The following is a 56815-nucleotide window of genomic DNA, read 5'->3' as shown; positions in this document are numbered from 1 at the left end:
ATCCGCTAAAGCGGAGGCGAGGCGCAGCCGCCACGAGGGCTAGGCTGTCGCCGCCTTACGCGGGTGATCGCAACGCGCGCCCGGCAATCTGGCGCGGTAAGCGTAACGCGGGGCCGCCTTTTGGCCCCCCGGTCAAAAGCGCTTGCCGCTCTTTTCTCCAAGCTTCTTGGCGGCGTAGCCACCTGCCGCCAGCGCCAGCATAGCGGGCAAGCTCACGCGGCGCAGCACTGCTGGCGCGATGAAGCCGATTGCCGCGCCGGCCGGTCCGCCTATGCCGCGCGTGTTCTTGGCCACCTGATTGCCGATCGCCGCGGTGATTATCTTGCCGATCATTCGGGTATCTCCTTTTGCCCGACACAACCCGTCATGCTGGTCGAAGTTCCTTGGCGTGCCGCGCGGCTGCGGGCCGCCTCGCGCGAAAAGCTGCGCGGCGCGTCAAACCAGTCCCCGGTGGCGTGGATGATCAAATCGCCCGGCGCGATGTCCCCCAGGGCGTGGCGATCCCAATCCGCATGCGTGAAGTCAGGCGGTCCGAAGACCCGCTCGGCATTGGCCCAGCGCTGCGGATCACGGAATCCGACGAAGTGGATCAGCGCCGGCAATCAGCCTTTACCTGCCCTGCGGCCAGCAAGGCCGGCGCTATGCGCACTGCTTGTCAGCGGCACATTGAAAGCGTTGATATAGTCGCCCATCCGCTCGCGCACCGCCGCCGCTTCAAGACCGAACTGGTCCAGGGCATAATCGTGTGGGCGTCGCTTCAACGCTCGCACGGCCAGGAGATATTGCTCCATCGCCGGGATCGCGGGCGCCATGTTCAGGTCGAGAAAGCGGTAGATGCTGGCCATGGTGCCGCGCCAGTCGCCCTCCACATCCTCGTACTGTATGTCGATCGCACGCCCGGGCGGAACACTGACGCGCGCGGCCCGCATCCGGTCAATCTGCTGCTCGGTCTTGCGCAGCCATTCCCGGCCGACAGCGCCCGGTTCGACATGGTCGGAATAGATGATGGTCTGGTTCCAGGCGAGGGAAGCGGCGCTGCCAACCACGGCGGCCGGATCGCGGTGCGTGAAGATGATCCGGGCGTCGGGAAACACGTTCAGCAGCGCAGGCAGGTCCAGCATGTGCTGCGGCGTCTTGAGGATCCACGGCTTGAGCGACGAGGCCTGCTGCGACCATCCGACCAGCCGCAGGAGGTTTGCCATGTGGCGATATGCCGGCGTCGCATCCTCTCCCTCGCACCACCGGCCGTAGCCGGGCACCTGCCACTGCGCCTCGTGCTTCATGCCCCAGAAGCTTGCCGCCAGCAGGCCAAGCTCCTCCTCGGGCTGGTATGGGCCGGTGGGATGAATGGACAACGTGCGTGGGTTGGCGAGACGAGCGACCCGCATGATACGCTTCGCCAGAACCGGCCGGAAATCGACTGCACGGCCAGCCAGCACCTCCTCGAAGTCGGGCCGCGGCACGGGGCTGATGGTTTCGAAGCCGCGCAGATATGTGAACCTGTGGTCGCTGGCGAGAAGGCGTTGCAGACGGGTGGTGCCCGATCGCATCGGACCCACGATCACAACGGGACGCTTGATCGGCCGCGCGAGAATTTCGGGATGCCGGTCGAACCACATCTGTGCCAGCAGCCGGTCGCGCAGCAGGTGGTGAAACTGCTTGGCTGCGGCGAACTCTCCGGCCGCGTTCAGCCGCGCCTCTTCCCGCACTGAATCCAGCAGGACATCCAGTGGACGTTCAAACCACGTATCGCCAAAGTCGTCGAGGCCGGTCGCGGCACAAGCATCCTCCAGCAGCGCCGCTTTCTCCAGCCGGGGCGCAGCGACCGCCCCCACCGCCTGACCTGTCCGAAGTCCCAGGTTCAGCGCGTCGATGAACCGGGTGCGACGTGGCGGCGGTGCTGGCACGATGGCTGGTATCCTGTTCTCGTTGGGCAGCTGTGGCTAAGTTGCTGCCTCGGGCTGCGCAACATTGCTTTGGCCTCTGTCTCCAAGCTGAACCCTCTGGCCAATGCAGCAACCACGCGGCATAGGCTTCAGCCCATGCACGATCTCGCCTTCATCCGCCGCAATCCCGAAGCGTTCGATGCAGGCCTGCTCAGGCGCGGGGCCGAACCTGCGGCCGAGCGGATCACCGCGCTGGACGCCGAACGGCGGGAACGCCAGACGGCAATGCAGGACGCCCAGAACCGGCGCAACGAAGCGTCGCGCATCATCGGTCAGGCCATGCGGTCCGGCGACACGGCTCAGGCGGAGGAGTTGAAGGAGGAAGTGGCGCTCCTCAAGGACCGGATGGCGGACATCGAGCGGGAAGAACGCGCGACCGGCGAGCGGCTTGACGCGCTGCTTGCCAGTCTGCCGAACCTGCCCGCCGAAGATGTTCCGGCGGGCGCGGACGAAACCGGCAACCGCCAGCTCGGCGAATGGGGCGAACGCCGCCAGTTCGCGTTCCAGCCGCGGGAACATGCCGATCTGGGTCCGGCGCTTGGCCTCGACTTCGAAACCGGCGCGGCCATGTCCGGCGCGCGCTTCACCTTTCTTCGCGGACAGATGGCGCGGCTGCACCGGGCGCTGGGGCAATTCATGCTCGACCGGCAGGTGGGCCGCCACGGCTATACGGAATGCGCGCCCCCGTTGCTGGTACGTGACGACGCGCTGTTCGGCACTGGCCAGTTGCCGAAATTCACAGACGACAATTTCCGCACCACCGATGGGCGTTGGCTGATCCCCACGGCCGAAGTATCGCTCACCAACTCGGTTCGGGGGCAGATCCTTGAAGCTGGCTGCCTGCCACTGCGCCTCACCGCGCTGACGCCCTGCTTTCGCTCCGAAGCCGGGGCGGCGGGCAAGGACACGCGCGGATTCATCCGGCAACACCAGTTCGAGAAAGTGGAGCTGGTTTCAATCGTGCGGCCTGAAGACAGCGAGGCGGAGCATGAACGGATGACCTTTGCCGCTGAGGACATCCTTCAGACGCTGAACCTGCCATACCGCCGTATGCTGCTATGCGCGGGTGACATGGGTTTCACGGCGCGCAAGACTTATGACCTGGAGGTGTGGCTCCCGGGGCAGAACGCCTATCGCGAGATCAGTTCGTGTTCCAACTGCGGTGATTTTCAGGCGCGGCGAATGAATGCCCGCTACCGGCCCGAAGGAGAGAAAAAGACGGCGTTCGTCCATACTCTCAACGGATCCGGGCTGGCCGTTGGCCGGACGCTGGTGGCGGTTCTGGAAAATTACCAGCGGGAGGACGGCGGCGTTGATCTGCCGGAGGTCCTGTGGGATTACACCGGCGGCCTGCGCCATCTCGAGCCCGCGCGCTGAACCGATGATGCCGGGCGAGGCAAAGGATACCTGACTTGCGCATCCTTCTCACCAATGATGACGGCATCCATGCTCCCGGGCTCGCAGTGATGGAAGAGATTGCCGCCGCCTTCAGTGACGATGTCTGGGTCTGCGCTCCGGCAGAAGAGCAGTCGGGCATGGGTCATGCCCTCACGCTGTCTGCACCCGTCCGTCTGCGCAAACATGGGGAGCGGCGCTTTTCCGTCACCGGCACGCCCACCGATGCGGTGAATCTGGGGCTGCGCAAGGTAATGCCGCAGATGCCCGACGTCATTTTGTCAGGGGTCAACCGCGGCGCCAACCTGGGCGACGATGTCACCTATTCGGGAACGGTGTCAGCTGCCATCGAAGGCGCGCTGGCGGGCGTCCGCGCCATTGCGCTGAGCCAGGTTCTCACCAGCGATAGCCGCAATGGTGGAACCGAGACATTCGCCGCCGCCCGCGCGTGGGGCGCACGGGTGCTCGGCCCGCTGCTCGATACGCCCCTGCCTGACCGCACCCTCATCAATGTGAACTTCCCGCCGATGGCGGGGGATGAGGTGCGCGGCATCCGCCCGACGCGACAGGGCTTTCACGACTATGCCCGCGGGTCGGTCGTGGAAGGGCGTGATCCGCGCGGGCGGCCGTACTACTGGTTCGGCCTTGAGCCTATCGAGCAGACGCTGGATCACGGCACGGATCTGGAGGCGATCGACGATGGCTTTGTCTCCGTCACGCCGCTGCACCTCGACCTGACGCATTATTCGTCGCTGGGCGCGTTGGCGGACCGTTACCAGCAATGAGCGGCGCCGCCCGTCGCGCCTACCGCCAGCGCCCCTCCCGCGCCCAGCTTCTCCATCAACCCCTTCGCCGGGCCACCCGGGTGCCGGTCTGGGGCGACCTGTTCATCCGCATCGGCCTGGCAATCGCGCTTATCATGGTCGTGGTGGTGATCCACTGGTGGGACCGTGACGGGCTGGTCGACAATTACGACGGCGAGGTAAGCTTCACCGACGTCATCTACTTCACCATGATTTCTGTTACCACAACCGGGTTCGGCGACATTGCGCCGGTCAGCGATTCGGCACGGATGGTGGAGGCGGTGATCGTGACGCCGATCCGCTTTGCCGTCTTCTTCATCTTTGTCGGAACCGCCTACAACTTCATCATCAGGCGCAGCTGGGAGAAATGGCGCATGGCCCGCATCCAGGAACAGCTCGAGGATCATATCGTCGTGCTCGGCTACGGCGTCTCCGGCTCCCAGGCGGTCGAGGAATTGATCGAGCGGGGCGTGGAAGCACGTTGCATCGTCGTCATCGATCCGGGCGAGGACCGCCTGGCCGAGGCGGAACGGCTGGGCTGCAACGTGATGCTGGGCGATGCCAGCCGCGACGACACCTTGCGCGCGGTCAGGATCGACACGGCGCGCAACGTCCTGGTGTCGGCCGGGCGCGACGACACCTCGATCCTGATCGTTCTCACGGTGCGCCATCTTGCGCCTGATGTACCGATCAGCGTGGTGGTGAGAGCCGCCGACAACGAACTGCTGGCACGTCAGGCGGGCGCCAACAACGTGATCAACCCGGTCCGCTTCACCGGCCTTCTGCTGGCGGGCAGCGCGCGGGGGGAGCACATCGCCGAATACCTGTCGGACCTCGCCTCGGTCGGGGGGCGGGTGCAGCTGGTCGAACGGCCCGTCAGGCGCGACGAGGTCGGCCGCTCCATCGCCGATCTGCAATCGCGGGGAGTTGGCCTGCGCATTTACCGCAACGGTGTGGCCATGGGGTTCTGGGAGGCGGGATGCCAGTCGCTGCAGGAAGGGGATGTCATTGTCGAGATTGTCGCCACCACCAACGGCCTGCCTGAAGGGGATCGATCGGCCTAGCGGGTAACGCATCAGAGCAAGGCGAATACTCCGCCCATCGCCAGATAAGCGGCGAGCCAGTAGCCGCAGTCGTGCAGTGTTTCTGCGATAGCCCTGTCGCGACGCACTCCAGTGATGAACAAGGCGGGTCCGATGAACGTCAGCGCCAACCCTCCTGACATCATGAAGTACAGCCACGGCTTCACGTCCAGCGTCGCTTCTCCGACGCGGGCGAACATGTGCCCCAGCATCGCAGCGCTGACGAACAGCAGCAATGCGGCGAGAAAGTGGAGCCAGTACGGCGGGCGCGGCGTCGCCTTGCGTCCGTAGAACAGCGTGGCCAGGCCGGCCGCAACCAGCCAGGCGAGCATCACCGCAATCCAGTTGACTGGTCCCATTGCCGCCCCATCTAGTGCCCCGCGCCCTTTTCTGTTAGGGGGCGGCCCCACCCCAGCCATGAACAAACCCGCGACCCTTATCCCCGCCGCCAAAAAGGTCGGCATGGTCAGCCTCGGCTGTCCCAAGAACCTCGTCGATTCCGAGCGTATTCTGACGCGCCTGCGCGCCGATGGCTACGCCATGAGCGCTGATTATGCCGGTGCCGACGTGGTGCTGGTGAACACCTGCGGCTTCCTCGACAGCGCCAAGGAAGAAAGCCTGCAGGCCATTGGCGAAGCGATCGCGGAAAACGGCCGCGTGATCGTGACGGGGTGCATGGGCGAAGAAGCGGATGCCATTCGCGCTGCCCACCCCGCAGTGCTGGCGGTAACCGGCGCGCACCAATACGAACAGGTGGTGGAAGCCGTGCGACAGGCCGCTCCGCCGTCGCAGGGTCCGTTTGTCGATCTCGTGCCGCAACCGTCCGACGTAGATCTCAAGCTGACGCCGCGGCACTACAGCTATTTGAAGATTTCCGAAGGCTGCAATCACTCCTGCGCGTTCTGCATCATCCCGCAGTTGCGTGGGCGCCTCGCCAGCAGGCGGGTCGACGCCGTCTTGCGCGAGGCGGAAAAACTGCTGGCGGCGGGCACGCGCGAATTGCTGGTGATCAGCCAGGACACCTCGGCCTACGGCGTCGATGTGCGGCACGAAGCGCGTGCGTGGCATGGCCGCGAGGTGCGCGCGCACATGACCGATCTGACGCGGGAATTGGGACAGTTGCGCACGCCGGAGGGAACTGCGCCGTGGGTCCGGTTGCACTATGTGTATCCGTACCCGCACGTCGATCAGGTCATTTCCCTGATGGGTGAAGGGGCTCTGACGCCTTATCTCGACATTCCCTTCCAGCATGCCGCTCCGGCGGTTCTCAAGCGGATGAAGCGGCCAGCAAACGAGGCCAGGGTGCTGGAACGGCTGAAATCCTGGCGCGCCATCTGTCCGGACATCGCGGTCCGCTCCAGCTTCGTGGTCGGTTTTCCCGGCGAAACGGAAGACGATTTCCGCTATCTCCTCGACTGGCTGGAAGAAGCGCAGCTCGACCGGGTCGGCGCCTTTCGGTTCGAACCCGTCGCCGGGGCCGCCGCCAATGCCCTGCCCGATCAGGTGCCCGAAGAGGTCAAGGAAGAACGTTACGCCCGGATAATGGAGGCGACCGCCCGGATCAGCGCGGCGAAGCTTCAGAGCAAGATCGGCCGCACCGTTCCGGTCATTATCGACGAGGTCGGCGAGCCTGACGTGGAGGGCGCGATCGGGGCCACCGGCCGCAGCCAGGCCGATGCGCCCGAGATAGACGGGCAAGTATTTCTACGCGACGTCTCGCCCAGGCTTGCCCAAGGGGACATCATCGATGTGATCGTGGAAGATGCCGACGCGCACGACCTCTATGGGGTGCCGGCCTGATGCGGCAGGCAAGCACCGTGCTGGTGTTTGCGACCAGTGGCCCCGCCCTGCTGGAAATTACCGGCGAGGTCGCCGAATGGCTGACCGGAACAGGCGTCGGCGACGGGCTGCTGACCCTTCTGTGCCGCCATACATCCGCCTCCCTCCTGATCACCGAGAACGCTTCCGGCGCGGTGCGGGGCGATATGCTGCGCTGGCTGGACCGCATGGCTCCGCGCGATGGCCGGTATGCCCATGACGACGAGGGCGCAGACGACATGCCCGCCCATCTGCGCAGCGCCCTTACCGGTGTCCACCTCGCCATTCCGGTCGGGGGCGGGCGGATGCAGCTGGGCACGTGGCAGGGCATCTTCCTGGCCGAACACCGCGACGCGCCACACCGGCGCGAAGTGGCCGCGCATGTGATCGGGGCTTGAACTGACCCCTGCCGGCCGGCCGCCGCAAACAACTCACGCCCGTCGTGAAACGCTCAGGGCGGCGAACCGTTAGGCGTGTCTATGCCCATTGAGATACGATCTTCCTTTGCGTTCCGCGCGCACGAGCCAACCGACGTCCTGCTCCAGTTCGAAGCGGCCGATATTCCGGAACAGAAAATCCTCCATCACCGGGTCAACCTGTCAGACGCGATACACAGGGCATCGGTGCCGGCGCAGGATGATATTGGCGAACGGATCTGGATCAGGGCGGAAGGCGAATTTGCGGTGGATTACAGCGCCACCGTCCAACCCCAAAGGCTGCTCGCGCAACTCGGCGACCTCGACCGCCTCCCGCCGCACAAGCTGCCCGGGGACGCGGTGCAGTACCTGTTCGACAGCCGCTACGTTGCCGCCGACAAGTTCCAGTCCTTCGTCGAGGCAGAGTTCGGAACGCTGAGCGGTGGCGAACGGGTGGTCGCGATGCGCGACTGGATCGCCGACAACTTCACCTATCAGGCAGGCACGTCGGATGCGACCACCGGAGCGGCTGACACGTTCATCCAACGGTGCGGTATCTGCCGCGACTTTGCCCATGTGATGATCGCGCTGGCCCGCGCGTCAGTCATACCGGCACGCTACGTCGCGTGCTACGCACCCGGCGTGGAACCGCCCGACTTTCATGCGGTGGCCGAAGTGTTCCTGCAGGATCCGACGACGCCGGGGGGTGGCGCCTGGCACATCGTGGACGCCACGGGCATGGCCGATCCGGTGCAGACGGTGAAGATCGGCGTGGGGCGTGATGCCGCCGATGTCAGCTTCCTGACCAGCTTCGGCGCGACGGAGTTCCTGCGCAGCCGCGTTTGCGTCAAGGTCGTGGATGAATAGGAATACGCACAGCCACGGCCGACCTTGTGCGCCCGGCCGGTTGATGGGATGAAGGAAGCCGCAGCTTCACGGAGAAACAGCTTGCCAGACACCAGCTTCACCGCCGACCGGCTCCTGTTGTTCGGTGCGACGGGTGATCTGGCGCAGCGTATGCTGCTTCCCTCGCTGTGCGCGCTCAACGCCGACCAGCTGCTCGCCCCCGATCTCAAGATCATCGGCACCGCACGCTCGAAGATGGGCGATGACGAGTTCCGGGCGTTAGCCCGCGACGCCCTCACCAAGCACTTGTCGGCCGAACGGCAGGGTGAAATCGCCGCCTTTCTCGAGCGCCTGTCGTACCAATCGCTCGATGCGACCACGCTGGAAGGGTATGAGGAGCTGGCGGGCAAGGTGGGCGACCGCAGCGATGGTCTCGCCATCTTCCTGTCCACGGCGCCCAGCCTGTTCGAAGCAACCATTAAGGGGCTGCGCCACGCAGGCTTGACGCAGGGCAAGGTGCGCATCGGACTGGAAAAGCCGCTCGGCACCGATCTGGCCTCTTCCAGAGAGATCAACGATGCAGTGGCCGCCGCCTTCCCGGAAGAGCGGATCTATCGCATCGATCATTACCTCGGCAAGGAAACGGTGCAGAACCTGCTCGCCCTGCGGTTCGCGAATATCCTGTTCGAACCCATCTGGAACGCGCGCTACATCGATCATGTCCAGATCACCGTGGCGGAAACCGTCGGGCTGGAAGATCGGGTCGCCTACTACAATGACGCCGGCGCCCTGCGCGACATGGTGCAGAACCACATGCTGCAACTCCTCGCCCTGGTCGCCATGGAGCCGCCGACCAGCTTCGATGCAACAGCGGTGCGCGATGAAAAGGTGAAGGTGCTGCGCGCCCTGCGGCCCGTGGCGGAAGGCGAAGTCGTCACCGGCCAGTACCGCGCCGGAGCTATCAACGGCGAGGCGGTGCCCGGCTATGACGAGGAACTGGGCAAGGAAAGCGACACCGAAACCTTCGTTGCGCTGAAAGCGGGCGTGGGCAACTGGCGGTGGAACGGGGTGCCGTTCTATCTGCGCACGGGCAAGCGGCTGCCCGAACGCGCCACCCAAATCGTGGTGCAGTTTCGTTCGATCCCGTTCTCCATCTTCGCGGGCCGGGGTGCCAGGACGCAGCCGAACCGGCTGGTTATCGGCATCCAGCCAGAGGAGAACATCCAGCTGTCGCTGATGGCAAAACAGCCGGGGCTGGACCGGGAAGGTATCCGCCTGCGCTCGGTGCCGCTCGATATTGCCATGCCGCACGCGTTTTCCGGCACGCGCCGGCGCATTGCGTACGAACGGCTGCTGCTCGACCTGGTGGAAGGCGACCAGACCCTGTTCGTGCGGCGGGACGAAGTGGAGGCGCAGTGGGACTGGATCGACCGCATCCGGGCCATGTGGTCGGACAGCGGCCTGCGGCCGCGCACCTACACCGCCGGCAGCTGGGGGCCGAGCGCGGCGATCGCCCTGGCGGAACGGGACGGGGTAAGCTGGCATGACGAGTAGAAGGTTCAGCCGCCGACCTGCGCAAGCGCAAACCCGCGTGGCCTCGCCGCGCGCAATGCCTCTGGCGCCAGGTGCGGCCAGGCTGAGGGAGGCCCAATGATGCTCAACGATGTGGTCCATCGCGTCACACGGCGCATCGTCGAGCGGTCGACGGACAGTCGCCGCCGCTATCTCGACCTCATGCAGCGCGAAGGTGACGGCCATGCCGAACGCATTGTTGCCCTGCCCTGTTCAAATCTGGCGCACGGTTTCGCCGCTGCCGAGCAGGACAAGGAGTCGATCGCCACGCGCGCCGGCCCGAACATCGGCATCGTGTCGGCCTACAACGACACCATCTCCTCGCACCAGCCGTTCGGTGCCTATCCCCCGCAACTCAAGATCTGGGCGCGCGAGGTTGGCGCAACGGCGCAGGTCGCGGGCTGCACCCCGGCCATGTGCGACGGCGTCACGCAGGGGCAGGAAGGGATGGAGCTGTCCCTGTTCAGCCGCGACGTGATCGCCCTTGCTACGGCGGTGTCCCTCAGCCACGCGATGTATGACGGCGTGGCAATGCTGGGCATGTGCGACAAGATCGTGCCGGGCCTGTTGATGGGCGGGTTGCGCTTTGGCCATCTGCCCACCTTGTTCTTCTCCGCCGGAGCCATGCCGACCGGCATTTCGAACAAGGAAAAGCAGCGCGTCCGCCAGTTGTATGCGGAAGGAAAGGTCACCCGCGCCGAACTGCTGGAAAGCGAGTCCGCTTCGTATCACGCGCCGGGAGTATGCACCTTCTATGGCACGGCCAATACGAACCAGATGATGCTGGACCTGATGGGGCTGACGCTGCCGGGCGCGGCATTCATCCAGCCCGGCACGCCGCTGCGGCAGGCGCTGACCCGGGCGAGCATGCACCGGCTGGCCGCGATCAGCCGACCCGGCAACGAACACCGCCCGCTGGCGCGGTGCGTTGATGAGAAGGCCGTGGTAAACGGGATCGTCGGTCTGCTGGCCACCGGCGGATCGACCAATCATGCGCTGCACATTCCCGCCATCGCGCGGGCAGCGGGTATCATCGTCGATTGGAGCGACATGGCGGAGCTCAGCAAGGCGGTGCCGCTGATCGCGCGGGTTTATCCCAATGGCGCAGGCGATGTGAACCATTTCCAGAATGCCGGCGGGCTCGGCTTCGTGGTCGGCGAATTGCTGGGGGCCGGGCTGGTTCACCGGGACGTCACCACGGTATGGGGTGACGACCTGTCTGCCTATGCGCAGGAACCTTGGCTTGATGCAGACGCGCTTGCCTGGCGCGATCCCGGACCCAGCGGGGATGACACGATCCTGCGCGGCGTTGCGGCGCCGTTCCAAGCCGATGGCGGAATGCGGCTGGTGCAAGGCAACCTTGGCCGGGCCTGCTTCAAGACGAGCGCGGTTGAACGCGAACGCTGGACGATGGAGGCACCGGCGCGAATATTCCACACCCAATCCGATGTCGCCAAGGCTTTCGCCGCCGGTGAACTGGATCGTGATGTGGTGGTGGTCGTCCGCTTTCAGGGTCCGCGCGCGAACGGAATGCCCGAACTGCACAAACTGACCCCGATCCTTGGCGTACTGCAGGACCGGGGACACCGAGTCGCGCTGGTCACGGACGGCCGGATGAGCGGGGCCAGCGGCAAGGTGCCCGCCGCCATCCACTGCACCCCCGAAGCGCTGGGCGGCGGCCCGCTGTCGCTGCTGCGCGACGGCGACCTGGTTCGGCTGCGTGGCGAAGAGGGCGTGCTGGAAACGACCGCAGACCTGACCGGTCGCGATCCGGCGGCGTATGTCGAAGATCAGACCGGTACGGGGCGCGAGCTGTTCGGCATGTTCCGCCGCCTTGCCGACGGCGCGGAACGGGGCGCAACGGCGATGCTGGCGGAGGGCGGGTTGTGAGGGCCGTCCTTTACGCACGGGACGCCCCGTGAACGAAGTCGTCGCAGTCGACATCGGCGGGACCAACGCCCGCTTCGCGCTGGCCCGCCGCGGCCGCGACGTGCAAATCGACCTTGGCGATCCCACCACCCTTGCGACCGTGGAGCACGCCACCTTTCAAAGCGCCTGGAATGAATACCGCGCGCAGCAGAACGGCCGGGTGCCCGGCGCCGTTGCCATCGCCGTAGCAGGACCGGTCGGAGGCGAGATCATCCGCTTCACCAACAACCCGTGGATCATCCGCCCGGCCCTGATAGCCGAAAAGCTGGGCGCCGACCGGCACACCATCGTCAATGATTTCGAAGCCGTGGCCCATGCGGTCGCCTGTCTGCCGACCGATCAGTTCCAGCATCTGACCGGCCCGGACCAGCCGTTCGCCGCGCAGGGCACCATCAGCGTTCTTGGCCCAGGCACCGGCCTCGGCGTCGCCCACCTCTGGCGCTCGGGCAAAGCCGACTACCACGTGCAAGCAACGGAGGGCGGCCACATCGACTTCGCTCCGCTCGATCAGATTGAGGACGCGATCCTTGCCCGCCTGCGCAAGCGCCACAACCGTGTCTCGGTCGAGCGGGTGGTCGCCGGACCCGCCATCTCCGACATTTACCAGACACTCGCAGCACTGGAAGGGCGCGCCATTGTGGAGGAAGACGATGTTGCGATCTGGCAAGCCGGCATGACGGGAAGCAACGGTCTCGCCGCCGCAGCGGTGGACCGCTTCTGCCTTTCGCTGGGCAGTGTGGCGGGCGACATCGCCCTGGCACAAGGGGGCTTTGCCGGCGTGGCCATCGCGGGCGGCCTGGGTTTTCGCCTCAGGAACCAGCTGCTGAAATCCGGTTTTGCCGAACGGTTCCGGGCCAAGGGCCGGTTCGAACATCTGATGCGCTCCATCCCGGTCAAGGTTGTCACTCACCCCCAACCGGGCCTGTACGGCGCGGCTGCCGCTTTTTTTCTCCAGCACGGAGACGGCTGATGCAGACCATCGAGAACATCATGACGCTGGCACCGGTAATCCCGGTGATAGTGGTGGATGATGCAAGCTATGCCGAACCGCTGGCCCAGGCGCTGGTGGCAGGTGGCTTGCGGGCGCTGGAGGTGACGCTGCGCACCCCCGTCGCGCTGGACGCGATCCGCGCCATGTCGCTCGTTGAGGGGGCTCTCGTTGGCGCGGGAACGGTGACGAACCAGCGCCAACTGGACGAGGCGCTGGACGCCGGTGCCCGGTTCATCGTCTCGCCCGGCCTGACGGAACCGCTGGGCAAGGCAGCACAGGCGCGGGGAGTGCCGTTTCTGCCCGGCGTGGCGACTGCGGGCGATATCATGCGCGGGCTGGATCTCGGGCTCAGCCATTTCAAGTTCTTTCCGGCAATGACCGCAGGCGGGCTGCCGGCGCTCAGGGCGCTGGCGGCGCCATTCGCCCAGGTCCGGTTCTGCCCCACCGGGGGGATTGGCCCCGAAAACGCGGCCGAATGGCTCGCTGAGCCAAGCGTGCTGTGCGTGGGGGGCAGCTGGGTCGCCCCGCGTGGCCGGGCGGACTGGGCCGAAGTGGAGCGGATCGCGCGCGAAGCGTACAGACTGAACCAGCGCGCCTGATCTGGGTCTCGGGCCGGCCTCACTCAGCCCGATCGCCGCTCGCCCTCTCGCCGCAGCAGCCAGACACCGTCGGCCACCACGGCGCGCACTCCGGCCAGAGTGCCTCCCCTGCCCTGCTCCAGCCCCGCGAGCAGGTCCGCCACCTGCGAGCCGCGCGGCTGTCCGCCAAAAGAGGCAATCGCCCGCTCCAGCAGCTTCAGGCGGATATAGCGTGGCCCGCCAGGATTGTAGCGCAGCACGTCTCGCTCGCGGGTCACATCCTCGCGCCAGCATTTTTCGACCCACCCGCTCAGCGCATCCTCCGCGTCCGCGAGGTGGCCAGCGGCGCGGGCAATGGCGGGGATGTCAAGCCAGTCGGCCGCAGCGAGCGAGCGTCGCAGACGGACACGGTCGAACCGGTCGCAGTGATTGGACGGATCGCGGACCGGTTCCACTCCCGCAGCTGCGCAAATCGCTTCCAGCTCGGCCTTGCGCCACCCCAGAATTGGTCGGACGAGCAGGCACTCGGCGGTCAGCGGGCGCGACAGGCGAACCCCCGCAAGGCCAGCGAGGCCACTGCCGCGGTTCAGCCGCATCAGCAGCGTTTCCGCCTGATCGTCGGCATGATGGGCAGTCGCCACGGCGTCCAGCCGTTCGCTGTCAGCCCATCGGCGCAAAGCGGCATAGCGTGCCAAGCGCGCCCCACTCTGCACATTGCCCGTCTCAACTTGCACGCCCAGCACCGTGCACGGGATCGAAAGCCTTGCGCAAAAGCCCGCGGCGACGTCCGCTTCGGCGGCGCTTTCCGGACGCAGGCGATGATCGACTGTTGCTGCAAGCACGCGGCCAGGCAAGGCTGCTTCGGCCAGCAGGGTCAGCGCCATGCTGTCAGGCCCGCCCGACAGCGCCACGCCCAGCCGGCCGCCTTCCGCCGATGCGGGCCAGGCCCGCGCCAGGTCGGCGCGGAACCGGTCGATCAGCTGCTGGTCGAGTGCCTGATCAATTGCATCTCACCTGTCGCCGCGCCGCTGCGTAGTCACCCTGCAGCCGCCCCGTTGCCAGCGCCGGGTATGTGTCGGCAAACTCGGCCAGCGCGATGCACGCGCGTTCCGTATCCCTGAGCGCGATCATCGCCTGCGCCAGACCCAGCAGGCTGTCGCCGGCGCGCGCCGCGTTCTTGTCGGCCTGGTAATTCTGCAGGAACCAGGCGGCCGCATCGCGCGGCTTGTTGTCCGCAAGATAGGCGCGCGCCAGCAGATTGCGGCCATAGGTTGCGCGCCAGTGCCGCGGGTTGGCGTTGACGAACATGGTCAGTTGCTGCTGCGCTTCGGGAAAAAACTTCGCTTCATACAGGCGGAAGCCGTAAACGTATTCGTCGTCCGGTGCGTCGTTCGTCGCTGGTTTGGTAATCGCCTGCACCGCGGCCAGCCGCTGCGCGCTGGGCGCCGTCGCGGCCGCTGTGGTCGCCGTGGGCGGAGCAGCGGCGCTGGCCGGAGGCGAGCCGCCGCCCATGGACGACAGATTACTGCCCACCGCTCCTTGCGGCGGCAGTTCCGCAGTCGGTGCCGCACGATTGGCCGCCTCGAGCGCCTCTATCCGCTCCGAGAGGGTTGCGACCGCATTCTGGTTCAGTTCGGTCTGTGCGGTCAGGTTCTGCATCTGCCGCTCCAGCGCGTCCAGCCGGGCAAGCACATCGGTCAACGCGCCCGCATTGGGTGTGCCGGCATTCTGCGCGGGCACAGCCGGGGTCGGTGCGGTGATCTCCGGCTCGAAGAAGCGGCTGTCGCCGCCCGGAAACACCCGGCGCTGCAAGGCACGGACCTCGGCCTCTACCTTGCGCAGCCGCGCGTCGGCATTATCCTGCGCGACTGCGGGAAAGGACGTGGTCACCAGCGCCACGCCAAGCAACCCTGCAGCCAGCCGGACCGGTGCGCGGTGCATTGCGGGACTGGGGTTTCTCTTCAACAGCATTGATCCTCCTGGTGTTAGCGCGGGCTAGCTGCCTTAAACCTGCTTTTGTGAAGCGAAGCTGTCCGCCTCAGTTGGTGGTCCCGGCGTTGTTCGCAGCGGACGCGGGTCTTGCCGCCGCGCCTGCGCCCTGCCGCGCGAGCAGCGCTTCGGCGGATATCGGAACATCGCGCATGATCCGCAGCTCTTCCGAAAGTTTGGGGACGGGCCGCCCGCCCACCGTGATGGCAAAGGCATCGGGCCGTCCGGTCCAGATCTGCGCTCCCTCCACATCCTGCGGCACCGCAAAGGTTTCGCCGCGGGCCATCTGCTTTTCCTGCAAACGCTGCCCGGCGCCATCGTAGAACCTGGCCCATACGCCGTCTTCCAGCGCGGTGAACACGACCTGCCCGCCGGCTGCCGGGGCGGGCGTTGCCTGGGGTGGCGGGAGGCGCACCGCCCCGCCCCCTGCCTCGCTTGCTGCCACCCGGCGCTCCTCGGTCAGCGGAGCGGGCGTCAAGCCGGGCGCGAAATAGCTGCGATAGAAGGCGAACATCCCGGTCAGCAGCAGGACCATGGCAAACAGTCCGAACCAGACGAGCCGCCGGGAGGGGACGCGTGCAGGGTCGCCCGGCTCGAACTTTTCCGGCCGTTCGGGGCGCGCAGGTCTGGCGGCGGCCACTTCCGCTCGCACCTGATCGACGATCAGGCGTTCGTCCAGGTTGAGGAAACGGGCATAGGAGCGGGAAAAGCCGACCGCATAGGTGGGTGCAGGCAACGCGTTGAAGTCGCCATTCTCGATCGAGGCCAGATGGCGTTCCGGCACGCGAGTCTGCTTGGCCACGTCGGCCAGAGCAAGGCCCCGCTCTTCCCGCGCACGGCGCAGCTGCTGCCCAACGCCTTCCTGTTCCACGACAGGTTCTTCCCCAAACTCTTCAAGCGCCATTTTTGCTGCCGTTGCGACCCCGATTGCAAACGTAAACTGTTCATGGCGATTGAACAGGCAAGGTGCGGACCCTGTCAAGCGAGAAGCTGCATTTCCGGGGGTTTCCCGCGCAATAAACCCGCTTCGCTCTATTCTGCCTCGATGTCGTGGGCGAGTGCCCAGGCGCCCAGCGCGGTCCGCATATCCTTGGGCGGGTCTGCCAGCCAGCGCTGCATCTGCGGCTGCAATTCGGTCAGATTGACCTTGCGCACCAGTTCCTTGACCGGCCCGATCGCTGCCGGAGTGATCGACAGGCGGGTGATGCCAAGACCCAGCAGCGCCAGCGCCTCCAGCCGCCGGCCGCCCATCTCGCCGCACACGGTCAGGTCGACCGGATAACCCCTCATGCTACCGACAACGCGCGCCAGGAACCGCAGGATCGCCGGGCTGAGCCAGTCGTACCGCTCCGCCAGCTTGGGGTTGGCCCGATCGGCGGCAAACAGGAACTGGGTGAGGTCATTGGTGCCCACCGAAATAAAGGCGATCCGCGGCAACAGCTGGTCCAGCACCTCGGCCAGCGCGGGCACCTCCAGCATCACGCCATAACGGACCGCCTCGGGCAGCCGGCGGCGGCGCGCGCGGATGTGCGCGAGCTGTTCCTCGAACACTGCCCGGGCTGCATCGAACTCCCACGGCTCGCTGACCATCGGGAACATCACATTGAGAGTGCGTCCCGCCGCCGCGTCCAGCAATGCGCGCGCCTGGACCTTGAGCAGGCCGTCGCGTTCCAGCGCGAGGCGCAGCGCGCGCCAGCCCAGCGCCGGATTCTCCTCGTCGCGCAAGGCATCCGATCGCAGATAAGGGACCGCCTTGTCCCCGCCGATGTCGACGGTGCGGAACACCACCGGCTTGTCGCCGGCCGCGTCCAGCACATCCCGGTACAGCCGCGTCTGCCGCTCGCGCTGCGGCAGGGTGGCGGACACCAGGAACTGGAACTCGGTCCGGAACAGCCCGATGCCATCGGCCCCGGTGAGCGCGAGGTTGGAGATATCATCGCGCAGACCCGCGTTCATCATGACTTCGATGCGGGTGCCATCGCGGGTGAACGGCTCCACGTCACGCAGCAGCGCATAGGATGCCTGTCGCTCGCGATAGGCGGCGTTCTTCACCTCGAATGCTTCGCGCATGGCCGGCGACGGCCGCAGGGTCACGGTCCCCTTGTTCCCGTCCAGCAGGATTTCGTCGCCATCGGCCACCCGCCCGCGCATCCCGCCCAGCCGGCCGATCACCGGGATGCTCATCGCCCGCGCGACGATGACCACATGCGCAGTCAGCGAGCCTTCTTCCAGCACCACGCCTTTCAACCGCCGCCGGTCGTATTCCAGCAGTTCAGCCGGGCCTAGGTTGCGGGCGACCAGGATGGTATCCTGCCGCAGCCCTTGGGTCGCGGCGGTGCCGAGCTGGCCGGAGACGATCCTGAGCAGGCGGTTGGACAGATCTTCCAGATCGTGCATTCGGTCCGCCAGCAACGGATCGTCGATTTCCCGCATGCGCATCCGGGTGCGCTGCTGCACCCGCTCGATCGCCGCTTCGGCTGTCAGGCCGCTGTCGATCGCCTCGTTGATCCGCCGCGACCAACCTTCGTCATAGGCGAACATCTTGTAGGTTTCGAGCACCTCGTCATGCTCTCCGCCGGTGCCGAATTCGACCTGGCTGGTCATCTGCTCGATCTGCTCGCGCATCCGGGCAAACGCCCGGTACACCCGCTGGCGTTCGGCTTCCACATCCTCCGCGACGAGTTGGTGGATGGTGACGCGCGGCTGGTGGAACACGACCTGGCCGCTGGCGAGCCCCTTGACCAGCACCAGCCCCCCCAGCACCTCGGGGGCCGCGTGACGCTCGGCGCCTGCCGCCTCCTCTCCGTCGACGAAGCCGGCGCTGGCAATCAGTTCAGACAAGACCATCGCCGTCGTCTGCAGCGCCTCGATCTCCACATCCTCGTACCGGCGCGGGTCCACGTGCTGCACGCACAGCACGCCCACCGTGCGTTCCCGGTGGATGACCGGGACGCCGGCGAAGGAATGAAACTTGTCTTCCCCCGTTTCGGGCCGGTACTGGAAGTTCACATGGGCGCGCGCCTGCGCCAGATTCAGCGTCTCGCCACTTTCCGCGATCGTGCCGGTCAACCCTTCGCCAACGGCCATGCGCGTGACGTGCACCGCGCTCTGGTTGAGGCCGCGGGTGGCGAACAGCTCAAGCATCCCGTCGCGCAGCAGGTAAAGCGAGCAAACCTCGCTGTCGAGGTTCTCCGCGACGATGCGCACCACCCGGTCGAGCTTGTCCTGCGGCGGCTCACGCGATGCCATCACCTCCAGCAGGTTGCGCAGGATCAGGCGGGCGGCGGCGGCGGCGGTCATGCCGGGCGGCTATAGCAGACGCTGGCGCAACCCCAAGCGCCGAACTGCAGGTTCGTTCAGATCTGCTCAGGCCTGGGCGATCTGCTGCTTCAGGCGGAGCTTCTGCCGCTTCAATTCCGTGATCGTCACATCGTTCGGCGCCGGTCGGCTGCGTTCCTGGCGCAGGAGTTTGTCCAGCTCGGCATGGCGGGTGGTCAGGGTTTGCAGATGCGACGTTTGTGCCATCTCGGTCTCCTTGGCGGTTGAGCGGCGTGGCCGGGTGAGCGGGTCAGCGCCGAAGACGACTCGGCTTCAGGAACAGCCGGGCCGGAGACGCATCCAATCATAGAATTGTCAGCCTGCGAAGTGTTAAGCGGCGACCGCTGAGGCTGTTGCGACCGGCCGCAGCGAGTCGCTTGGATAACTGGAGAACGGAGCCTGTGGACGAAGAGCAGCTGCGCAAGATGCTGGCGGCGTTGAAGGTGGAGCACCGCGACCTGGACGTGGCGATCGGCGCGCTGAGCGATGCGGGCCAGAACGGAGGCGCCGCCGATCAGTTGCAGATCGCCCGGCTAAAGAAACGCAAGCTGGCGCTCCGCGACCGGATCGCAGTAATAGAGGACCAGTTGCTGCCCGACATCATTGCCTAAGCCGCTGAATTGCGGAAAAGCCTATCGGCAGCTGTGTCATAGAAGGACAAACTGGAGAAACACGGTAAATAAACCGGCTGCAACTTGGCTCTTCGGCGGCTAACTGGCTACGGAGGATGCCAGTTATGATCCACGCTGCTCCGCTAGATTCCGGACCGTTGACCCGTCAGGTCATCGAGGACTTGTACGCCGAAGCGCTCGTGCTCGCTGACGAAGCGCGCGTCGTCTTCGAGGTGGCGGCACCCAGCAGTCTCAAGCAGGCAACCCAGCCAGCCAGCATCGCGCTGTCCGTGGAAGGGCTGCGCACCACGACCAGGATCATGCACATCCTCGCCTGGCTGCTCAACCAGCGGGCCTTCATGGCGGGCGAATTGAACGAGCGGCAATTGCAGCAGCATGGCGCCTTGCCGCGTGATCGGGCGTCCGAACCCGATCAGCTGGCCCTTCTGCCGGCGCGAACGCGGCAGCTTATCGCGGAATCGGAACGGCTTCATGCGCGCGTCGCCCGGCTGGACGAACAGCAGCGGCAGGAGACGACCGCGGGCACGCAGCCGGTGCGGCAACTGCAGAAAAAGCTCCTGTCGGCTTTCGGCTAAGCCGAGTTATTGGGCCAGCGCGGCGTTCAGCGCGGCGCGCCAATCCGACAGCCGGCGGTCGCGCGCGGCAGCTGACAGCAGCGGATTAAACCGGACCGCAGGCGCGAGCATCGCGTCCGCTGCGGCTTTGAGCGACGGGTAGATCCCCGCGCCAGCGGCCGCCAGCATTGCCGCGCCGCGCGCGGTCGTTTCCACATCCTCCGGCCGTTCCACAGGCAGCCGCAGGATGTCCGAAATGTCCTGCGCCAGCCAGTCATTGGCGCTCATCCCGCCATCGATCCGCAGGCGGGCCCAGCGCGCTCCGTCAGCTGCAAACGCCTCTGCAAGATCATGCGTCTGATGCGCCATGGACTCCAGCGCGGCACGGGCAAGGTGCGCGCGCCCGCTGGCGAAGGTCAGGCCGCTGATCACGGCGGTGGCATCCGGCCGCCAGTGCGGTGCGCCCAGCCCCGCCAGCGCCGGCACCACGACTACGCCGCCACTGTCTTCCACCGACCGGGCCAGCGCCTCGGTTTCGGACGCGCTGGCGATCACGCCCAGCGCGTCGCGCAGCCACTGCACAAGGCTGCCCGCAACGAACACCGCGCCCTCGAGCGCGTAGGTGCGGGATCCGGCAAGCTGATACAGCACCGTGCCCAGCAGGCGGTGACGTGAGTGCGGCACGTCCGCGCCCTGATTGGTGAGCACGAAAGCGCCGGTTCCGAACGTCGCCTTCGTATCCCCTGCGGCAAGACAACCCTGCCCGATGGTCGCCGCCTGCTGGTCGCCCGCCATGCCCGTGACGGGGATGGCGGTGCCAAGGAGGGCAGAGTCCGTGCGGGCAAGCACGCCGGCGCTGTCGACCACTTCGGCCAGGGCGGAGCGCGGAACGTCGAACATTCCGCACAGGTCGTCCGCGAACTGCGCGCCGTCCAGCGGCAGGAGCAGGGTACGCGAAGCGTTGCTGGCGTCGGTCAGGAACGCCCCGCCGCTGAGCTTGAAGAGCAGCCAGCTTTCCACCGTTCCGAAAGCCAGCCGTCCGGAGCGCGCGGCCGCCGCGACCGCCGGCTTGTGTTCCAGGAGCCAGCGCATCTTCGTGGCGGAAAAGTACGGGTCGAGCACCAGGCCGGTTCGCCGCTGCAGCTTTTCCTCATGTCCAGTCTCCCGCAGGGCCGCACATTGCGGTTCGGTCCGGCGGTCCTGCCAGACGATTGCACGGGCGAGCGGCTCGCCGCTCTTGCGATCCCATGCCACCACCGTCTCGCGCTGGTTGGTGATGCCGATGCACCCGATGCGATGCACGCCGGACGCCTGTGCCGCCACGCGCCGCATGCAGCGCAGCGTCCGCTCCCAGATCTCCGCCGCGTCATGTTCGACCCAGCCGGGCCTCGGATAATGCTGGGTGATTTCCTCCTGCGCCAGACCGAGCCGCAATCCGGCGGCATCGTAGAGGATCGCCCGAGTGGACGTGGTGCCCGCGTCCAGCACCAGTATCGCCTGTTCCGCCACCCTACTCTCCCGCCAGCATGCCGATGCGTGACATGGCGCAGCACCGGCCCCATATGCAAGGTCATGGCAACGCTCCCTTCCCGCCCTTGGCCCATCGGCGAAGCCGAACGCTGCGGGCCGCTGGTTCGCCGCGTCCTGGCGGACAATTCGTCACCCTATACCTTTACCGGCACGCAGACCTTTATCGTGGGCGACGGAGCGGACGTGGCGGTGATCGATCCTGGTCCTGACGATCCCCGCCATGTGGATGCCATTATTGCCGCAGTGGGCCGGGCGCAGATCACCGCCATCGTCTGCACCCACACCCACCGCGATCACTCGCCCGGCGCCGCACCGCTGGCGAAGATGACGGGCGCGCCGGTGATCGGCTGCGCGCCTTTGTTCATCAGCAGCAAAGACACCCGCGCCGATGCTGCGTTCGATCGGACCTACGCGCCCGACCTTGTGCTGGTCGATGGCGAGGAGGTGACAGGGTCCGACTGGACACTGACAGCGGTTCATACGCCGGGCCACACCTCCAACCACCTGTGCTTCGCGCTGGAGAATACCGGCGCCCTGTTTACCGGGGACCATGTGATGGGCTGGTCCACCAGTGTTATCGTCCCGCCCGACGGGGACATGGGCGACTACATGCGCAGTCTGGAAAAGCTGGCAGCGCGGAACGACAGCATCTATTTTCCCGCGCATGGCCCGGCCGTGACCAACCCGCAACAGCTCGTGCGCGGCATGGCCGGGCACCGGCGGCAGCGAGAGCGCCAGATCGTGCGCCTCCTCACACAGGAACCGCGCAGCGCCGCCGCGCTTGTTCCGGCCATGTACACGGGACTCGATAAGCGTCTCATTCCCGCGGCAGAACTGTCGGTGATGGCTCACCTCCTCGATCTGGAGCGGCGCGGCGAGGCAGGGCAGGAAGGAGCTGAATGGCACATCCGGTGAAAGACCGAGCTCTCGAAACACCGCGAGCGGGGGAGACGTCTTCTGGTTCGCTGGCGCGGTTGCAGGCCGCGCCCTGGCTGATCGTCATCGCCCTGCTGGCGGCAACCGCCTGGCTCGCCTGGCGGGCCTTCGTTTATGAGGAGGAAGGCGATCCGGTCGGCAGCGCCATGCTGGCGTTCGAAAGACAGAATGCGCTCACCGTGTTCTCTTCGCGTTTCGAAGTGGTGGCAGAGAGCGAGAACACCCGCAGCGTTCTGGGCGTGCCGGTGCTGCAATCGCGGCAGGCGACGATTGTGCCAGCGACCGTGGAGTACCGGCTCGACCTGTCCGGCATGGACCGCGGCGACTTCGCCTGGGACGCCGGGACACAGCGCCTGACCGTGACCCTGCCCCAACTGCGCACGACACGTCCGAACATCGACGAAGCTGCGGCTCGCGTCTTTACCGAAGGGGCCTTTGTCACCCGCGACGCGGCGGTCGCTCTTGCCCGCAACAACTCGGCGCAGGCCGAGCGCAAGGCGGCAGCGTTCGCCAGAAATCCCGAAGTGCTTGACCTGGCGCGGGCGGCTGCACGGCAGGCGGTGCGGCAGAACCTGGCAATCCCGCTGCAGGTTGCAGGTTATGAGAACGCCACCGTCATCGTCCGGTTCGCAGGGGAAGAACCGCCGGCGTGAAGAGGCGCGGGTGACAGGGACGGATAGCGCCCTATATGCAACGGGTGAAAAGGATGGAATACCGATGACTGCCGACAATCGCCCGCTTGCTGGAGATGACCTGCGCGCGGAAATCGACCGCCTGCGCAAGGAGCGCAATGCCGTCATTCTGGCCCATTACTATCAGACGGCAGACATACAGGACCTGGCCGATTTTGTCGGCGACAGCCTGGAGTTATCGCGCAAGGCCGCTGACACGGACGCGGACGTGATCGCGTTCTGCGGCGTCAAGTTCATGGCCGACACCGCCAAGATCCTGAGCCCGGAAAAGATCGTGATCCTGCCCGACATGGATGCCGGATGCAGCCTGGAAGATTCGTGTCCGCCCGAAAAGTTCAAGGCGTTCCGCGAGGCGCACCCCGATCACATCGCGCTGACCTATATCAACTGCTCGACCGAGGTGAAGGCGCTGTCCGACGTCATCGTGACGTCCTCCAGCGCGGAAACCATCCTGAGCCAGATCCCGCCGGAGCAACCGATCATCTTTGGCCCCGACCGGCATCTTGGCGGCTATCTGTCACGCAAGTTCAACCGGCCCATGCTGCTGTGGCCGGGCGTGTGCATCGTGCACGAAGCGTTCAGCGAGACGGAACTGCTGAAGCTCAAGGCACAGCATCCGGGCGCACCCGTCGCCGCACATCCCGAATGCCCGCCCGTTATCATCGACCACGCCGATTACGTCGGTTCCACCAGTGGCATCCTGCAATACGCGCAGACGTTCCAGGGCGATACGCTGATCGTGGCGACGGAACCCCACATCATTCACCAGATGGAAAAGGCGCTGCCGCAAAAACGCTTCATCGGCGCGCCTGGCGCGGACGGGAACTGTTCCTGCAACATCTGTCCCTACATGGCGCTCAACACGATGGAGAAACTCTATGTCGCGCTGCGCGACCTCCAGCCGCGGATCGAGATAGAGGAAGGTCTGCGGCTGCGCGCCAGGCGCAGCCTCGACCGGATGCTGGAGATGGCCAGCGGGACGATTGGACTGGGCGATCTGGGGCCCGTCTGACGACGCCTGAACCTCAGTCCTTGTTGGCGGAAGCAGCGGCGGATGCCTGCGGTCTTGTATCAAGCGCCTCCGCCGCCGGCAGGTAGCCTTCCAATGCGCTGCGCCGCAGAAGATAGCGCGACAGAATGATGCCATAGAGCATCTTCGTCGACAGGTCCGCCACGCTGAAGACAAACTGCCGCCAGACCACCAGGTCGCCGCTTGTGCCGAGTTGCGGCAGAGCATAAGCGATCGGGTACAAACCCCAGGTCGCGAGAAAGTAATAGAAAATCCTGTCGGGCCACGCAGCCACTGGGGCCGGGCTGCTGGCGGTGCCGAGCCGCACCACGCCGCGCACTTCGACAATCAGCCAGATGAAGAAGACGGTCGAGATCACGCCCCAGACATTCAGCCGCACCCAGTCGCCCGGTTCGCCGAACTGGCCATATAGACCCGTCAGGATCATCAGTTCGGCCGCGATGATCATGCGCATAGCCCGCTTGTGCAGCTGAGACCGCTCAAGGCCGAACGCTATTGCCAGCTGGGTCAGCAGAATGGGTACGGTGATCAGCCAGTTGCCGTAGCGATAGACATTGGAAAATGTTGTGCCTTCGGTCAACGGCACATACAGGCCGTCGATGAAAGTGAACGTCTCCTGCCACAGGCTTGCCTCGCGATAGAGGCTGATGGAGGAAGATACCATCACCACTGCCGACAGGACAGGTACGATACGGTATCGGGGCGGGAGCTGCGTGGCCGAGGCAAGGAAGAACAGCGCAAAGGCGACCTGCGCTCCGTAACTGACCATCAGGATCAGCGCGCCCATGCTGTATTGTCCGGCGGTCAGCGCGACATAGTTTTCGATGCTGCTCAATCCCGTCGCCAGATTGCCGGGCATGCTCACCATCGTTTCTCTCCTGCCACGGCGGAGATCAGTCCGGCCGGCCTTGCAACCAAACCGCGTTGCGGCGGTTTGTTCCTGACAGGAGGAGCATTGCCGCTCATGAACCGATCAGTGGAGCCAACTGGTATTGCCATCGCTTGCCAGACCGAGGCGGCCGCTTGATCACTCGTCTGCGTTCCCTGTGGGACTCCGTCAATGCTAGCTACTGGTTCTATCCGGGCCTGCTGGCACTCACCGCATTCGGGCTGGCGCTGCTGACGATCTGGATCGATCGAACGGAACAATTGACGTGGTTGAAAAGCATCGGCTTCGTTGATGCTCCCCGGCCGGAAGGCGCGCGATCAATGCTGACGGTGATCGCGGGTTCGATGATCGGAGTCGCCTCTACCGTATTCTCGATCACCATCGCGGCCGTCGCCTATGCCAGTGGCAACTTCGGTCCGCGCCTCCTCACCAATTTCATGGAGGACAAGGGCAACCAGCTGTCCCTTGGCACGTTCATCGCCACCTTCGTCTATGCGCTGACCGTCCTGCGGACGGTGCGCGACGAAGAGGAGGTCGCGACCGTTGTCGCCGGGGGCGACCCCCTGCCTGGCTTCGTCCCGCAGGTGTCGCTACTGGTCGCCTACGCCTTGATGGGTGTGGCGGTCATGGTGCTGGTCTACTTTCTGAACCACATCCCCGCCTCGATCCGGGTAAACACCGTGCTGCAAGGGATCGGTGACCGGCTGATCCGCGACATCAAGCACAATTTTGACCAGCCTTGCCGCGGGCAAGTGGGCGCCGTGGAACCAACAGGCAAACCGGTGCTGACGGATAAGGTCGGCTACATACAGATCATCAACTTCAAAGAACTCAATGCCGTTGCCGACAAGGCGAATGGGTTCTTTGGCCTGGCGGTGCGGACCGGCGACTTCGTGCACCCGGATATGCCGCTCGGCTATTGGCAGGGTGACGGGGGTGACAGCGAACCGCCAGCAGCGTCGATCCGCAGCTGCTTTGCCCTCGGCGGCCGGCGCACACCCAGCCAGGACCTTCATTTCCTCATCGACGAACTGGTTGAAATCGGCCTGCGCGCACTATCGCCAGGTATAAACGATCCGTTTACCGCTATTTCCGCCCTGCACTGGCTTGGCGCTGCCACTGCAGAACTTGGCCCGCGTGATCTTGCCCACTCCTCCGGCGACGCGGGACAGCCAAACACGGATCGGGTAAGTCCGCTGAACAATGACTTTTCTCATTATGTGCAGCGCGGGTTTGGTTCGATACGTTCCGGCGTGGCGACCAGCCCGATTGCCGCGGTGGTGATGTTCGATGCGCTGCGTCATGCGACCTCGACCTTCAGCAATGCGGAGCGTCATCGCGTCCTTGTCAATGAAGGAGAGCAGTTGATGCGGCAGGCACGCCTTGTGCTCGACGGGCCGGACCTGAAGCAGGTGGAGGCGCGCTACCATTCCTTCATGCGCGACATGGCCGCAGACCGCTAGCCTCCCGGCCTGCCAGCACGCACCAATACCAAGGCCGCGCCCACCAGCACCATGCCCGCGATGTCTGGCGCCGCCAGCACCTCGTCAAAAGCGATCCACCCGACTGCGGCCGCAATCGCCGGCTGGGTAAGCAGCGCCATGCCAATGACGAGCGGCGGGAAGTGCTTGAGGGAATAGACCAGCAGCCCTTGCCCGATCAGCTGGCTTGACACAGCAAGGCCGGCCACCGGCCACCAGCCTGCATTTCCCGGCAACACCGGTTCCCCCAGCAACAGGGCGAAGGCCAGCAGCAGCGGCGCCCCGGCCAGGCAGATCAGCGTCAGCACCTGCCACTGTCCCAGGCTTTCCCGCGCCCGCTGCGCCGGCAGCAGATAGAACGCATAGCACAGCCCGGCGAACAGGCAGAACAGGTCGCCGGCCAGGGTGCCGAACGATATCTCCAGACTGCGCCCCAGCAGAATGGCTGCACCGGCCACTGCCGCACCGATCGCCAGCGCCTCGGATCCGGATGGCCAGCGGCGCAGCGCGACAAGGCCCCACAGCATCAGGATGAGGCTGCCCGAATTGCCCAGCAGAGTCGCATTGCCAAGCTTGGTAAGCCCGATACCGATGTGCCACGCCGCAAGATCCAGCGCAAAGAACGCTCCGGCTGCCAGCACCAGCAGGATCAACCGCCGGGGCGGGCGCGGCAGCCCGCGGGTTTCGCGCCATGCCAGAAAGGCGATTGCGGGAAGCACCAGCAGGAGACGCCAGAATGCCGCAGACACCGGCCCGGTATCTGCCAGCCTGACGAACCATGGCCCAAGCGCCAGCGCGACATTCCCGCCCAGCAGGGCGGCAAGGTGCCAGCCATTCGCGCCGACGCGCGGGGCAGCACTGATCGGATTGGCGGTTGCGGGCATGTTCATCCGTACCTAGCTGTCCGTCCGAAGGCCGTTCGGCAAGCAAAGGATCACCTGATGCATGATATTCTCTTCCAGCCGGTCAAGCTGGGCGCGTTGCACGCCCGCAACCGGATCCTTATGGCTCCGCTGACGCGGGGTCGGGCGGACAATGCCGGCCTGATACCGACGGAGATGATGGCGACCTACTACCGGCAGCGCGCCGGCGCCGGTCTGATAATCAGCGAGGCGACGGGGATCAGCCGCGAAGGGTCAGGCTGGCCCAACGCGCCCGGCATCTGGTCGGACGAGCAGGTGGACGGCTGGCGCGGGGTGACGGACGCGGTGCACGAAGAAGGCGGGCTTATCGTGCTGCAACTGTGGCACATGGGGCGACTTGTCCACCCCGACTTCCTGGGGGGCGAGGCGCCGGTTTCCGCCTCTGCCACGCACGCCCCCGGCCATGCGCACACGTATCAAGGGCGCAAGGACTATCAGCCGGCCCGCGCCCTGTCGCGGGAGGAGATCGCGCGCGTGGTGGACGATTACCGCCATGCCGCCACCCAGGCTAAAGCGGCCGGGTTCGACGGGATTCAGCTCCATGGCGCGAATGGTTACCTTGTCGATCAGTTCCTGCGTGACAGCACGAACAACCGCACTGATGAGTATGGCGGATCACCGGAAAACCGCACCCGCTTCCTGCGCGAAGTGCTGGCCGCGCTGATCGGAGTCTGGGGTGCCGATCGCGTAGGTCTGCGCCTGTCGCCCAATGGCGAGACGCAAGGGTGCGATGACAGCGACCCGGCCGCGACGTTCGGCGCGGCAGCGCGGGTCGCGCAGGATCTCGGCATAGCGTTTCTGGAACTGCGCGAACCCGGACCCGACGGGACATTCGGGAAAACAGACGTGCCCCCGCAGTCGCCGCTGATCCGCTCGATCTACTCAGGGCCGCTGGTTCTCAATTCGGACTATGACGCGGCCAAGGCGGCGGCGGACATCGATGCGGGCCGCTGCGACGCGGTGGCGTTTGGCCGGCCGTTCATCTCCAATCCCGACCTGCCGGAGCGCATCCGGCAGGGCGCGCCCCTGGCCGAAAACCGGAACGTGCCGCAGTCCTGGTACTTCCCCGGCGCGGAGGGCTATGTGGATTACCCGACGCTGGCGGAGGAACGGGAAGCGGCCTGATCTTGCCGCGCCGCGCGGGCGCTGTCCTTCAGGATGATGAAGGACCGCGCCCGCGAAGGATGACATCGGAACAGCGGCGCGTCCCGAAGCGGGCAGGAGCGCCGGAAGTTTATTCCTCTGGCTCTGGCGCAGGAGCATCAACCGCCGGGCTGTCCGGCGCGTCATCCGCCTGCGGCGGCCGAGGCTGGCCGCCCCTGCCCTGCGGCGCAGCAGGCCGCGCGGCGGCAGCGGCGGGCGCGGCGGGTTCGGCGGGTTCCCCGGCTGGGGTCATCGGACCTGCCATCGAAGGCGCATCGCCGCGGCCGATCTCGTCATAGGGGATCATCCGGTCGCTGATCGTGCCTTCCAGCACCTCGCCCTTGGCGCTGGTATCATCTTCGTCCACCACCGGCGGAGGGGCATCCGCCTGCCCGCAAGCGGCCATGACAAGGCAAAGCGGCACCAGCCCGGCGAGCCGCAAATCTTTCACCACGGACATCCCTCATCTCCGCCAACGCTGGCAAGGAACTCTTCCAGCCGGGCGCGCAATGCCTCATCGAATGCCTCTGGCGCAACCTTCATGCCCAGTGCAGCGAGGCTGGTGACGCCGAACTCGTCGATGCCGCAGGGAACGATGCCGGCAAAATGCCCCAAGTCCGGTGTCAGATTGACCGAAAAACCGTGCATCGTCACCCAGCGCCGGACCCGCACCCCGATGGCGCCAATCTTCGCCTCGCGCCCATCGGCTCCGCGCGTCCAGATGCCGATCCGCCCGTCCGCCCGCCAGCACCGGACGCCCAGATCGGCCAGCGTCACTATTACCCATTCTTCAAGAGCATGGACGAAACAGCGCACATCGCGCCCCCGCCGCGCCAGGTTCAGCATCACATAGCCGACCCGCTGTCCCGGCCCGTGATAGGTGTAGCGCCCGCCCCTGCCCGCTTCCACCACTTCGAACCGCGGGTCGAGCAGCTCTGCGCTGGCCGCGCTCGTTCCAGCGGTATAGACCGGCGGATGCTCGAGCAGCCAGATCAGTTCGGCGGCCTCGCCGGCGGCGATGGCGGCGTTCCGAGCCTCCATCAGAGCCAGCGCCTCCCGGTAGGGAACAAGGTCCGGCGAAACCGCCCAGTCTGGCGCACCCGCCGCGGCATCAGGAGTTGAAGGCAACATGCCGATTGCGTGGGCGCAAATGGTGCGTCTATCAAGAGCCGCGAACTGGACGAGGGATGTGCGACCGTGACTTTCAACATGAACCAGGCCTGGAACGAGGCAATTCGCACGCTGAAGGCCAACCGGGAGCTGCTCGTGATCCTGGCCGGGCTGTTCTTCTTTGTCCCGATGCTCGCTCTGGGCATCCTGGTGCCCGAGACGCTCACCGGGCCGGCCATGACAGGCGGCGAACCGTCGATGCAGGTGATGACAGATTACTACAATCGCAACGCCATCTGGCTGTTCGCGGTCCAGATCATCCAGACGCTCGGTATGCTCAGCATCCTGGCCCTGTTCCTGCGCCGCCGCGCGACGGTGCAGGAAGCGATTATTACGGGAATGAAGGCAGTGCTTCCGCTGCTCATCGCCAGCTTTTTCATCGCGCTGACCTTCGGGCTGCTCGGCGGATTGGTGGTAGGGCTGGCGGCGGCGATTTCGGCCGGGCTGGGCTGGGTTCTCGCGCTGTTCGTCATCCTGCTGCTGTTCTTCGTCGTTGCCCGCCTCGTTCCGCTCATGCCGCTGCTGGTGGACGAGCGCCGCTTCAACCCGTTCGCCGCCCTGGTGGACAGCTGGCGGCTGACCGCTGGTCGGGGATGGCGGATCCTTGCCTTTCTGCTGCTGATCTTCGTGGCGGTGACGGTTATCGCGCTGCTGGTGGGCGGCGTCGTCAGTCTCGTCACGGCGCTGATCGGCAGCCCGGCCACCGCGAACTTCATCGCCGCCGCGCTCAATGCGCTGTTCACCACGCTGTTTACCTGCCTCATACTGGCAGTAGTGATGGCAATCTATCGCCAGCTAAACGCGCCGGCCAGCGCGGCCGGGGTGCCGCGCACGCATTCGGACGTGGACTAGGCGGTCAGGCCGCCTCGTCCTTCCAGCCCCAGAACAGGCGACACGGAGGGATGTTCAACGCCTCGAACCCCTGTTCGATATGGGCGAAATGCTCCGCCATGAAGTCGCGCGCCTTGGCGGCAAACTGATAAACCAGAAACGCGCCGCCCGGCCGCAGGACGCGGTGGGTCGCAGCCGCGATGGCCGGACCAACCCCGTCGGGCAGGGTGGAGAATGGCAGACCTGACAGCACGTAATCGGCGTGCTGTTCACCGTGTGCGGCAACAATCCGCTCCACATCCGCGGCCGAGCCGAGCACGGCGGTAAACCGCGGGTCGGCGATGTGCCGGTTGAGGTAGTCCACATAAAGCGGGTTGGTGTCGATGACGATCAGCCGGCCATCCCGGCGCAGGCGATCCAGCACCGGTCCGCAGAAAGTGCCCACGCCTGGTCCGTATTCGACGAACACGCGGCACTCGTTCCACTTCACCCGGTCCAGCATCTTGTCGATGACAAAGCGGGAAGACGGAATGATCGATCCGACCATTCTGGGCTGTTCCAGGAACCCACGGAAGAACACGCCCCACTGACCGAACAGCGTGGACATGCGGGTGCGCGGCGTCTTGAGCGCCGCCAGCGATGCAGTGGTGTTATCGGACAAGACGCAAACGATTCCTAGCAGTGCACGAAGAAGGAGGTGCCCGTGTATAGCGACCTGGTCTTAAGCCCTTGCAAATTAGCTGCCCGATGGCAAGCGCAAGCATTGTCTTGGCCGCGGGACGAGCCTAGCGCGGGCACCAAGCATGGCGGACGATCCCCACCCCCGCACCTGGTTCGGCAGGCGTTCGCGGCATCAGGCCGGCATCGCTGACGACACGCAGACAGCGGCGGGACACCCGCCAGCGGGCGGTAACGCGGCCGCAAAGGCCGGCAAGGCCATTCCCAACGGGCGCATGGCCCTCCTGTTCACCGTCATGCTGGTGAGCGCGGCTGGCAATACAGCCATGCAATCAGTGATGCCGTCGATCGGCACCGCCCTGGGTGTCGCGGATGTCTGGATCAGCCTGGCCTACACCTGGTCCGCGCTGCTGTGGGTGGTCTGCGCGCCGATCTGGGCGCGGCGGTCGGACCGGAGAGGCAGAAAGGCGATGATGGCGCTCGGCCTAATCGGGTTCAGCGTGTCGATGGCGCTGTGCGGCGTGTCGCTGTGGCTTGGTCTGCTGGGTGTCTTGCCGGCAGTATGGACGCTGTTGCTGTTTGCAGCGTTCCGCAGCCTGTATGGGGGGTTCGGATCGGCCGCTCCGCCTGCCGTGCAGGCCTATGTCGCCGCGCGCACCCCCCGTGATCAAAGAACCGAAGCGTTGTCGCTGATCGCGTCCAGCTTCGGGCTGGGGACGGTGATCGGCCCGGCGCTGGCACCGCTGATGGTGCTGCCGGGTGTGGGCCTCACCGGGCCGTTCCTCGTCTTCGCACTTATCGGGATTGCCGCACTAGTCGCGCTGCGCCTGCGCCTGCCGAACGACGAGCCGCAGTTTGCCGCCCGGGGCGCGGCCTATGACGCGCCTTACGGAACCAGTGGATCGGGCCGGCATCGCCCTGACGATGAAGAGGATCAGCCGGCGGCGACAATCGCGGCGGCACCGGGCGCCCGGCGGACGAAGGCGATGGGATGGTGGGAACCGCGGCTGCGCCCATGGGTGGTGTCGGGGCTGCTTGGCGGCCATGCGCAGGCGATGATCATCGGGATTGCCGGCTTCCTGGTGCTGGACCGCCTGGGGCTGCGCGGCGATCCCGCCGCCGGAACCGGACCAGTCGGACTTGTCCTGATGGCCGGCGCGCTGGCCACGCTGCTGGCGCAATGGGGCATCATTCCCCGCCTCCATCTGGGGCCGCGCTCCGCAACGCTCAGCGGGGTGGCACTGGCCGCGGTCGGCACCCTGATTCTCGCGGTGGCGCAGGACCTGCACAGCATCGCGTTCGGCTACGCCATCGCCTCGCTCGGCTTCGGCCTGTTCCGGCCCGGCTTTACCGCAGGCGCCTCGCTCGCGGTCACGCGGGGCGAGCAGGGTGAAGTTTCGGGGATTGTAGCGTCTATAACCGGGGCCGCCTACGTGTTCGCGCCAGCGCTGGGCGTCTGGCTTTACGGCCACTCGGACTGGCTTGCGTTCGCCTCGATCATCGCCTTGTGCACCGCCGTATTCGTTACCGGATGGCGGGGTCTGGCGAACGACGCTACCGCCACCTCCGGCGACTAGCTCCTTTTTCACGGCACTGGCTGGCTACCAGCATCAACAACCCCTCACAATCTTTTTTGATGTACGCTGAAGAACGCTGTTGCAAGTGCGAGTGATTCGCAATAACCAGCCCGCATTCGCGAACGACTCGCAATAGGGGGCGATGTGCTTAACTCTAGGTTTCTGATCACCGCGTTGCCGCTTCTGGTGCTCTCCTCTTCCGCTCTCGCCAGCACCGAAGAGGAACAACCGGAGCGCGACTATCTGCCTGGCGTCATCGTGGTGAACGGCAGCAGGGATTCGTACCGCCTGCACGACGGCTCGACCGCGACCCGGACTCCCACGCCCATCATCGATGTGCCCCAGGCAATCACGGCGATCACGAGTGATCAGATCGAGGACCAGAACCTGCGGTCCCTGAACGATGCCCTGCGGTTCGTACCCGGCGTCTCGATTGGCGCCGGCGAGGGACACCGGGACGAGGTATTCCTGCGCGGTCAGCGGACCACGGCAGACTTCTTCATCGATGGATTGCGCGACGACGCCCAATACTACCGTCCGCTGTACAATGTGGAGCGGATCGAAGTGCTCAAGGGCCCCAACGCGCTCATCTTCGGGCGCGGTGCCGGTGGCGGGGCGATCAACCGCGTCGCCAAGCTCGCACGGCTGGGCGAAACGCGCGCCGACGCCGGCGCTTCCATCGACAACTTCGGCGCGTTCGACCTTGCCGCCGATGTCGCCATGCCCGCCGGAGAGGCCGTGGCCGTGCGGCTCAACGCCTTTTACGAGGAGTTTCCCAGCGACCGCGACGTGTTCGAGGGCCGCTTTCTTGGCATCAGTCCGACGGCGACCGTGCAGCTGGGCGAGCGTACCCGGCTCATCGCCAGCTACACCTATGACGATGACCGGCGCATCACGGACCGCGGCCTGCCATCTTTTGCCAATCGTCCGCTGCGCGGGTCGTACGACACCTTCTTCGGCGATCCCGATTACAACACCAGCTTCCTGCGCGCGCACGTCGGCCGCGCCCGGCTGGAGCATGAGTTCAATGGCCGCTTGAGCGCCAACGCTTCGTTGCAATACGCCGATTACGCAAAGTTCTATGGCAACATCGTGCCCGGTGCCGCGCGCGACACCGGTGGCGACGGGGTCGCAGATGCGGTCCAGCTGTCGGGTTATGACGCAGGTTCCGACCGCAGGAACCTGATCGGGCAAGCGAACCTCGTGTGGACCGGCGACACGGGACCGATCGGCCACACCCTGCTGGTGGGGGCGGAGTTCGCGCGGCAGGACACGGACGCGACACGCAATCAGGTGTTCTTTGGCAGCGCGGCGACCGTTACCGTCCCCATCGCCAGGCGGATCGCGGTTCCGACATTCACCACCGCGCCGCAGCGGGCCAGCCGGTCCGAACTGGATGTGGTGTCGTTCTACGTGCAGGATCAGATTGCGATCACGCAATGGTTGGATGTGATTGCCGGCGCGCGCTTCGACCGCTTCTCTCTCGACAGCGTGGACCTGCTTACCGGGTTTGCGGCGAAGCGGACGGATCAACAGGTCAGCCCGCGCTTTGGCGTGATCGTGAAGCCGGAAGACAACCTGTCGCTCTATGCCAGCTACACCGAAAGCTTTCTGCCATCCGCGGGCGACCAGTTCACCGCGCTGAGCGGCACCACCGTTCTGCTGGAACCCGAAGAGTTCCAGAACCTGGAGGCGGGCGTCAAATGGGCGCCGCGCCCCGACCTGCTCGCAACGGCGGCGGTGTTTCGTCTTGACAGGTCGAACACGCCTGCCGTCAACGCGCAGGGCTTCACCGTGCTGACCGGCGCATCGCGGGTTTCCGGAGTCGAAGTGTCGCTGGCAGGCTCGCTCACCGATCGCCTGCACCTCAACGTCGGCTATACCTATCTGGACGGCGAGATCCGTTCTGACATCGCCGGTGCGGGCGCCGGGACCGAGCCGCTGCAACTGCCCGAGCACCAGGTCGGCGCATGGGGACGGTACGACTTCACTGACCGGTTGGGCATTGGCTTCGGCATCATTCATCAGTCGGATCAGTTCGCCAGCTACACCAACACCGTGGTCCTGCCTGCGTGGACGCGGATTGACGGGGCGGCGTATTATACCGCCAACGAACGGCTGACGGTGCAGTTGAACATCGAGAACCTGCTGGCCGAGCAGTATTTTCCCGGCGCGCATGGCGACAACAACATTCAGCCCGGGCGCCCCTTCAGCGCCCGTCTTGGCGTGCGCTTCAGCTACTGATCGGAAGGTTCAGGCGCAGACGACGCCGTCAGGCATCGTCCTCCTCTGCCTCCGGTATCTCCTGCACCTCCGGCGCCGCCACGGGCGCCGGTGCGGCAATGCCGCCGCCCATCGCCCGCGCCGCCCGGCCGATCGCCTCGACCAGACGTGGATAGACGCCGCAGCGGCACAGGTTCGGCAGCGCGGCCTCGATCTCTGCGCGGGTCGGCGAGGCAGTTCGCCGCAGCAGGCCGGCAGCAGCCATGACGATGCCGGGGGTACAGAAACCGCACTGGATGGCCTGCACTTCCACCATGGCCCGCTGCACTGGGTGAAGGCCATCGCGGCTGAGGCCTTCGATCGTGGTGATGAAGCGTCCTTCCGCCTCGTCCAGCGTGACGAGGCAGGACCGCAGCGGCTGTCCGTCGATGTGGACCGTACAACCGTGGCAGTCACCCACGCCGCAACCGTATTTGGTGCCGGTCAGGTTGGCCGCATCGCGCAACGCCCACAGCAGCGGCGTCTGCCCGTCCATCAGAAATTCGAGCGGGCGCCCGTTCACCGTCATGCGGGGCATCGGTCAGCTCTTAGGACGCGAAGCTTTGCAGAAGATGGCACCGGTCGCAGCGAAAGGTCACGACCTCCAGCCCGTCTGCCAGCTTGATCTTCTTGCCGTCCGCCTGCAGCCCCTTGTACCAACTGTATAACGCGGTGCCCCGGAACCATCGTTCCTGGCTGAATGCGGTGGTCCCGTAATTGGCGTCGGCCACGAAGCCCTTGGTCATGCGCCCGCCGCAGTCGCGGCACGTCTTCGTCTGCTCCATCAGTTGCGCCAGCTGTCGTCTTTGCGGTCCGCCTTGCGCTTCCACGCTTCGAAGTCGAAAACGCCTGCGCCGCCCTGACCAGTCATCACCGCCAGATCACGCTGGTGCACATCCACCACGTCCTGGGTCACTATCTGCGCCTCGCCCTGCGCAAGCGTCGCCACCTGGATCTCGCAGGCGCGCTGCAAGGCCCACATCTTTACGAACATGCCCTGGATCGTCCGGTCCATTACCACGGGCCCGTGATTGCGCAGCATCAGCACGGTCTTGTCACCAAGGTTGCGCAGCAGCCGCTCGCCCTCCTCCGCGCGGACGGTCACACCCTCGAAATCGTGATAGCCGATCTGGTTCTGGAAATTGCAGGCGTAGAAGTTGGTCGGCAGCAACCCGTCCTTGTGGCTGCACACCGCCATCGTTGCCGTGGTGTGCACATGGCAGATGGCGTTCGCCCGTTCCCCCAGATGGCGGTGGAAATAGGCGTGCTGGGTAAATCCCGCCTTGTTCACCATGTAGGGCGAGCCGCCGATATTGTTGCCGTCGACGTCGATCTTGACCAGGTTGGACGCGGTCACTTCCTCGTACAGCAGGCCGAAGGGGTTGATGAGAAACGCGCCCTCTTCATCCGGCACCGCCAGCGATATGTGATTGTAGATCGATTCCGACCAGCCAAGCATGTCAAAGATGCGGTAACAGGCGGCAAGGTCAAGACGCGCCTGCCATTCGGCATCGCTGCATTGCGGCTTGGGGTGTAGCTGGGTGGCCATGGTCGCTCTCCGGCTTTGCTGTTTTCCCGATATATCGCACGGTTGATGCCTTTGCTGCAAGCCGCTCGGCAAGGCGCTGCGCTTACGCAAGATTAACCACCATGCGCCATAGCTGGCACCGGCAAGGAGGCTGCGCGCGCAAAATGGACGATCTGCTGACCGACTTCATCGCGGAAGTGCGCGAGATGCTCGCCGGATGCGAAGAGGCGATCGTCGCCTGGGAAGCGGACCCCGCCGACAGGGCGCGGCTCGATACGATTTTCCGGTTCGTGCATACGGTGAAGGGCAACTGCGGCTTCTTCGACCTGCCGCGCCTCGCCGCGCTCAGCCACGCGGCGGAGGATGCCCTGGGGGACGTGAGGGCAGGTCGCCGTGTGGCGGACGCGGATCTCGTAACCGCCATTCTGGCGATCATCGATCGGCTCGCCGAACTGACGCAGGCGCTCGAAGATGGCGAAGACCTGGCCGCCGGAAACGATGCGGACCTCATCGCCGCCCTGCGCCCGGACGGGCAGCCCGTACCAGCTCGTCAGCAACCCGAGGACCCCCCGGCAGCAGCGCTGGCCCCGACCTCGAACCAGACGACCAGCCGGTCCATCCGCGTGCCGGTGGAACTGCTCGACGAGGTGATGAGCGGAATGTCGGACATGGTCCTGGCACGCAACGACTTTGACCGCCGCCTGCGTGTGGCGGGCGCCTCGGCCGAACTGGACAGCGCCTTCGCGCGCCTGTCCGGCATTCTTGCCGATGTCCGGGGTTCGGTCACCCGTATGCGGATGAACCGGTTCGATCAGCTGTTCCTGTCGATCCCCCGGCTGGTGCGCGATCTGGCGCATGAACTCGGCAAGCAGGCAAGCGTCACCTTCGCCGGCGGCGACGTCGAACTCGACCGCGAGATCATGGAACTGATCCGCGACCCCATCACGCACATCCTGCGCAATGCCCTGGATCATGGGATCGAACTGCCCGAGGTGCGGCGCGCGGTGGGCAAGCCGGTGGCGGGCACCCTGGCCGTTTCTGCGCGCCATTCGGGCAACGAGGTGTGCCTGACGATCGCCGATGACGGCCGCGGCATCGACCCGCAGCGCATCGCCGCAGCGGCGGTAGAGGCCGGGCTGGCGAGCGCGGCCGATGTCGCGCTGCTGTCGCGAGAGCAGCAGCTGAACCTCATCTTCACTCCCGGGCTTTCCACCGCCGGCCAGGTCAGCGCGATTTCCGGGCGCGGGGTCGGGATGGATGTGGTGCGCGCCAATCTCCAGCGGATCGGCGGCAACATCGCCGTGCAGTCTGTGGCTGGAGAGCGGACGGAGTTCCACCTGACCGTGCCCCTCACGCTCAGCATCATTTCGGGCATTATCGTCGAAACCGGGGGTCAGCAGATCGCGATTCCCCAATCCTACGTTACGGAAGTGGTGCGCAACGGCGGCGGCAACATGGCTCATGCGTGGGCGGGCGATACGCAGCTGGTCGCCTATCGCGGCGTGCACATCCCATACCTGGCGCTGCACGAGGTGCTGGGGCTGCCTGTCCCACAGCCAGGCCGGCAGCCCGCCGCGTTGCCACGGACGGTGATAATTCTGCAGACCGGCGATGACGAGCGGTTTGCCATCGGCGTCGACCGGATCAGCGATCACGAGGATCTGGTGGTCAAGCCCCTTGGTCCCGATCTCATGCGGATCGGAGTGTACGCGGGGGTCACGCTGCTGGGCGATGGCAAGCCGATCCTGCTGCTCGATGTGCGCGGCCTGGCTCAGCGGCATGCGCTGTTCGCCGCAGAGCGTCACGGACTTGCGATGCAGGATCGCGAGGAGGAACAGGCGGGCGCGGCGCCTGCGGGCGACATGGCCCTGCTGTTCACCGGCATCGACGGCACCGAACGCGCGGTGCGCTTCGCCGCCCTGGAACGCGTTCACCTGCTGCGGGCAGAGCAGATCGATTGCCAAGGGGCGCAGGCAGTGGCCGCCGTCGACGGGCATCTTCTGCCGCTGCATGGCCTTGCGGGCGACCGCCCCCCTGCGGTGTTCAGCGCACTATGTCTGACCGACGGGGGACGACGCGTCCTTTACGCCGTGGCTGCGGTGGGTGACTGCATCGCGATCGGCGCCTTGCACACAGCCGACCCCCACGACCGCGCACATGAAGGATTGCTGCTGGTTGACGAGCGGCCCGTGCGCCTGCTCGACATGACTTGGCTGACCGGCACGGCCGCGCCGGCGCGGCATGACCACCAGCTTACCTGCGCCCTGCCCGACGACCAGTGGGCCAGAACCATTCTTGCCCCTCTGCTGACCCAGGCAGGATACCGGATCGCGCTGCCGGGAAGCGGTCAGGCCGATGTGCTGATCGCGCTTGACGGCGTGCTTCCGAGCGCCAGCGGCGAGCGGGTGCTCCATCTCATCTCCGACGCGCACGGCGCGCCACCCGGCGCAATCCACCGGTCCGACCGCGGGAGGCTGCTCGCGATGCTGGCCGAGATCACCGCCGGAGCGCGGGCATGACCGGCTCGTTTCTGGTGGCGGAGCTTGCCACGGTGCGCCTGGCCTTGCCTGCCGCCGATGTGCGCGCGGTTATCGAAGTGACGGCCCTCACCCCGGTGCCGCTCGCGCCTGCCCATGTCGCCGGTCTGACAGCTGTCCGCAGCCAGGCGATGACGGTGATCGACAGCCGCGCCCGGGTCGGCCTGCCGCCTGGTGGAGACGGCGCCGGACAACTGGCGGTGGTCGTCAGTCTGGACGGCTTGTCCTACGCTCTCCTGCTCGACGCGGTGCACGACGTGAAAGCCTGCACCCAGCCGCCAGCCGCAGTACGCGGGGGGTATGGCGCGGGCTGGGACCGGGTCGCTGTCGGGATGGTGGAACTGGATGGTGATCCCGCGCTCCTCGTCGACCCATTTGCGTTCATCTCCGGCGAAGCCCGGCGCGCGGCATAAAGGTTTGCTTAGCTTCCAGCCGCTATTCCCGGGTTCCCAAAGGGTACGCACATGAAAACATGTCTGATTGTCGATGATTCGCGGGTTATCCGCAAGGTCGGCCGCCATATCGTCGAGAACCTGGGGTTCACCGTGGAAGAGGCGGAGGACGGCAAGCAGGGGCTTGAACGCTGCCTGGACGCAATGCCGGACCTCATCCTGCTGGACTGGAACATGCCGGTGATGACGGGCATCGAATTCCTGGTGGCCCTGCGTGCCCGACAGGGAGGCGATGCACCCAAGGTCGTATTCTGCACGACGGAAAACGACGTCGGCCACATTCGCGAGGCGGTGAGCGCCGGTGCGGACGAATACATCATGAAACCGTTCGATCACGAAATGCTGCGCCTGAAACTGCAATTTGTCGGCATGGTCTGACGCGGCCGCCGCCATGCCGCAGACCCTTGCCTCTTCCAGCCCGGCACGATCGGAACCGGTGGCCGACAAGGTCGGGCGAGCCACGCGGGTCATGCTGGTGGATGACTCCCTGACGACCCGGACCATCTTTGCCCGGATTGTCGCAGCCGAAGCAGACATGGTGCTGAGCGCCCAGGCGACCACGGCCGAATCCGCGCTCGCGCAACTGGAAGAGGCGCGGCCAGACGTGATCCTGCTGGACCTGGAAATGCCCGGCATGGGCGGGATGCGCGCACTGCCCCACCTGCTGGAGCGTATGCCGCATGCCCGCGTTCTGGTGGTTTCCTCCCTGACCGATGCGGGTGCCCGTCATACCGTGCAGGCTCTGTCGGCGGGGGCGGCGGATACCTTGCTCAAACCCCTTCCGGGCAGCTTCGACCAAGCCTATCGCGCGTCACTGGTGCAGAAGATCCGGGCGTTGGGGCAGCGGGAACGGCAGGTCCGCACTTCCCCCGCCGGAACCGCTGCGGCCTCTCCCGGCAGGCAAGTTCCCGCGGGAAAGCGGGCGAGGCTGGTGGCCATCGGCGCTTCAACCGGCGGGGTGCACGCGATCAACACCCTGCTGCGAGCCCTGCCTGCCAGCTTCACCGTACCCATCATCATTACCCAGCACTTGCCCGGTTCCTTCGTGCCGGTTTTCGCCCAGCAGCTGCAGACGGTTTCTGGCCGCGTCACCCGAGTGGCCGGTGACGGGACGTCACTGGCGGCGGGAACCGTCACTGTGGCGCCGGGGGACGCGCACCTGATCGTCGAAGCGCAAGCTAAGGAACTGCTCACCCGCCTCGGCAGGGAAGCGGCACCGGCCGGTTGCTGGCCGGCGGTTGATCCGATGATCGCAAGCATGGCTGAAGCGTGCGAGGGTGCGGCGACCGCGCTGATCCTGTCGGGAATGGGCCGCGATGGGCTGGTGGGCGCAACCGCGCTGCATAGGGCGGGCGGAACTGTGTTGACGCAGGATGCGCACAGCTGCGCCGTGTGGGGCATGCCGCGCGCAGTGGCCGCCGCCGGAATCGCTGCCGGCTCGATGCCGCCGGAGCAAATGGCGCGCTGGCTCGTCGCTCATGCCGGGGCAACAGCATGAGCGAGAGCGCAGCGCTGCAGGTGATCGCCAACCTGCTCTACGCCAAGACCGGTCAGGAAGTTACCGAAAGCCGACGCTGGCGGGTGCCTGCCGCATTGCACGGCATCTTCAAGGAGCTGCGCATCGACAGCCTGGAGGAGCTCGCCCGCATTCTGCAGGGGACGCACAGCGCCGACCTGCCCGGCCGGATCGTCGACGCGCTTCTCAACAACGAGACGTACTTCTTTCGCGACCGCAACTATTTCGAACTGCTGATGCAGCAGATCCTGCCCGCGATTGCCGAACGGCGCTCGGCCACGCGCCGGCTGCGCATCTGGTCGGCGGGGTGTTCCACGGGGCAGGAACCGCTATCGCTGGCCATGCTGTTGCTGGCAGAACCGGAACGATGGCGGCGCTGGTCCATCGAGATCGTCGCAACCGACGTGTCGGCCAAGGCCATTCGCGCCGCCAAGGCCGGCGCATACAGCCAGTTCGAGATCCAGCGCGGGATCAGCATCACCGAGATGCTGACCCACTTCGCCAAGCACAAGACGCAGTGGCGCGCCCAGGATGCCCTGCGCCGCATGGTCCGCTTCCAGCAGGCCAACCTGCTGAACGGGTTGCCGGGCGAGGAGCCGTTCGACCTGGTGCTGTGCCGCAATGTGCTGATGTACTTCGCGCCCGAGGCCCGGGAGCGGGCGCTGGCCCGTCTGCACGGCGCGTTGGCGCCGGACGGATGGCTGATGCTGGGCGCCGGCGAAACCGTGCTGGAGCAGCCGCGCCTGTTGCGCGCGGCAGGCTGCGGGGCAGGGCTGTACCAGCCGCTCCTGGCTAACGAACGGACCGGCCTGGGACGGCTGGCCGCACCCGTTTAGCGGCGATCAGGCGCCGCTGGGCGCCTGGCCTTTACGCTTAATTATCCTTTCTTGATTAACCCCTCCATTCGGTCGTCCGGTTCTGGAACGATCCGGCAAACGGGCAGGCAGGGGTTTGTAGGCACATAATGGAGAAGGCAACGCCTCCCGCTCTGCTGGTCAAGCCGGTCGTCCACGGCCCCGCGCTCGCCTGTGCGTCCGCCGTTCTGGCGGCCAGCGCACCTGCCGCGGTGCTGGCGTTGGCTCCCGGACAGGACAGGCTGCTCCTTGGGACGATGGCCGGCTCTGTCTTGCTCATCGCCATTGCTGGCTGGTATCTGCTGACAGTGTTCAGGCGGCTGCAACGGCTCACGAACAGCGACAGCTTGACCGGCTTGCCGAACCGCCGGGCCCTGCACGAGGATGTCGGCCACACCGTCCGCCCCGGAGAAGAAACGGCTCTTGCCCTGATCGATCTCGACGGGTTCAAGCAGGTCAACGATCACTACAGCCACTTTGTCGGGGACGCGATCATCCGCAAATCCGCCGAAATCCTGCAACAGGTCAGCAAGGGTGAGGCCAGGTTGTACCGCCTCGGCGGGGACGAGTTCGCGCTGCTGTTCACCGGCCCCCTCGCCGGCACGATTGTCGAAGGCATGTGCCGCGGCTTCATCGAACAGCTGACCATGCCGCTGCTGGTGGGAGAACGGCGCATCACCATCGGGGCCAGCATCGGCTTTGCCCGCAGCACGGGTGACGATCCGCTCGGCTCCAGCGAGTTGCTGCGCCGGGCAGACATCGCCATGTACGCCTCCAAACAGGCAGGTCGGATGCGGTGCACCTGGTTCGTGCCCGAATTGGACGAGAACCGGGAAGCGGCCCACACGCTCGATACCGAGCTGCGCGCAGCACTCGCCAACAACGAGCTGGCCGTGCATTACCAGCCGCTGATCGACGCCGGCACGCAGGACGTTGTCGCAGTGGAAGCCTTGCTGCGCTGGACCCGCGCCGATGGCAGCAGCGTCAGCCCCGAAGTCTTCATCCCGGTGGCCGAGGAAACCGGCCTCATCAATACCATGGGGCTGTGGGTGCTGCGCCAGGCGTGTGTCGACGCGCTGCAATGGGGCGACATCGTGCTGTCTATCAACATCTCGGCCGCCCAGCTGCGCAATACCGAGTTTCCCATTCATTTGGGGCAAATTCTGGAAGAAACAGGGTTCCCACCGGAACGGCTGGAGCTGGAGATTACCGAAACCTGCCTTGTGCTGGACCCGAAAAACGCGGAACGGACGCTGGACGTGGTGCGTGGCTTCGGGGTCAGCATCACGCTGGACGATTTCGGAACCGGCTTTGCCTCGATCGGCTTCCTGCGGCAATTCCGTTTCAACAAGCTCAAGATCGACCGCTCGCTCGTCAGTCAGGCAGAGCATGACCCCGGCAGCCGCGCGATGATGTTGTCCAGCATCACCGTTGCCCGCGCCATGAACATGGACGTGACGGCCGAAGGGGTGGAGACCGAGGCGCAGGCTGCGCTCGTGCGCGCGGCGGGCTGCGACCAGATCCAGGGCTGGCTGTATTACCGCGCCATGCCGGCACGCAACGTCACCGATCTGCGGCGCAGGCTCGCACAAGGCGGCGCCATCGAGACCAACTCTTCCAACGGAGACGGCCATGAACGCGAGTTCAACCCGATACTTGCCCACAGCACGCGCTGAGGCGGCCCCAACAGCGCAACAGCCGGCGGCGCAGTCATGGCAGCGGCCCGATGAAGCGCAGGAAGTCTATCACGTACTCGCCAGCGATACCGCGTTGGTCAGGGGCGCCGCAAGGTGGTTCGGCCGCAGCAGCGCCAACGTGAAGTTGTGGGGAACCGCGCTAGTCCCGCTGGTCATCACGGCGGCCATCAGCCTCCCGGTGCTGTACATGTCGCGCTCCATCCTTGCCGCCGCAGCCGCGCAGGATGTTGCCGAGGTGGAACGGTATGCCGCCCTGATCGGCAATCTCACTCTCGCCGCACTGCTGACGGGTGCCGTGCTTTCCTGGTTGATCGCCGGAGTGCTCTATCGCGAGGTCATCCGGGTCGTGACCGACCTGATCGCCGCAGCCTATGAATTGCTCGACGGCAACACCCAGGTCGGCATTCCCTTCCTCGACCGCCGGGACGAATACGGACAGATTGCCCGCATCATCGAAGCGTTGCGGATCAAGGCCGGAGAGATGATCCGCCTGCAGGAAGAACGCCAATCCGTCGCCGATGCGCGGGAGGAGGAGCGGCTGCATCTCGTCACCACCTTCGAGAAGTCGCTTGGCGATGTCGTCGCCAGTGTTGCCAGTGCCGCCAGCCAGCTTCACTCCACCGCCGGCATCATGGTTGCCGGAACGGACCAGGCCCGCGATCAGACCGATCGGGTCACCCGGGCAATGGAAGAAGCCGCTTCGGGCACCACAGCCGCTGCCGCCGCTAGCGACGAATTTGCAATGTCCATCGGCGAGATCAGCCGGCAGGCCAGCAACAGCGCCGCACTGGCGCGCCGGGCCAGCGATGCCGCAGTTGACGCGGACCACAAGATTTCCCGCCTGTCAGCAGCCGCCGGGGAAATCGGCGAAATCGTCGACCTCATCCAGTCCATTGCGCAGCGCACCAATCTGCTTGCCCTCAACGCCTCGATCGAGGCGGCCCGCGGCGGAGAGGCCGGACGCGGCTTTGCCGTGGTGGCTGCCGAAGTTAAGGATCTCGCGGCTCAGACCAGCCGGGCAACGCAGCAGGTGGCCCAGCAGATCGCTTCCATGCAGGCTTCAACCGGACAAAGCGTCCAGGCGCTGCAATCCATCGGTGAGCAGGTGAAAGAACTTGAATTGACTGCGATTTCCATTGCCTCTGCGGTCGATCAGCAATCTATCGCCGGACAGGATCTTGCCCGCAGCCTCGACCTGGCAGCGCGCGCTACGGATGACGTGTCCGCCAGCATCGGCCAGGTTCGCGACGCCAGCCGCAACAACGGGATCGCGGCGACGCAGGTGCTGCAATCGGCCGACGAATTGGAACGGCAAGCGGGCGCCCTGCGCAGCAAGTCCCTCGAACTCGCGCGGCAGTTCCGCAGCGGTCGAAGGTCAACGCCGCAATCCAGTCGCAGCGTTTGACCAGAAGCTAAAGTCAAGCGCCCAACGGAAGCGCCTCTGCCTTAGGCAGCCACCCGTTCGAACACGGCGGCCAGCCCCTGCCCGCCCCCGATGCACATCGTTTCCAGACCGTAACGAGCCTCGCGCCGGTCCATCTCCCTCAGCAGCGTTGCGAGGATGCGGCCCCCGGTCGCACCTACCGGATGACCGAGCGATATGCCCGAACCGTTGACGTTCATCCGTGCCAGGTCGTCTGCACCGAACCCCCAGGACTGCGTCACCGCCAGAACCTGAGCCGCGAACGCCTCGTTCAGCTCCACTAGATCAATCTGGCCGAGGGTCAGCCCCGCCCGCTCCAGCGCCTTGGCGGTTGCAGGCACCGGGCCGATACCCATCGTCTTAGGCCCCACGCCTGCCACTGCCCAGCTTGCGAGCCGCGCGAGCGGACGCAATCCGTGCCGCTGCGCCGCGTCCCGGGTGCACACGATCGCCGCCGATGCGCCATCGTTCTGGCCGCTGGCATTGCCTGCAGTGACGGTGGCGCCGTCCATCCGGCCTGCCATGAGCGGCGTCAGCCCGGCCAGAGCTTCAGGCGTCACATCCGGCCGCGGATGCTCGTCGCGCGTTACCTGCACATCGCCCTTGCGTCCGTGTACGGTCAGGGGCACGATTTCTGCATCGAACAACCCTGCGTCCTGCGCAGCCACGGCCCGGCGGTGTGAGTCTAACGCCAGCGCATCCTGCTCTCCCCGGCCGATGCCGTACTGCTGCCGCAGGTTTTCCGCCGTTTCGATCATCCCGCCCGGTACCGGGTGATGCCTACCTCCCGCGCTCACCCGGCCGCGCTGCAAGCTGTCCTGCATCGTCCAGTTGCCCTGCACCCCCCAACGGATATCGTGAGTGAAGAAGCTGGCATTGCTCATGCTTTCGGCGCCGCCGGCGATAACCAGCCCGGCTCCACCGGTTGCCACCGTCATCGCGGCCTGAATTACCGCCTGAAGACCGGAACCGCACCGCCGGTCGATCTGCATGCCCGGGACGCTGATTGGCAGCCCCGCGTCCAACGCCACAACCCGGCCAAGCGCGGGCGCTTCCATGCTGGGATAGCATTGGGCGAAGATCACGTCCTCCACCGCCTCGGGCGGCAGGCCGGTCCGCTCCAGCAGCCCGCGAAGCACCGCGGTCCCCAGATCATGCGCCATCAACGACCGCAGCGAGCCGCCGAAGCGGCCCACGGGCGTTCTCACCGGCTCGCAGATCACCACATCGGCGAACGCCTTCATCAAAGCGCCAGCCCTGCGTCGCGCAGCAGGTTGCGGGCAATGATCGTCTGCTGGATCTGACTGGTGCCTTCGTAGATCCGCATCAGCCGCACATCGCGGTAAAAGCGCTCGACCTTGTATTCCGCCATATAGCCCGCACCGCCATGGATCTGCACCGCCCGGTCGGCGCAGCGGCCGAGCGCTTCGGAAGCGAAGTACTTGGTGGCGGCGACATCGCGGCTCGACTTCTCTCCCGCATCGTAGCGCGCCGCCACATCGCGGGTCATGCACCAGGCGGCGTAGGCATCTGTGTGGCTGTCAGCGATCAGTCCCTGAACCAGCTGGAACGTCGCCACCGGTTGCCCGAACTGCTTGCGCCCCGCCGCATAGGCGACGCTTTCCGCCACCAGCCGCTGGGCCATGCCGCTGGCGGCAGCGGACAGGTGAATGCGCCCCCGGTCGAGCACCTTGAACGCTGTTTTAAGTCCCATGCCCGGCTTGCCGCCGATCAGGTTGGCGACCGGCACGCGGACATTGTCGAAAATGACATCGGACGTGACCGTGCCGCGCTGGCCCATTTTCCTGTCCGGCTTGCCGAAGGAAACGCCGTCCGAATCCGCCGGAACGATGAAGGCGGACACGCCGCCAGCTCCGGGTATGTCGCGTTCCGACCGGGCCATCACCGTCAACATCGCGGCCTTGCGGGCGTTGGTGATGTACCGCTTGGTCCCGTTCAGCACGTAATGGTCCCCGTCCCGCTCGGCCGTCGTCCGAATGGAGGCGGCGTCCGATCCGGCATCCGGCTCTGTCAGGGCAAAGCTGGAGATCATCCCTTCGGCCAGCTTGGGCAGCCATTCGCGCTTCTGCTCCTCGGTGCCGTCGATCACGATGCCCTGGCTGCCGATCCCGACTGTGGTGCCGATGGTGGAACGGAACGCGGCCGCAGCCCGGCCCAGCTCAAATACGACCTGCACCTCCTCGCTCATGGAAAGACCAAGCCCGCCGTAATCCTCCGGGATGGACAGTCCGAACAGCCCCATGTCCCGCATCTCGGTGACAATCTCGGCAGGAACCGCGTCCTCTTCCTCCACCCGATCCTCTGCGGGAATGAGACGCTCGTCCACGAACCGGCGCACCGTTTCAAGCAGCAGGGTGAAGGTGTCGTTGTCCAAAGTCGCTCTCCCGCGGCCTTGCCAGTTGCGCCGCGCCACCTATGATTGCAGCGAAGAACAATTCGCACAAGTTGCGGTGGGGCGTTGCCCGGGCTCGCCCGGGTCGGCAATCGCCAACATCACCGGACAGCAAGGGAGCCCTCGACTACATGACCGATCCGATCCGCACCGAACGTCACGACGATGTGCTTGTCATCATCTCCGATAATCCTCCCGTGAATGCTCTTGGTGCCGCGGTGCGGCAGGGGCTGGAACGCGGCATCAAGGAGGCGGAGGCGAACAGCGGCATCAAGGCAGTCGTGATCCGCTGCGACGGACGCACCTTCTTTGCCGGAGCTGACATCACCGAATTTACCAAGCCGCCGGTCCAGCCAATGCTGCCTGAGGTGTGCGACCTGATCGAAGCGTGTTCCAAGCCGGTGATCGCGGCCATCCACGGCACGGCGCTGGGCGGCGGGTGCGAAGTGGCGCTGGCGTGCCATTACCGGATTGCGGTCCCGTCAGCCAAGCTCGGTCTGCCGGAAGTCAAGCTGGGCCTGATACCCGGAGCCGCCGGAACGCAGCGACTGCCTCGCCTGGTCGGGGCGGAAGCAGCCTTGCCGCTGGTAGCATCGGGCGATCCAATCTCGGCCAAGCGCGCCAAGGTCATCGGTCTGCTGGACGCAGTGGTAGAGGGCGATCTGGTGGAAGAAGCCATCCGTTTCGCGCGCGGCAGGATCGGCAAACCCATTCCGCGCACGTCCGAACTGGCGAACAACCGGGATGGCATTACGAACCCCGCGATCTTTGACGATTTCCGCCAGGCGAACGCCCGCAAGCTGCGGGGGTTCGAAGCGCCCAATGCCGCGATCGAGGCGGTGAAGGCCGCGGGCGAGTTGCCTTATGCGCAGGGCGTTCAGCGGGAACGCGAGCTGTTCATGCAGCTGATGATGGGCACGCAGTCGGCCGCCATGCGCCACTACTTTTTCGCCGAGCGCGCAGCGAACAAGATCGACAACCTTCCTGCCGACACCCAGCCATTGCCGATCCGCAAGGTGGGTATCGTCGGAGCCGGCACGATGGGCGGCGGCATCTCCATGAACTTCCTGTCCGCCGGCATTCCGGTGACGGTACTGGAAATGGAAGACAGCGCGCTTGAGCGCGGCACCGGCATCATCCGCAAGAATTACGAAAGCACCGCGAAGAAGGGTCGCATCACCGCCGAGCAGGTGGAACAGGCAATGTCGCTGCTGACGCCCACGCTTGAATACATCGACCTGGCCGATTGCGATCTGGTGATCGAGGCGGTGTACGAGAACATGGGAGTGAAGCAGGACGTATTCCGTGAACTCGACAAGGTCGTGAAGGACGACGCAATCCTGGCATCCAACACCAGCTATCTCGACATCAACGAAATCGCGGCCGTCACGAGCCGGCCCGAACAGGTGCTGGGCCTGCACTTCTTCTCGCCTGCCAATGTCATGCGCCTGCTGGAGGTCGTGCGAGGCGACCGGACACGGCCCGACGTGCTGGCAACCGCGATGGCTCTGGCCAAGAAGATCGGCAAGGTCGCGGTGGTATCGGGCGTGTGCCATGGGTTCATCGGCAACAGGATGCTCGCCAAGCGACAGGAGCAGGCCAACGCCCTGATCATGGAAGGCGCGAAGTATTGGGAGATCGACGAAGTCATGGTCGAGTTCGGCTTCCCCATGGGGCCGTTCCAGATGGCTGACCTCGCAGGGATCGACATCGGCTGGCACCGTGATCCCGCCCGCGTGGAAACTGTGCGCGACGCGCTGTGCGCGGCCGGTCGGCTCGGGCAGAAGGCGGGCAAGGGTTTCTATGATTACGGCGACGGCAGGCAAGGCACACCGTCGGAAGAAGTGCAGGAAATCATCACCCGGTTCTCCGCGCAGTCCGGCAAAGGGTCACGCGACATTGCCGCCGAGGAGATCCGTGAACGGCTGCTTTATCCGATGGTGAACGAAGGCGCGTTGATTCTTGATGAAGGAATTGCCCAGCGCGCCAGCGACATCGATGTCGTCTGGATCAACGGCTATGGCTGGCCGCTGTATACCGGCGGGCCGATGTTCTGGGCCGACACGGTGGGGCTGGCCAAGGTGGTCGAGGGGCTGGAGCAACACGGCCTGCCCGTCAGCGGCTACTTGCGGCAAAAGGCGGAGGCTGGGGAGCGGCTGACGCGGTAAGAGCCGCCATCGCAGCGGTCGGCGCCTCAGCCGGATTTTCGACAAAGACGGTAACGCCGCTGCGCCACGCTGTCGCTAAGCGCGGCACGAAAGAGTGTGCAAAACATGCCACGGCGCGGAGTTCCTGGCCTGCTGAGCGCACTTAACGGCGCGCTCAGCCTGGGCGGCTGTCGGGTCTTGGCCGGCAGCAGCTACCGGCTTTGCTTAACTGTGGCGAACGTCAGAACCGCTTGCGCACGGTGACTCCATAGGTTCGGGGCTGGCCGATCTGAAATCCGAGGCGCGCCCTTCCGCCGCGTTCGCGGTCGAAGGACAGCAGCGCGTTCTCGTCGAACAGGTTGTTGACGTACGCCGTGACCGACAAGTCGTTCGGCAGATTGATGCCGGCGCTGAGGTTCACCAGCTGATAGGCGGGCAGTTCAAGATCCAGCGTTGTTGCAGATCCAGCCGGCTGTCCCCCGAACGGCAGGTTCGCGATGAAGGTGCGCGGGTTGTTTTCCTGATCGCCCGGCTGGGTGAAGCGGCTGCCGACATGCTGGACGCTGGCAGAGAACACCGCTGCGGTCCCGTCGCTGCTCAGTTCCGCTGTGTAGGTCGCGCTGGCGGACAGCTGGAACTTGGGGACCGAAGGCAGGCGGTTGCCATCGCGAATACCGCCAATAACGTTGCCGCCGCTGGTCAAGGTGCTGTCAAACTCGGCCTCGATCAGGCTTCCTGACACGGCTATGTCGAGGTTGTCGACCGGTTGCGCAGCCAGCTCGAACTCGACGCCCATCGTGTGCGCCCGGGGCACGTTGAAGACGATGCGGGAGGAGCACGTCCCGGCGTCCAGCGTCACCTGCAGGTCGTTGATGTCGGTGTAGAAAGCGGCCGCGTTGAAGGTAACACGGCGGCCGAATTGCGACTTCACACCCACTTCGTAATTCCACAGGGACTCGTCGCCAAAGGCTCCTTCAAAAGGTTCAAACGTCGTCCGGTCTTCTGCCGAACACAGCGGCAGGTTGAGCGGGTCGTTGACGCCACCCAGGCGAAAGCCTTTTGCGGCCTGCGCGTTGATCGTGACACTGTTGCTCGCCTCGTAGCTCAGCAGGAACCGCGGGTTGAACCCGTCTGATGCGGTGCGCTCGCCCGTGCGGGTCGTGGCATCCGCGAACAGGCCGCCAAAGCGGATGTCGCGCACTTCCTCGAAATCGTAGTAGCGTAGTCCCGCCGTGGCAGTCAGGCGACCCAGTTCGTAACTCGCTTCACCGAATACCGCTTTCTGGGTGATCTCGTATGGCACCCGAGAATTGTACGGGGAGTCCGGCAGCGTGAAACCGTTGCGGGTGGCCGCCACGGTACCCGCGCCCAGCACGGCGTCGGTGACCGCGTCGTAACCAGGCGTTGGCAAAGCCTGCTCGTACACGCGATCCACCTGCGAGTAGAACGCGCCAAGTACCCACTGAAAGGGCCCCTCGCCGGTGGAGGCAAGGCGCAGCTCTTGCGAGATCGTCTCAAGCTCGGTGGTGTCGCGCAAATTCGACGGGAGCAGCACGGCGGCTGCCGGAAAGCCGAGGTCAACCGACACGCTGCCCGTCAACGCACTGGCGTCGCGGCTGACGAGGATCGAGCGGTCGGTGTAGGAAGTGATGGAGGTCAACTCCACCCCGGCAAAGTCAAAGGTTCCGACCAGATCTGCGATCAGCGTCTCGTCCCTGAACTCCTCGTCAAGGAGCAGGAATTGCTCCCGCTCGCGGAAGGTTACGGCAGGGCGCGTGGTGTTGAACGGGTTGGCGTAGAGGTTGTATACCTCTTGCCGGTTGAAGCCGTTGGCCTTGACTTCCTGGTACAACACGCGCGGCGTGATGGAGATGTTGGCAGTCGGCTGGAACAGCAGGGCGATGCGGCCACCTGTCCGGCTGCCGCTGTTCACGTCCTCATCCCGCCCACCCCCTTCGCGCAGCGCATCGACAAAGCCGCCATATTCGGTGTGGTAGCCGACCACGCGCAGTGCTGCGGTGCCCCCAAGCGGCAAGTTGACCGCGCCCTTGATATGGCCACCAAGCGCATCGCCGCCCACCAAGTTGAGGTTACCCTCCACCTGCCCCTCGAACACCGAAAGGCGAGGCTGGTTGGTGATGTAGCGTATGGTGCCGCCCACCGATCCTGAGCCGAAGAGCGTGCCCTGCGGCCCGCGAAGCGTTTCTACGCGGTTCAGGTCGAACAGATCGATGTCAGGCGTGAACAGCGACAGCGAGATGACGCTTTCGTCGAGATAGATCCCGACCTGTTCCTTGACCCCCGGCTGATCGCGGACGATCTGGCCGGAGGAGACCCCGCGCACCGCCACCTGACTCTGGCCGGGCCCCAGGTTCTGCACTGTCAGACCGGCGACGTTACGGGAGATGTCCTCGATTGTTGTAGCTCCGGATCGCTGCAGGTCGGCTTCCGATTGAGCGTTGATGGAAAATGGCACGTCCTGCACAGTGCTGTTGCGCCGGGTCGCGGTGACAATAATTTCGTCGTTGCCTTCGGTTTCTTGCGCACCGGCCCCCTGCCCAATACTGGTTTGAGCAACAGCAGAAGTGGTTGCGCAGCACCACGCAATCGTGCTCACCCCCAACAGCAGACCAACTGTCTCCCGGCGCATCATTCGTCTCCTCCGCTGTAGCTGGAACGCAATATTCACCTCGCTTCAGCAGAATGGAAGGCAGATTATTTTATAGGTCCGACTTGTTGCCAGATGGCAACAGGGTAGCCGCTTGATTGCTTAAGTTGGCTAGCTCGAACCATGCCGGCGCAATAACGCGAAGAGACTGCCTACCCCGCAGTCTCTGGCGATGTTGCCGCCAAACCCCGTTGCCACGGTTGCTGCTGGCGAAGTCTCCACGCAGTCAGCTGCCAATGGGCTAGATCTGTTTGGCCGACCTTCTGAAAAGCTGCTCTTTGAGCCTTCTCCAACTCCGATTGGTGCAGCCATGAAATTGTTCGGAGGATCGCGATGGGCGCGAACCTGCCGCGAGGCGCGCAGCTTCGCCGCGGCATCGTCCTGAGGATTTCTTGGAATGTAAGGTGCGCGCCAGGTAAAAGAGAAGCGGCAAGAAACTTAAGCGAGAACTCCGGGGCGACTCCGCGTGACACGCTGCACACGCTGGCGACCTAGGGCCGAGGACAAACGCCTATCGTTTTCTCTGTCGCGGCCAGCCTCCCGTCGGTCAATCAAAAGAGAATATCGGCTCTTCGGTGTATGGGCGCAAAGAGAGATCCAGGGTCCGCGCAGCCCAGGCATGCTGCAGAGGCCCGACATGGGAGCGTGGTCGCAGCTTGGAAATTGCTGAACGACGCAAGGCGGGTCACCCGTCCTGCAAAGTACAGGCTGGATCAAAGGCCGCCGCGCTGATGCAACCGTGCCTTATCGGCACCGCTGCGCTAGCACACTCACGCTAGATTACCGTGAAAAAGAGCCGCACTTACCAGCCGCGCGTCCTCTTATCAGCCATCTAATGTAGAGCTGCGTATGAGTCGAAGCGGTGCGCCCAAATTGTGCACCGGCGCTTGGTTGCGGGAGTTGGATTTGAACCAACGACCTTCAGGTTATGAGCCTGACGAGCTACCGGACTGCTCCATCCCGCGTCACCAGCAAGTCTCCCGCCGGGAGACGGAAAAAAAGGGCCACAACCGGCCCTTGAGAACGGCAAAAGCCGCTGACATGTGAATGGGTTACCTGCACACGCCGGCTGCAATGCCTGGCGACGACCTACTCTTCCAATGCTTGAGCATTAGTACCATCGGCGCAGTCTGGTTTCACGGCCGAGTTCGAGATGGGATCGGGTGGGTCACAGACGCTATAGCCACCAAGCAATGAAGCTGGCGTGTGCGGGTCTAAATCGATGCAAGCTGTTCAAAAAGGGCGTTATCTAGCAAGACAATCCCCCTCGCCGCAGCACTGCCGATGGCAGGACTGTCGTTGACGATGTGGAATTCTCAAGCGCGAACAGAACTATTAGGACCGGTTAGCTTCACACATTACTGTGCTTCCACACCCGGCCTATCAACGTCATGGTCTATGACGGTTCGATGATACCTAATCTTAAGGGAGGCTTCCCGCTTAGATGCTTTCAGCGGTTATCCCGTCCATGCATAGCTACCCTGCGGCACCCTTGGCAGGATGACAGGTACACCAGAGGCATGTTCACCCCGGTCCTCTCGTACTAGGGGCAACTCCTTTCAAGTATCGACGCCCACGGCAGATAGGGACCAAACTGTCTCGCGACGTTCTGAACCCAGCTCACGTACCACTTTAATTGGCGAACAGCCAAACCCTTGGGACCTGCTCCAGCCCCAGGATGTGATGAGCCGACATCGAGGTGCCAAACGATTCCGTCGATATGAGCTCTTGGGAATCATCAGCCTGTTATCCCCGGCGTACCTTTTATCCGTTGAGCGATGGCCCTTCCACGAGGGACCACCGGATCACTATGACCGACTTTCGTCTCTGCTCGACCTGTCGGTCTCGCAGTCAGGCAGGCTTATGCCATTGCACTCTCGCAGCCGGTTTCCAACCGGCCTGAGCCTACCATCGCGCGCCTCCGTTACTCTTTAGGAGGCGACCGCCCCAGTCAAACTACCCGCCACAGAGGGTCCCACTACCGGATAACGGTAGCTGGTTAGACATCAGAAAACAGCAGGGTGGTATTTCACCTATGGCTCCACGACAGCTGGCGCCGTCGCTTCAAAGCCTCCCACCTATGCTACACAACTCTTTCCTAATGCCACTCTGAAGCTGCAGTAAAGGTGCACGGGGTCTTTCCGTCTAACCGCGGGTACTCCGCATCTTCACGGAGAATTCAATTTCGCTGAGCATATCCTGGAGACAGTGGGGAAGTCGTTACGCCATTCGTGCAGGTCGGAACTTACCCGACAAGGAATTTCGCTACCTTAGGACCGTTATAGTTACGGCCGCCGTTTACTGGGGCTTCAATTCGGAGCTTGCACTCCTCCTCTTAACCTTCCAGCACCGGGCAGGCGTCAGACCCTATACGTCGTCTTGAAGCCGACTTAGCAGAGTCCTGTGTTTTTGATAAACAGTCGCTACCCCCTGGCCTGTGCCCCCTGCTACTGCTTGCGCAATAACAGGGCCTCCTTCTTCCGAAGGTACGGAGGCAATTTGCCGAGTTCCTTCAGGATACTTCTCTCAAGCGCCTTGGTATACTCTACCTGACCACCTGTGTCGGTTTCGGGTACGGTCTATACGGAGAGGCTATTTCCAGGAACCGCTTGGCCGCCCGTTCAATCCAATAAGAACGAACAACGTCCACGATCCGTCACACATCTCCAGGCCCACGAATATTAACGTGGTTCCCATCGACTACCCCCTTCGGGCTCGTCTTAGGGGCCGGCTCACCCTGCGCCGATTAGCGTTGCGCAGGAACCCTTGGTCTTTCGGCGAGAGGGCATCTCACCCTCTTTGTCGCTACTCATGTCAGCATTCGCACTTCCGATACGTCCACGGTCGGTTACCCTCCCGCTTCACTCGCTTACGGAACGCTCCGCTACCGCTCAGTCGTAAGACTGAACCCTAAGCTTCGGTGCATCACTTTAGCCCCGTTACATCTTCGCCGCAGGAACCCTTATTTAGACCAGTGAGCTGTTACGCTTTCTTTAAAGGATGGCTGCTTCTAAGCCAACCTCCTGGTTGTTTTGGGATTCCCACATGCTTTCCCACTTAGTGATGACTTGGGGACCTTAGCTGTAGGTTAGGGCTGTTTCCCTTTTGACGACGGACCTTAGCACCCGCCGTCTGTCTGCCAGACAAGTCTCGATGGTATTCGGAGTTTGGTTAGGTTTGGTACCGCTCGCGCAGCCCTAGCCCATCCAGTGCTCTACCCCCATCGGCATACATCTGACGCTCTACCTCAATAGATTTCGCGGAGAACCAGCTATTTCCCGGCTTGATTGGCCTTTCACCCCTAAACACAACTCATCCGAGCATTTTTCAACATGCAACGGTTCGATCCTCCAGTGCGTGTTACCGCACCTTCAATCTGGTCATGCCTAGATCGCCGGGGTTCGGGTCTAATGCATCATACTCTGTCGCCCTATTCAGACTCGCTTTCGCTGCGCCTACACCTAACGGCTTAAGCTTGCATGATACACTAAGTCACTGACCCATTATGCAAGAGGTACGCTGTCACCCGCTATGGGGCTCCAACTGCTTGTAAGCATCCGGTTTCAGGTACTGTTTCACTCCCCTAATCGGGGTGCTTTTCACCTTTCCCTCACGGTACTGTGTTCGCTATCGGTCATGTACGAGTATTTAGGCTTGGAGGGTGGTCCCCCCATGTTCAGACAGGATTTCACGTGTCCCGCCCTACTCAAGTCTTCTCACATCGCTTTCGCATACGGGACTGTCACCCGCTATGGTCACTCTTTCCAAAGTGTTCTGCTAACTGAATGAGAAGCACTGGCCTGGTCCCGGTTCGCTCGCCACTACTACGGGAATCTCTATTGATGTCTTTTCCTCCGGGTACTGAGATGTTTCAGTTCCCCGGGTTCGCTTCACCAAACCTATGTATTCAGTTCGGTGATACCTTATCCACCTCTCCCGCCGTCCGCCGAAGCGGATGATGGAAGAAATGGTGAAGGTGGGTTTCCCCATTCGGAAATCGCCGGATCAAAGTTTGCTCACAACTCCCCGACGCTTATCGCAGCGTGCCACGTCCTTCTTCGCCTGTACATGCCAAGGCATCCACCAAATGCTCTTACCTCACGCTTGAGAATCCACATCATCAACGACAGGCCTGCATAAAAGCCTGACGTCTGGTGATGATGCAGAGGAATTATCTCAGCCAGATAATCAATTTGATTGATTTGTGATGATATCGAGCGCCGGTCGAAACCAGTCGCACGACACCGCCACGGCATCGATTTAAAAACCCATTCACAATGTCAAAGATCGCGAAGCATCCGCCTCACTACCGGCCTGCGGCCGGATAGCTTTTCGTTTCATCCTGGAGTATCTGGTGGAGCCTATCGGGATCGAACCGATGACCCCCTGCTTGCAAAGCAGGTGCTCTCCCAGCTGAGCTAAGGCCCCGTCAGATAAGTGCATTCACCCTAGGCATGGTGGGCCGAGGAGGATTCGAACCTCCGACCTCACCCTTATCAGGGGTGCGCTCTAACCAACTGAGCTACCGGCCCGCACAAGCCATGCTGGCCACCGACCGAAATCGGCGAG

The 56815-nt window shown here is 64.8% G+C and carries 49 protein-coding genes, 3 tRNA genes and 2 rRNA genes; 28 read left to right on the top strand and 26 right to left on the bottom strand.

The features are described 5' to 3' along the window. Nucleotides 1-132 precede the first annotated feature (132 nt). The 3 genes from LHJ54_RS05095 to LHJ54_RS05085 are packed head-to-tail and all read right to left on the bottom strand — an operon-like array spanning nucleotide 133 to nucleotide 1907. Nucleotides 133-333, bottom strand: coding sequence for a hypothetical protein (locus tag LHJ54_RS05095; RefSeq protein ID WP_228242841.1), 201 nt, complete (start codon nucleotides 331-333; stop codon nucleotides 133-135). Next, nucleotides 330-602: a hypothetical protein gene (locus LHJ54_RS05090; RefSeq protein WP_228242840.1), complete on the bottom strand. Its 273-nt coding sequence runs from the start codon at nucleotides 600-602 to the stop codon at nucleotides 330-332. Before LHJ54_RS05090 ends, LHJ54_RS05095 begins: the two co-directional genes overlap by 4 nt. Next, complete coding sequence (locus tag LHJ54_RS05085; protein WP_228242839.1) at nucleotides 603-1907, bottom strand: sulfotransferase; 1305 nt, start codon at nucleotides 1905-1907, stop codon at nucleotides 603-605. A gap of 135 nt (nucleotides 1908-2042) precedes the next feature. Here LHJ54_RS05085 and serS point away from each other — a divergent pair, with 135 nt between their 5' ends. From serS to LHJ54_RS05070, 3 genes are read left to right on the top strand one after another with little or no spacing between them, the layout of a single operon-like run. After that, complete coding sequence (serS, locus tag LHJ54_RS05080) at nucleotides 2043-3323, top strand: serine--tRNA ligase (protein ID WP_228242838.1); 1281 nt, start codon at nucleotides 2043-2045, stop codon at nucleotides 3321-3323. 35 nt (nucleotides 3324-3358) lie between these two features. Next, nucleotides 3359-4126, top strand: coding sequence for a 5'/3'-nucleotidase SurE (gene surE / locus LHJ54_RS05075; RefSeq protein WP_228242837.1), 768 nt, complete (start codon nucleotides 3359-3361; stop codon nucleotides 4124-4126). Next, a complete protein-coding gene (locus LHJ54_RS05070; RefSeq protein ID WP_228242836.1) occupies nucleotides 4123-5208 on the top strand; it encodes a TrkA family potassium uptake protein in 1086 nt (361 codons plus the stop codon). Before surE ends, LHJ54_RS05070 begins: the two co-directional genes overlap by 4 nt. Nucleotides 5209-5219: 11 nt before the next feature. Here the strand turns inward: LHJ54_RS05070 and LHJ54_RS05065 are convergent, their stop codons facing one another. Then, the gene (locus LHJ54_RS05065; RefSeq protein WP_228242835.1) at nucleotides 5220-5585 is read right to left on the bottom strand and encodes a DUF1761 domain-containing protein; all 366 of its coding nucleotides are present in this window, start codon (nucleotides 5583-5585) and stop codon (nucleotides 5220-5222) included. A 58-nt stretch (nucleotides 5586-5643) separates the two neighbouring features. Between LHJ54_RS05065 and rimO the strand changes: the two genes are divergently transcribed. From rimO to eda, 7 genes are all read left to right on the top strand, one after another. Further along, nucleotides 5644-7026 carry a 30S ribosomal protein S12 methylthiotransferase RimO gene (gene rimO / locus LHJ54_RS05060; protein WP_228242834.1) on the top strand — a complete coding sequence of 461 codons (1383 nt, stop codon included), beginning with the start codon at nucleotides 5644-5646 and terminating at the stop codon, nucleotides 7024-7026. Next, nucleotides 7026-7442, top strand: a complete 417-nt coding sequence (locus tag LHJ54_RS05055; RefSeq protein WP_228242833.1) for a secondary thiamine-phosphate synthase enzyme YjbQ — start codon at nucleotides 7026-7028, stop codon at nucleotides 7440-7442. The genes rimO and LHJ54_RS05055 overlap by 1 nt, the downstream gene beginning before the upstream one ends. A gap of 81 nt (nucleotides 7443-7523) precedes the next feature. Beyond that, complete coding sequence (locus LHJ54_RS05050) at nucleotides 7524-8327, top strand: transglutaminase family protein (protein WP_228242832.1); 804 nt, start codon at nucleotides 7524-7526, stop codon at nucleotides 8325-8327. A gap of 48 nt (nucleotides 8328-8375) precedes the next feature. Next, nucleotides 8376-9860: a glucose-6-phosphate dehydrogenase gene (gene zwf / locus LHJ54_RS05045; protein WP_373457053.1), complete on the top strand. Its 1485-nt coding sequence runs from the start codon at nucleotides 8376-8378 to the stop codon at nucleotides 9858-9860. Between the two features lie 96 nt (nucleotides 9861-9956). Beyond that, nucleotides 9957-11768 (top strand): phosphogluconate dehydratase, encoded by a 1812-nt coding sequence (gene edd, locus LHJ54_RS05040; RefSeq protein WP_228242830.1) that lies wholly within the window; start codon nucleotides 9957-9959, stop codon nucleotides 11766-11768. A 28-nt stretch (nucleotides 11769-11796) separates the two neighbouring features. Beyond that, nucleotides 11797-12777: a glucokinase gene (locus LHJ54_RS05035; RefSeq protein ID WP_228242829.1), complete on the top strand. Its 981-nt coding sequence runs from the start codon at nucleotides 11797-11799 to the stop codon at nucleotides 12775-12777. Beyond that, nucleotides 12777-13397, top strand: coding sequence for a bifunctional 4-hydroxy-2-oxoglutarate aldolase/2-dehydro-3-deoxy-phosphogluconate aldolase (gene eda, locus LHJ54_RS05030; RefSeq protein WP_228242828.1), 621 nt, complete (start codon nucleotides 12777-12779; stop codon nucleotides 13395-13397). The genes LHJ54_RS05035 and eda overlap by 1 nt, the downstream gene beginning before the upstream one ends. Nucleotides 13398-13420: 23 nt before the next feature. On the opposite strand, the gene tilS is transcribed toward eda, so the two are convergent. From tilS to LHJ54_RS05005, 5 genes are all read right to left on the bottom strand, one after another. Beyond that, complete coding sequence (tilS, locus tag LHJ54_RS05025) at nucleotides 13421-14287, bottom strand: tRNA lysidine(34) synthetase TilS (RefSeq protein WP_228242827.1); 867 nt, start codon at nucleotides 14285-14287, stop codon at nucleotides 13421-13423. 88 nt (nucleotides 14288-14375) lie between these two features. Continuing rightward, nucleotides 14376-15347 (bottom strand): tol-pal system YbgF family protein, encoded by a 972-nt coding sequence (locus tag LHJ54_RS05020; protein WP_228242826.1) that lies wholly within the window; start codon nucleotides 15345-15347, stop codon nucleotides 14376-14378. A gap of 67 nt (nucleotides 15348-15414) precedes the next feature. Next, a complete protein-coding gene (locus tag LHJ54_RS05015; protein ID WP_228242825.1) occupies nucleotides 15415-16269 on the bottom strand; it encodes a helix-turn-helix domain-containing protein in 855 nt (284 codons plus the stop codon). Between the two features lie 128 nt (nucleotides 16270-16397). Next, complete coding sequence (gene ptsP, locus LHJ54_RS05010) at nucleotides 16398-18665, bottom strand: phosphoenolpyruvate--protein phosphotransferase (RefSeq protein ID WP_228242824.1); 2268 nt, start codon at nucleotides 18663-18665, stop codon at nucleotides 16398-16400. A gap of 66 nt (nucleotides 18666-18731) precedes the next feature. Then, entirely contained in the window at nucleotides 18732-18890 is a 159-nt protein-coding gene (locus LHJ54_RS05005) for a YdcH family protein (protein ID WP_228242823.1), read from the bottom strand. A 194-nt stretch (nucleotides 18891-19084) separates the two neighbouring features. On the opposite strand from LHJ54_RS05005, the gene LHJ54_RS05000 reads away from it, so the two are divergent. Further along, a complete protein-coding gene (locus LHJ54_RS05000) occupies nucleotides 19085-19294 on the top strand; it encodes a YdcH family protein (protein WP_228242822.1) in 210 nt (69 codons plus the stop codon). A gap of 125 nt (nucleotides 19295-19419) precedes the next feature. Next, complete coding sequence (locus LHJ54_RS04995) at nucleotides 19420-19890, top strand: DUF1465 family protein (RefSeq protein WP_228242821.1); 471 nt, start codon at nucleotides 19420-19422, stop codon at nucleotides 19888-19890. A gap of 6 nt (nucleotides 19891-19896) precedes the next feature. Here LHJ54_RS04995 and LHJ54_RS04990 read toward each other — a convergent pair whose 3' ends face one another. Continuing rightward, nucleotides 19897-21378, bottom strand: coding sequence for a glycerol kinase (locus LHJ54_RS04990; RefSeq protein ID WP_228242820.1), 1482 nt, complete (start codon nucleotides 21376-21378; stop codon nucleotides 19897-19899). 63 nt (nucleotides 21379-21441) lie between these two features. Between LHJ54_RS04990 and LHJ54_RS04985 the strand changes: the two genes are divergently transcribed. The 3 genes from LHJ54_RS04985 to nadA all read left to right on the top strand — a co-directional run bounded on the left by LHJ54_RS04985 (nucleotide 21442) and on the right by nadA (nucleotide 24039). Next, the gene (locus LHJ54_RS04985) at nucleotides 21442-22314 is read left to right on the top strand and encodes an MBL fold metallo-hydrolase (RefSeq protein WP_228242819.1); all 873 of its coding nucleotides are present in this window, start codon (nucleotides 21442-21444) and stop codon (nucleotides 22312-22314) included. Beyond that, a complete protein-coding gene (locus LHJ54_RS04980) occupies nucleotides 22299-22988 on the top strand; it encodes a DUF4230 domain-containing protein (protein ID WP_228242818.1) in 690 nt (229 codons plus the stop codon). Before LHJ54_RS04985 ends, LHJ54_RS04980 begins: the two co-directional genes overlap by 16 nt. A gap of 64 nt (nucleotides 22989-23052) precedes the next feature. Beyond that, a complete protein-coding gene (gene nadA, locus LHJ54_RS04975) occupies nucleotides 23053-24039 on the top strand; it encodes a quinolinate synthase NadA (protein ID WP_228242817.1) in 987 nt (328 codons plus the stop codon). A 13-nt stretch (nucleotides 24040-24052) separates the two neighbouring features. On the opposite strand, the gene LHJ54_RS04970 is transcribed toward nadA, so the two are convergent. Continuing rightward, a complete protein-coding gene (locus tag LHJ54_RS04970) occupies nucleotides 24053-24925 on the bottom strand; it encodes a bacteriorhodopsin (RefSeq protein WP_228242816.1) in 873 nt (290 codons plus the stop codon). A gap of 155 nt (nucleotides 24926-25080) precedes the next feature. Between LHJ54_RS04970 and LHJ54_RS04965 the strand changes: the two genes are divergently transcribed. Next, entirely contained in the window at nucleotides 25081-26409 is a 1329-nt protein-coding gene (locus LHJ54_RS04965; protein WP_228242815.1) for a DUF2254 domain-containing protein, read from the top strand. Here LHJ54_RS04965 and LHJ54_RS04960 read toward each other — a convergent pair. Then, entirely contained in the window at nucleotides 26406-27317 is a 912-nt protein-coding gene (locus LHJ54_RS04960; RefSeq protein WP_306437046.1) for a DMT family transporter, read from the bottom strand. The genes LHJ54_RS04965 and LHJ54_RS04960 overlap by 4 nt on opposite strands. Nucleotides 27318-27368: 51 nt before the next feature. Here LHJ54_RS04960 and LHJ54_RS04955 point away from each other — a divergent pair, with 51 nt between their 5' ends. Next, the gene (locus LHJ54_RS04955; protein ID WP_228242814.1) at nucleotides 27369-28475 is read left to right on the top strand and encodes an alkene reductase; all 1107 of its coding nucleotides are present in this window, start codon (nucleotides 27369-27371) and stop codon (nucleotides 28473-28475) included. Nucleotides 28476-28584: 109 nt separating this feature from the next. Here LHJ54_RS04955 and LHJ54_RS04950 read toward each other — a convergent pair whose 3' ends face one another. After that, the gene (locus LHJ54_RS04950; RefSeq protein ID WP_228242813.1) at nucleotides 28585-28953 is read right to left on the bottom strand and encodes a hypothetical protein; all 369 of its coding nucleotides are present in this window, start codon (nucleotides 28951-28953) and stop codon (nucleotides 28585-28587) included. Further along, nucleotides 28941-29624, bottom strand: a complete 684-nt coding sequence (lipB, locus tag LHJ54_RS04945) for a lipoyl(octanoyl) transferase LipB (protein WP_228242812.1) — start codon at nucleotides 29622-29624, stop codon at nucleotides 28941-28943. The genes LHJ54_RS04950 and lipB overlap by 13 nt, the downstream gene beginning before the upstream one ends. Nucleotides 29625-29690: 66 nt before the next feature. On the opposite strand from lipB, the gene LHJ54_RS12705 reads away from it, so the two are divergent. Beyond that, nucleotides 29691-30515: a glycerophosphoryl diester phosphodiesterase membrane domain-containing protein gene (locus LHJ54_RS12705; RefSeq protein WP_228242811.1), complete on the top strand. Its 825-nt coding sequence runs from the start codon at nucleotides 29691-29693 to the stop codon at nucleotides 30513-30515. 4 nt (nucleotides 30516-30519) lie between these two features. Here LHJ54_RS12705 and LHJ54_RS04935 read toward each other — a convergent pair whose 3' ends face one another. Continuing rightward, a complete protein-coding gene (locus LHJ54_RS04935; RefSeq protein ID WP_228244298.1) occupies nucleotides 30520-31101 on the bottom strand; it encodes a class I SAM-dependent methyltransferase in 582 nt (193 codons plus the stop codon). 196 nt (nucleotides 31102-31297) lie between these two features. Between LHJ54_RS04935 and LHJ54_RS04930 the strand changes: the two genes are divergently transcribed. Together LHJ54_RS04930 and LHJ54_RS04925 are read left to right on the top strand one after the other, a co-directional pair. Beyond that, complete coding sequence (locus LHJ54_RS04930) at nucleotides 31298-32749, top strand: MFS transporter (protein ID WP_373457052.1); 1452 nt, start codon at nucleotides 31298-31300, stop codon at nucleotides 32747-32749. Nucleotides 32750-32893: 144 nt separating this feature from the next. Next, nucleotides 32894-34993 (top strand): TonB-dependent siderophore receptor, encoded by a 2100-nt coding sequence (locus LHJ54_RS04925; RefSeq protein ID WP_228242810.1) that lies wholly within the window; start codon nucleotides 32894-32896, stop codon nucleotides 34991-34993. 28 nt (nucleotides 34994-35021) lie between these two features. On the opposite strand, the gene LHJ54_RS04920 is transcribed toward LHJ54_RS04925, so the two are convergent. Genes LHJ54_RS04920 through LHJ54_RS04910 form a run of 3 tightly spaced genes read right to left on the bottom strand, consistent with a single transcriptional unit; the run spans nucleotide 35022 to nucleotide 36560 of the window. Continuing rightward, the gene (locus tag LHJ54_RS04920; protein ID WP_228242809.1) at nucleotides 35022-35549 is read right to left on the bottom strand and encodes a (2Fe-2S)-binding protein; all 528 of its coding nucleotides are present in this window, start codon (nucleotides 35547-35549) and stop codon (nucleotides 35022-35024) included. A 10-nt stretch (nucleotides 35550-35559) separates the two neighbouring features. Then, nucleotides 35560-35796, bottom strand: a complete 237-nt coding sequence (locus LHJ54_RS04915) for a hypothetical protein (protein ID WP_228242808.1) — start codon at nucleotides 35794-35796, stop codon at nucleotides 35560-35562. Next, the gene (locus LHJ54_RS04910; protein ID WP_228242807.1) at nucleotides 35796-36560 is read right to left on the bottom strand and encodes a class II aldolase/adducin family protein; all 765 of its coding nucleotides are present in this window, start codon (nucleotides 36558-36560) and stop codon (nucleotides 35796-35798) included. The genes LHJ54_RS04915 and LHJ54_RS04910 overlap by 1 nt, the downstream gene beginning before the upstream one ends. 143 nt (nucleotides 36561-36703) lie before the next feature. On the opposite strand from LHJ54_RS04910, the gene LHJ54_RS04905 reads away from it, so the two are divergent. The 7 genes from LHJ54_RS04905 to LHJ54_RS04875 all read left to right on the top strand — a co-directional run bounded on the left by LHJ54_RS04905 (nucleotide 36704) and on the right by LHJ54_RS04875 (nucleotide 45000). Next, on the top strand, nucleotides 36704-39058 hold the full coding sequence (locus LHJ54_RS04905) for a chemotaxis protein CheA (RefSeq protein WP_228242806.1): 2355 nt from the start codon (nucleotides 36704-36706) through the stop codon (nucleotides 39056-39058). Further along, nucleotides 39055-39489 carry a chemotaxis protein CheW gene (locus tag LHJ54_RS04900; RefSeq protein ID WP_228242805.1) on the top strand — a complete coding sequence of 145 codons (435 nt, stop codon included), beginning with the start codon at nucleotides 39055-39057 and terminating at the stop codon, nucleotides 39487-39489. The genes LHJ54_RS04905 and LHJ54_RS04900 overlap by 4 nt, the downstream gene beginning before the upstream one ends. A gap of 51 nt (nucleotides 39490-39540) precedes the next feature. Continuing rightward, nucleotides 39541-39906 (top strand): response regulator, encoded by a 366-nt coding sequence (locus tag LHJ54_RS04895; RefSeq protein WP_228242804.1) that lies wholly within the window; start codon nucleotides 39541-39543, stop codon nucleotides 39904-39906. 13 nt (nucleotides 39907-39919) lie between these two features. After that, on the top strand, nucleotides 39920-41026 hold the full coding sequence (gene cheB / locus LHJ54_RS04890; RefSeq protein WP_228242803.1) for a chemotaxis-specific protein-glutamate methyltransferase CheB: 1107 nt from the start codon (nucleotides 39920-39922) through the stop codon (nucleotides 41024-41026). Then, nucleotides 41023-41880, top strand: coding sequence for a protein-glutamate O-methyltransferase CheR (locus tag LHJ54_RS04885; RefSeq protein WP_228242802.1), 858 nt, complete (start codon nucleotides 41023-41025; stop codon nucleotides 41878-41880). Before cheB ends, LHJ54_RS04885 begins: the two co-directional genes overlap by 4 nt. 128 nt (nucleotides 41881-42008) lie before the next feature. Continuing rightward, on the top strand, nucleotides 42009-43574 hold the full coding sequence (locus tag LHJ54_RS04880) for a bifunctional diguanylate cyclase/phosphodiesterase (RefSeq protein ID WP_228242801.1): 1566 nt from the start codon (nucleotides 42009-42011) through the stop codon (nucleotides 43572-43574). Next, nucleotides 43531-45000, top strand: a complete 1470-nt coding sequence (locus LHJ54_RS04875) for a methyl-accepting chemotaxis protein (protein WP_228242800.1) — start codon at nucleotides 43531-43533, stop codon at nucleotides 44998-45000. The genes LHJ54_RS04880 and LHJ54_RS04875 overlap by 44 nt, the downstream gene beginning before the upstream one ends. Before the next feature lie 41 nt (nucleotides 45001-45041). Here LHJ54_RS04875 and LHJ54_RS04870 read toward each other — a convergent pair whose 3' ends face one another. Then, on the bottom strand, nucleotides 45042-46262 hold the full coding sequence (locus LHJ54_RS04870; RefSeq protein ID WP_228242799.1) for an acetyl-CoA C-acetyltransferase: 1221 nt from the start codon (nucleotides 46260-46262) through the stop codon (nucleotides 45042-45044). Beyond that, nucleotides 46262-47413, bottom strand: a complete 1152-nt coding sequence (locus tag LHJ54_RS04865) for an acyl-CoA dehydrogenase family protein (protein ID WP_228242798.1) — start codon at nucleotides 47411-47413, stop codon at nucleotides 46262-46264. The genes LHJ54_RS04870 and LHJ54_RS04865 overlap by 1 nt, the downstream gene beginning before the upstream one ends. 149 nt (nucleotides 47414-47562) lie before the next feature. Between LHJ54_RS04865 and LHJ54_RS04860 the strand changes: the two genes are divergently transcribed. Further along, nucleotides 47563-49599, top strand: a complete 2037-nt coding sequence (locus LHJ54_RS04860; RefSeq protein ID WP_228242797.1) for a 3-hydroxyacyl-CoA dehydrogenase NAD-binding domain-containing protein — start codon at nucleotides 47563-47565, stop codon at nucleotides 49597-49599. A gap of 220 nt (nucleotides 49600-49819) precedes the next feature. Here the strand turns inward: LHJ54_RS04860 and LHJ54_RS04855 are convergent, their stop codons facing one another. The 6 genes from LHJ54_RS04855 to LHJ54_RS04830 all read right to left on the bottom strand — a co-directional run bounded on the left by LHJ54_RS04855 (nucleotide 49820) and on the right by LHJ54_RS04830 (nucleotide 56778). After that, entirely contained in the window at nucleotides 49820-52228 is a 2409-nt protein-coding gene (locus tag LHJ54_RS04855) for a TonB-dependent receptor (protein ID WP_228244296.1), read from the bottom strand. 906 nt (nucleotides 52229-53134) lie between these two features. Next, nucleotides 53135-53211 (bottom strand) — tRNA-Met (locus tag LHJ54_RS04850). Between the two features lie 111 nt (nucleotides 53212-53322). Next, nucleotides 53323-53437 (bottom strand): 5S ribosomal RNA (gene rrf / locus LHJ54_RS04845). A gap of 124 nt (nucleotides 53438-53561) precedes the next feature. Beyond that, nucleotides 53562-56353 (bottom strand): 23S ribosomal RNA (locus tag LHJ54_RS04840). Nucleotides 56354-56598: 245 nt separating this feature from the next. Beyond that, nucleotides 56599-56674, bottom strand: a tRNA-Ala gene (locus LHJ54_RS04835). A gap of 27 nt (nucleotides 56675-56701) precedes the next feature. Then, nucleotides 56702-56778: transfer RNA gene (locus LHJ54_RS04830), tRNA-Ile, on the bottom strand. Between the last annotated feature and the right edge of the window lie 37 nt (nucleotides 56779-56815).

The sequence above is a fragment of the Porphyrobacter sp. GA68 genome (assembly GCF_022605525.1).
Taxonomy (GTDB): Bacteria; Pseudomonadota; Alphaproteobacteria; order Sphingomonadales; family Sphingomonadaceae; genus Qipengyuania_B.
This window is presented reverse-complemented; position numbering and strand designations above follow the sequence as displayed.

What these genes read in the sequence shown, in the direction of transcription:
- LHJ54_RS04935 (WP_228244298.1), bottom strand. Translation starts at nt 31,101, where the DNA reads ATGTCCACGCTGTTCGGTCAGTGGGGCGTGTTCTTCCGTGGGTTCCTG.
- LHJ54_RS05070 (WP_228242836.1), top strand. Translation starts at nt 4,123, where the DNA reads ATGAGCGGCGCCGCCCGTCGCGCCTACCGCCAGCGCCCCTCCCGCGCC.
- LHJ54_RS04980 (WP_228242818.1), top strand. Translation starts at nt 22,299, where the DNA reads ATGGCACATCCGGTGAAAGACCGAGCTCTCGAAACACCGCGAGCGGGG.
- LHJ54_RS04885 (WP_228242802.1), top strand. Translation starts at nt 41,023, where the DNA reads ATGAGCGAGAGCGCAGCGCTGCAGGTGATCGCCAACCTGCTCTACGCC.
- ptsP (WP_228242824.1), bottom strand. Translation starts at nt 18,665, where the DNA reads ATGACCGCCGCCGCCGCCGCCCGCCTGATCCTGCGCAACCTGCTGGAG.
- LHJ54_RS05020 (WP_228242826.1), bottom strand. Translation starts at nt 15,347, where the DNA reads ATGCTGTTGAAGAGAAACCCCAGTCCCGCAATGCACCGCGCACCGGTC.
- LHJ54_RS05050 (WP_228242832.1), top strand. Translation starts at nt 7,524, where the DNA reads ATGCCCATTGAGATACGATCTTCCTTTGCGTTCCGCGCGCACGAGCCA.
- nadA (WP_228242817.1), top strand. Translation starts at nt 23,053, where the DNA reads ATGACTGCCGACAATCGCCCGCTTGCTGGAGATGACCTGCGCGCGGAA.
- LHJ54_RS05065 (WP_228242835.1), bottom strand. Translation starts at nt 5,585, where the DNA reads ATGGGACCAGTCAACTGGATTGCGGTGATGCTCGCCTGGCTGGTTGCG.
- LHJ54_RS04855 (WP_228244296.1), bottom strand. Translation starts at nt 52,228, where the DNA reads ATGCGCCGGGAGACAGTTGGTCTGCTGTTGGGGGTGAGCACGATTGCG.
- serS (WP_228242838.1), top strand. Translation starts at nt 2,043, where the DNA reads ATGCACGATCTCGCCTTCATCCGCCGCAATCCCGAAGCGTTCGATGCA.
- LHJ54_RS04905 (WP_228242806.1), top strand. Translation starts at nt 36,704, where the DNA reads ATGGACGATCTGCTGACCGACTTCATCGCGGAAGTGCGCGAGATGCTC.
- LHJ54_RS04955 (WP_228242814.1), top strand. Translation starts at nt 27,369, where the DNA reads ATGCATGATATTCTCTTCCAGCCGGTCAAGCTGGGCGCGTTGCACGCC.
- LHJ54_RS04950 (WP_228242813.1), bottom strand. Translation starts at nt 28,953, where the DNA reads ATGTCCGTGGTGAAAGATTTGCGGCTCGCCGGGCTGGTGCCGCTTTGC.
- LHJ54_RS05055 (WP_228242833.1), top strand. Translation starts at nt 7,026, where the DNA reads ATGCGGCAGGCAAGCACCGTGCTGGTGTTTGCGACCAGTGGCCCCGCC.
- LHJ54_RS04970 (WP_228242816.1), bottom strand. Translation starts at nt 24,925, where the DNA reads ATGGTGAGCATGCCCGGCAATCTGGCGACGGGATTGAGCAGCATCGAA.
- LHJ54_RS04895 (WP_228242804.1), top strand. Translation starts at nt 39,541, where the DNA reads ATGAAAACATGTCTGATTGTCGATGATTCGCGGGTTATCCGCAAGGTC.
- LHJ54_RS04880 (WP_228242801.1), top strand. Translation starts at nt 42,009, where the DNA reads ATGGAGAAGGCAACGCCTCCCGCTCTGCTGGTCAAGCCGGTCGTCCAC.
- LHJ54_RS04920 (WP_228242809.1), bottom strand. Translation starts at nt 35,549, where the DNA reads ATGCCCCGCATGACGGTGAACGGGCGCCCGCTCGAATTTCTGATGGAC.
- edd (WP_228242830.1), top strand. Translation starts at nt 9,957, where the DNA reads ATGATGCTCAACGATGTGGTCCATCGCGTCACACGGCGCATCGTCGAG.
- lipB (WP_228242812.1), bottom strand. Translation starts at nt 29,624, where the DNA reads ATGTTGCCTTCAACTCCTGATGCCGCGGCGGGTGCGCCAGACTGGGCG.
- LHJ54_RS04985 (WP_228242819.1), top strand. Translation starts at nt 21,442, where the DNA reads ATGGCAACGCTCCCTTCCCGCCCTTGGCCCATCGGCGAAGCCGAACGC.
- LHJ54_RS04870 (WP_228242799.1), bottom strand. Translation starts at nt 46,262, where the DNA reads ATGAAGGCGTTCGCCGATGTGGTGATCTGCGAGCCGGTGAGAACGCCC.
- zwf (WP_373457053.1), top strand. Translation starts at nt 8,376, where the DNA reads ATGAAGGAAGCCGCAGCTTCACGGAGAAACAGCTTGCCAGACACCAGC.
- LHJ54_RS04930 (WP_373457052.1), top strand. Translation starts at nt 31,298, where the DNA reads ATGGCGGACGATCCCCACCCCCGCACCTGGTTCGGCAGGCGTTCGCGG.
- LHJ54_RS04860 (WP_228242797.1), top strand. Translation starts at nt 47,563, where the DNA reads ATGACCGATCCGATCCGCACCGAACGTCACGACGATGTGCTTGTCATC.
- LHJ54_RS05095 (WP_228242841.1), bottom strand. Translation starts at nt 333, where the DNA reads ATGATCGGCAAGATAATCACCGCGGCGATCGGCAATCAGGTGGCCAAG.
- LHJ54_RS05005 (WP_228242823.1), bottom strand. Translation starts at nt 18,890, where the DNA reads ATGGCACAAACGTCGCATCTGCAAACCCTGACCACCCGCCATGCCGAG.
- LHJ54_RS04960 (WP_306437046.1), bottom strand. Translation starts at nt 27,317, where the DNA reads ATGAACATGCCCGCAACCGCCAATCCGATCAGTGCTGCCCCGCGCGTC.
- LHJ54_RS04900 (WP_228242805.1), top strand. Translation starts at nt 39,055, where the DNA reads ATGACCGGCTCGTTTCTGGTGGCGGAGCTTGCCACGGTGCGCCTGGCC.
- LHJ54_RS04910 (WP_228242807.1), bottom strand. Translation starts at nt 36,560, where the DNA reads ATGGCCACCCAGCTACACCCCAAGCCGCAATGCAGCGATGCCGAATGG.
- LHJ54_RS04915 (WP_228242808.1), bottom strand. Translation starts at nt 35,796, where the DNA reads ATGGAGCAGACGAAGACGTGCCGCGACTGCGGCGGGCGCATGACCAAG.
- rimO (WP_228242834.1), top strand. Translation starts at nt 5,644, where the DNA reads ATGAACAAACCCGCGACCCTTATCCCCGCCGCCAAAAAGGTCGGCATG.
- eda (WP_228242828.1), top strand. Translation starts at nt 12,777, where the DNA reads ATGCAGACCATCGAGAACATCATGACGCTGGCACCGGTAATCCCGGTG.
- LHJ54_RS04875 (WP_228242800.1), top strand. Translation starts at nt 43,531, where the DNA reads ATGAACGCGAGTTCAACCCGATACTTGCCCACAGCACGCGCTGAGGCG.
- LHJ54_RS05015 (WP_228242825.1), bottom strand. Translation starts at nt 16,269, where the DNA reads ATGGCGCTTGAAGAGTTTGGGGAAGAACCTGTCGTGGAACAGGAAGGC.
- LHJ54_RS04995 (WP_228242821.1), top strand. Translation starts at nt 19,420, where the DNA reads ATGATCCACGCTGCTCCGCTAGATTCCGGACCGTTGACCCGTCAGGTC.
- cheB (WP_228242803.1), top strand. Translation starts at nt 39,920, where the DNA reads ATGCCGCAGACCCTTGCCTCTTCCAGCCCGGCACGATCGGAACCGGTG.